Consider the following 56,624-nt stretch of genomic DNA (forward strand, 5'->3'; position numbering starts at 1 on the left):
CACACCCGGAGGATGCCTGTGTTCGAATCGGCAGAAATTGGCCACCAGATCGACAAAGCCAGTTACAAGCGCGAGGAGCCTCAGCTGCGCGAGGCCCTGCTGGGTGCGCAGTACGAGCTGTTGCGCCAGGCCCGCGCAGCGGTGGTGGTGCTCGTCAATGGTGTGCCGGGTGCCGGCAAAGGCGAGACGGTCAACCTGTTCAACGAGTGGATGGACCCGCGCCACATCCGCACCGAGGCCTTTGGCCCGGCCGGCAGCGATGGGCGCCCTGACATGTGGCGTTTTTGGCAGGTGCTGCCGCCCAAGGGGCACATTGGCATCTTGTTTGGGTCTTGGTACACCGACCCACTGACCGATCATGTCGTCGGGCATGACAAACACGACCGTTTTCTTCACCGGTTGGAGCGCATACGGCAGTTCGAGCAGATGCTGGTGTCCGAAGGGGTGGTGTTGCTCAAGCTGTGGTTCCACCTGTCCAAAAAGGCCGCCAAGGCGCGCTTCAAGCTGCTCGAATCCGATCCCAAGACCGCCTGGCGCGTGACCACCCAGGAGTGGAACCACCTCAAGCAACACGACCAGTGGGTGGTGGCCAGCGAAGAAGCCTTGCGCAAGACCAGCACCGGCGACGCGCCCTGGCGTGTGATCGAAGGCGCTGACCCCGCCTACCGTTCGTTGACGGCGGGGCGGCTGCTGTTGGATGCTCTCAACGCCAGTATCAAGGCCAGTCTCAAGGCCAAGTCGGCCGTGCCGGAGCGGGTGACCACGGCCACACCGGCGGCCTTGTCCGCCCCCGCACTGGACGGGCTGAGCCTGCTGGCCGCACAAGTCTACGGCCGCCATCTGTCCCGCAAACGGTATGAAGACCAGCTGGAGCTGCTGCAAGGCCGCCTCAATGGCCTGAGCCGCCGCCTCGAGACGCAGCAGCGCTCATTGGTGCTGGTGTTCGAGGGCATGGACGCCGCAGGCAAAGGCAGCACCTTGCGCCGCGTCACCCAGTCCCTGGACGCCCGGCACTACCGCGTGGTGCCGGTGGCCGCGCCGAACGAGAACGAACGTGCCCAGCCGTACCTGTGGCGTTTCTGGCGCTACATCCCGCACCAGGGCCACATGACGCTGTTTGACCGCTCCTGGTACGGCCGTGTGCTGGTCGAGCGGGTCGAGGGCTTTTGCACCGAGGCCGCCTGGATGCGCGCCTACGGTGAAATCAACGAGTTCGAGGAACAGCTCAGCGAGGCCGGTGCCGTGGTGGTCAAATTCTGGCTGGCCATCACGCCCGAGGAGCAGTTGCGCCGTTTCGAGGAACGCAAAAACACCGCCCACAAACAGTACAAGATCACCGAGGACGACTGGCGCAACCGCGCCAAGTGGCCGCTGTACGCCCAGGCCGTGGGCGACATGATCGACCGCACCTCGACCCGCACCGCGCCCTGGCACGTGATCGCGTCCGACGACAAGCTGTGGTCACGCATCGAGGTGCTGCGCACCTTGTGCGAGCGGCTGGAGGCCGCGCTGAACTGATTCAGCCGCGTGCGGCGAGCGCCTGCGCACAGGCAAACGCGCTGGCCCACGCCCACTGGAAGTTGTAGCCGCCCAGCCAGCCCGTCACGTCCACCACCTCGCCGATGAAGTACAGCCCGGGCTGCTGGGATTCCATGGTCTGTGACGACAAGGCTTTGGTGTCCACGCCGCCGGCCATCACCTCGGCCTTGCGGTAGCCCTCGGTGCCGGTGGGTGTGAGCTGCCAGCGCTGCAGGCCTTCGGCCAGCCGGGCCAGGGCCTTGTCGGGCACCTCATTCGTGGGGCGTTGCAGCAGCGGGTCTTGTGCGGCCCAGGTGTCGGCCAGGCGGCTGGGCAGCAAGGTGGCCAGCTCGTTGGTCAGCAGGCGCCGGCTGGACAACTTGCGTTCGGTCAGGGTCTGCAGCAGGTTCACACCGGGCAGCAGGTCCAGGCGCAAAGGCTGGCCTTCGCGCCAGTAGCTCGAAATCTGCAGCACCGCCGGGCCCGACAGGCCCCGGTGGGTGAACAACAGGTCTTCGTCGAAAGCGCCTTTGGCTTTTTTCTCGCCGGTTTCGATGTGCACGGGCAAGGCCAGGCCGGCCAGTTCGGCGAACGGGGTCCAAGCGCGTTCGTCGAAGGTCAGGGGCACCAGGGCGGGCCGGGTGGGCACCACGGGCAACTCAAACTGCCGGGCGACGCGCAGGCCCCAGTCGGTGGCGCCGATTTTGGGAATGGGCAGACCGCCGGTGGCCACCACCAGGGCCGGTGTGCGCACGCTGCCTTGGCCCGTCTCCAGGGTGTAGCCATCCGCGCCATGGGCCACCGCCTTCACCGCGCAGGGCTGCCAGCGGGTCACGCCGCCGGTCTCGCATTCGCGCAGCAACACCTTGATCAGGTCTTCGGCCGAACGGTCACAAAAGAGCTGGCCCTTGTGTTTTTCGTGGAAGGGCACGCCGTGCCGCTGCAGCAGGGCGGTGAAGTCGGTGGGGGTGTAGCGCGACAGCGCCGAGCGGCAGAAGTGCGGGTTCTCGCCCAGGTAGTGTTTCTGCGGCGCGCGGGGATCGAGGTCGCGGTTGGTGAAGTTGGCGCGGCCACCACCGGAGATGCGGATTTTTTCGGCCACTTTGTCCGCGTGGTCGATCAGCAAGACCCGCTGCCCCAACTGCCCGGCCACACCGGCACAGAACAGGCCGGCCGCGCCGGCACCCACGATCACCACGTCGAAATCAAGCATGCGGGCAGTGTAGCCAGCGCGGCGGTGTCAGGTTGGGGGCGTTGGCGGCACAAACACGTCGCGGCCACGGCCACTGTCCTTGGCGCGGTACAGACCCCGGTCGGCACGCTGCCACAGGGTGTCGGCGGTGTCGTTGGCGTCGGCCTGGGCGATGCCGGTGGAGAAGCCAATGTGCACGCCTGGGGGCAGGTGGGGCAGGGTGTCGGCGGCGAACAGCGAGCGCAACTCGTTGACCACGCGCAGCGCGCCTTCATGGCCGGTGTCGGTGAGCACCAGCAGGAATTCTTCGCCGCCGATGCGACCCACCGCGTCGCGCTGGCGCACCGACTGCGCCAGCCGCTGCGAGAAGCCCACCAGCACCTGATCGCCCACCGCGTGGCCGTGCTGGTCGTTGATGGCCTTGAATTCGTCCAGGTCGATCAGCACCACCGTCAAGGGCCGGTTGGAAGTTTGTGCCAGTGCCAGCAGGGACTGCAGGCGCTCGAACACGAAGCGCCGGTTGGGCAGTTCGGTCAGCGGGTCGGTGATGGCTGCCAGCATGGCGGCGTCGCGAGCGCGGCGCAGGTCGGCTTCGGTCGATTTGAGGCTGGTCACGTCGGTGGACACACACAGCTGCCAGCCATCGGGCCGGGTTTCTTCGGTCACGCGCAGCCAGCGCCCATCGGCGATGTCGGACTCGAAGCGGCGCAGCGGCTGCTGTCGGTAGCGCTTGCGCACGTCGGTCAGCCAGCCATCGATGTCCGCCGTGTCGATCAGAAGGCCCTTGCGGCTGCGGTAGGCCTCGCGCATCACCTCTTCCCACGTGGGTGTGCCCTCCGGTCGATCCCAGTACAGGCTGCGGTAAGACTGGTTGGCGTACGCCAGCCGCTCTTGGGGGTCGAAAACCGCCACCGCCAGTTGCGAGTGGTCCAGCAATTCCTGCAGGCGGGTGCAGGCGAACGGGCTGGGCAGCCCGCTGGCTGGGGGCGCAGCCGGCATGGGCGCGGCGGGCGCGGTGGGGCGGGCCTGTTGCCGCAGCCAGTCGGTGGCTTGTGCCTCCGTCAGTGGCCGGCCGTACAGGTAGCCCTGCCCCTTGTCGCATTGCAAGGCCTGCAGCAACTGGGCCTGGCCCGGCGTTTCCACACCCTCGGCCACCGTTCGCATGCCCAGGGTGCGGGCCACGCGCACGGTGGCCTGCACCAGCACGCGGTGGTATTCGCTGGATTCGAGCTGGCTCACGCAGGACCGATCGATCTTGACCACGTCCACCGGCAACTGGTGCAGGCTGGCCAGCGAGGAGTAGCCTGTGCCGAAGTCGTCCAGCGCCAGCGTGAGGCCCAGGCCTTTGAGCTCGCGCAGGCGCGCTTGCACGCTTTCGTCCTGGGCCGCGAGGCTTTCGGTCACTTCCAGCTGCAGGCAGGCCGGCGGCATGCCCGTGCTGCGCAAGACCTCGGCCACCTCGTCCGGCAGGGTGGGGTTGCTCAGTTGCGCGCGTGAGAGGTTGACCGACATCAGCCCCGGCGCCTGGTGGCCCAAGGTCTGGCGCCATTGGACAAAACAGGTGCAGGCGGCACGCAGCACAAAGGCCGACACCGGGCCGATCAGGCCACTTTCCTCCGCGATGGGAATGAAGTCCGCCGGCGACACCAGTCCGCGCACCGGGTGGTTCCAGCGCACCAGGGCTTCCATGCCGGCGGCTTCCATCGAACCCAGCCGCACAATCGGTTGGTACACCACGTACAACTGGCCGGCCTGCACCGCCTGGCGCAAGTCATCTTCCACCACGCCACGCCACCAGGCGCGTTCGCGCATCTCTGCGGTGAAGACCTTGTGCCGCGCACCACCGGCCAGTTTGGCCTCGCGCATGGCGAGGCTGGCTTCCTGCAGCACCGCGTCGCCGTTGGGTTGTTGGCCGTGGCCCAGGGTCACGCCCACGCTGACCGAGGCGAACACCGGCTCGTTGCCGATGCGGTAGGGTTTGCCCAGCACCTCCACGACGCGCGCCGCCAGGCCGCTGGCGTCGGCGGGGTGGCGCAGGTCTTCCATCACCACCACAAACTCGTCGCCGCTCAGGCGCACCGGTGTGTGTTTGCCGTCACCGGTGCGGGCCACGGCGTCGCCCAGGCGCACCATGCCCATCAGGCGGGCGGCCATCTGGCGCAGCAACTCGTCGCCGCCGGCCTGGCCCATGGTGACGTTGATGCGGTTGAACCGGTCGCCATTGACGAAGAGCACCGCAAACGCCGCCCCATCGGGCAGGCGGGCGGCGTGCAACGCGGCCTCGATGCGCTCCAGCGCCACCGAGCGGTTGGGCAGCGAGGTCAGGGTGTCGATCCGTGCCGCATCGCGAAGGCGGTCCTCCAGGCGGCGCTGTTCGGCCTGCTCCAGCAGCGAAACGTCGCTGAGGCTGGCCATCAGCTTGTCGGCCGCCAGCCGCACCAGACGCAACTCCAGCGTGGTGGCGCTGGGCTGTGCGCGCGTCGCGTGTCCGTTGGTGTGCCCGTTGGGCAAGGGCAGGTGGACGCGCAAGGCCTCGCAAACCGGGCCGGGGGCGCCGCCGTTGTCGCTCAGCATGGTGCGCAGCTGCGGCGCCACCGGGTCCAGCACGTCCAGCAAATTGCCCAACTGGCCGCCAGGCGCCAGTGGCATCAACAGCTGCGCGGCCATCGGGTTGATCAGGGTGATGTCACCCTCGGCATCGGTCTGCACCAGCCCCACCGGGGACTGGTAGAGAAACTGCAGCAGCGCCTCCAGCTCGTTATCGACGCCGTCTTGCATAGGCACCCTCGTCGCGTCAGGTGGATCGGTCCACCAGCACAAAACGCTGGGCCAGACCGGGTTGATAAAGCAGGCGCAGCCGCACCTTGACGGGGCGCATGCGCAGGGTCAACACGTAGGCGAGGGTGTCGTCCAGCGCGAGCTGCTCAGCCACGGCGTCTTCAAAACGCTGGGCCACCATGAAGTTGTTCATGCACGGCGCCACCACGGTGAACAGCGGCTGGCCCACCACCCGCTCGCGCGAGAGCCCAGCGGCCTCGGATTCAAACCGGTTGTAGCGCCGCACCAGCCCCAGGCTGTCCATGCCGATCACGCCGAAGTCCAGCGTGTCAAGCTCGGCGTCGGTGGCTGTGTGCAGGGCCGTGACGAGGCCCGGTTCGGAGAAGTTCAGAGCGGCGGTCGGACTCATGGCGGGTGCGTGGGTGGTCGGTGGCGCTGGCTCTGTGCAAAGCGCAAAAGTGAAAAATCATTATAGGAACGGCCGCTGCCGTGTGCACCTCGTGGGTGCAATGTCCTCCAACCCCGCCCGACCTCAGCGTGTGGCCAGGGCCATGCCTTTGCGAGCGAGGGTATCCACCTCGGTGCTGATGGTGGACAGGGTGGAGGCCACCACCGCGAACTCGCGGCCTACGCTGCCCGCACGTGCGGCGATCACCTGGGCGTTGAAGGACACCACCTTGGCCTCGCGCGCGACGGACTGGATATCGCCCACGATGCCACGCAGCTCCTTCATCAGCGAAGCCTCTTTGCGGGTGCTGATCTGGTCGAAGGCGGTGGTGGCGGTGTTGAGCGCGGTCAGCACCTCGTCGATGTGGTCCACCAGCCAGGCCAAGGCGCGGGCCTGCAGCGGGCCCGGCGCCAGGGCGTCTTTGGCTTGCGTGATGAAGCTGTCGATGAGCCGCTGCACGCCGCCTGGGCCTTGGTAAACCGCCTGCAGCGCGGCGGCGTCCGTCGCAGGCAGCCGGCTCACGGTGCCCAGCAACTGCGCCTGACTGTCCGCAAACAGCTTGAGTGTGGCCTGAGCCGCCTGTTCCATGCCGTCGCGGCCCTGTGCCGCCAGAAGGATTTGCAGCGCCAGGCGCTGCGACAACATGCGCTGGCGAGCAGCGAGGTTGACCAGGGAGATGTCGTTGGTGGCGGGCAGGTGGGTCATGGTGCGAGGAGGTCAGGCTGTGTGCCTCACACCTGCAAGTGCCGTGCCTGAAATGGCCAGAAAGGCTCGCATCAATGCAGGGCGGCCAGAGCGGCTTCGGGGGCTTTGTCCAGCACTTTGAGCAATGCGTGGGCCGCCCCTGTGGGGCTGCGTTTGCCCTGTTCCCAGTTGCGTATGGTTTCGGGCGACACACCGATGCGGCGGGCGAATTCGGCCTGGCTGAAACCAAGGCGCCGCCGCACGCGGCGGGCGAATTTGGCGGCGTCCTGTTGGGCCAGCGCTTCATCCTGAGCGGCCTGTCTGGCGAGGTCAACCTCGCTGGTGGCATCCAGCCTGGACAGGTCCACACGTCCGCTGCTCGCACCCGTGTGCGTGGCGGGTTCAATCTTCACGCGTACCGTTTTCATACTGCTTGACCTCTCGTGTGTTGGCTTTGCGGGCCGAGATGATTCGGGTGGCCTGAGGACGCGATGTGTACACCAGCACAAAAACCCGGGTGTCGATGCGGCCGAGCAAACGGAAGCGGTCTTCTCCGTAGCTGCGTCGCAGATCGGGGCTGATCAAGCGGTCCGGATCGAAGAAGGCTTGTGCGGCATACGCAAAGTCAAAACCCCGCTCCACAAAACAGGCGTCGCTTTTGGCCCCATCCCATTCGAAATCCATGGCGAAGTGTAGGCCATTGGCCTATAGACGACAAGGCCAATGTGGGCAGAAGTGCTTCGTGCGCGTGTTCAGGCGGCTTGCCGTGCCTGTTGTGCGGTTTTGTGCGAGGCGGCGGCAACACCCTTGATCACATCGCCCACCACCATCACCGCCGGGCTGCCCATGCCTTGCTCGCGCACGGTGTGTGCCAGATCGCCCAGCGTGCAGAAGGCTTCGCGCTGATGCGGCAGGCTGGCGTGTTGCACGATGGCCACCGGGGTGCTGGTGGGCAGGCCGGCCAGCAGGCCGCTGGCGATGTGTTCCACACCGCTCACGCCCATGTAGATCACCAGCGTGAGCTTGGCGTCCTTCGCGGTGGTGGCCAGGGCGGCCCAGTCGGTGCCGTCGTCACCAGGTTTGGCATGGCCGGTGACGAAGACGACGCCGTGGGCGTGGTCGCGGTGGGTCAGGGGCACGTTCAGCGAGGTGACGGCGGCCAGGCCCGCCGTGATGCCGTTGATCACTTGCACCGCGATGCCTTCGCGCTGCAGGCTTTCCACTTCTTCGCCGCCTCGGCCGAAGATGAAGGGGTCGCCGCCCTTGAGGCGCACCACGGCCTCGCCCTCGCGCGCGGCCATGACCATGAGTTTTTCGATGAAGGCCTGCGGCGTGCTTTTGCAGCCGCCACGTTTGCCCACATGCACGATGCGGGCGCTGGGGCTGGCGTGTTCCAGCACGGCCGGGTTGACCAGGTCGTCCACCAGCAGCACGGTGGCCCGTTGTATGGCTTTGACGGCCTTGAGGGTGAGCAGCTCGGGGTCGCCGGGGCCGGCGCCGACCAGGGTCACGGTGGGGGCGAAAGGGGTGGTCATGGCGTGGCCTTGGCGGGTTGAAGTTGGGCGTGAATTTGGGTGTGAATTTGCAAGATGTGTTCCACCTGTGCGGCCAGCGGCGCGGGCACGGGCAGGTCGCCATCCAGCACGGCGCGGGTGTAGCGGGCGGTGGCCTCGGCGTCGGGTGCGGGCAGGTCGGGGAGTTGCTGCAGCGAGCCGGCCTGGAGGTCCTGAAGGCGCTGGCGTCGGCCGGCCACAAAGCCGTCCATCTGCGGCGCGCGGCGCGGGTCGGCCACCGGTTCGCCCTCGGTGCCGCGCAGCAGCAGGGCATCGGCGTGGACGAGTTCGAAGGTCTGTGCCATCGACACCGCGTATTCGGGGTGGGTGTAGCTGCCCACCACCAGGGCGCGGCCCACGCAGGGGTTCATGAGCTTGACCAGGCTGTGGGCCGGGTTGCGCAGGCCGACCACGCGGCGCACGTCCAGCAGGCGCTTCAAACCGGGGCACAGTGTGTCGGTGGGGGCCAGGCTCACCTGGCCCGCTGCCACAGCGGCGCCAGGCGCGATGCCCAACAGGCCCAGCACCGTGGGCGCGTGCACACGCACCGAATCGGTGGCCGCACTGTGCACCAGCACGGGCAGGCCGCCCTGTGCCAGGAGCAGGGCCAGCAAGGGGGTGAGCACGGGCAGCTTGCGCGCGCCGTTGTAGCTGGGCAGCACCACGGGCACAAGGTCGGCCGAGCCCTGCAGCGTGCTGCGGGCGCGGGTGGCATCCAGGAAACCGGCCATCTCTTCGGGGGTTTCGCCCTTGATGCGCATGGCCAGGCAGAAGGCGCCCACCTCCAGATCGGTCACGGTGCCGTCCAGCACCTGGCCGAACAGGTCGGTCGCTTGTTCGCGCGACAACGCCCGGGCGCCGTCCTTGCCGCGCCCGATCTCCTTGATGTAGTGGCTGATCCCCATGGTGCGCGATTGTCCCGCAGTGCAAATGACTTTGGCTTATATGGCGGCTGCGATGGTGGCTGTCGCCACAGGCGGCGTGGCCCGCACCAGGCGGCGCAGTTCGGGCATGCAGGAGCCACAGTTGGTGCCACATTTCAGCGCGCTTTGCAGGCTGCTCAGGCGCTGCTCTTCGTTGCCCGCGCTGCCTTGCAGTTGGGTGGTGATGGCGGGTTCGTTCACGTTGAAGCAGGTGCAGACCTGGCGACCCTTGGACACCACGGCCACCGGTGCCTTGGCGCCCGGCATCAGCAGCAGGCGGCCGTAGCCGCCGGCGGGCAACTCTTCTTGCAGCACCGGCCGTATCCAGGCTTCGGCGCGGCTGTCGCCGGCCAGCACAAAACCCTGCACCGTGGTGGACTCGCCATTGCGCACCAGGCGCACGTTACGGCGTTGGCCCAGGCGGCGGTCGTGATAGCGCAGGGTGTCGGGTGTGGCCAGGCCCAGCAGTTGCTCGATCTGCTCGATCAGCGCGGTGTCGGGTGCGTCGTGTGCGGCGGCACGCAGCAGCACGCCGGTGCGTTCCCTTCCAAAGGGCACGCAGGACGCGAACTCGAACGACGGCATGAGTCGGCGCAGTTCGGTCAAGGTGCTGAGCGCTTGGTCATCCGGCAGCCAGGCCATGGCCAGCAGCGTCCAGGACAACTCGGCCTTGAGCACCTTGACCGCCGCGTGCTTGAGTTCGGGCTGCTTGGAGCTGGGGCAGTAGGCCGAGGTGGTGAGCGCGTTGACGCCGGCCAGGGGCTCGCCCACGCTGCTGCGACCGCTCAGGTACTCGGGCCCCCAGTGCATGGCGATGAAGGCCTGCGACAGGCCCAGGCCGGTGTCGCTCTGGGCTGGCAGCACGATGGAGCCGCGCTTGCTGGTCACATGCACCAGGTCGCCCTCTTTCAGGCCCCGGCGTTCCATGTCTTGCGGGTGCAGTTGCACCGTGGGTTCGGCCACGTGGCCGAAGAGTCGGCCCAGGGTGCCGGTGCGGGTCATGCCGTGCCACTGGTCGCGCAGGCGGCCGGTGGTGAGCGAAAAGGGGAAGTGCGATTCGCGTGGCTCGGCCAGTGGGCGGTGGGGCAGGGCGGCGAAGCGGGCGCGGCCATCGGCGGTGGGGAAAACGCCGTTTTCGTACAGGCGCACGGCACCCCGGGCAGCGCCCTCGGGTTGTGGCCATTGCTGCGGCTGCGCTTCCAGTTGGGCGTAGCTCATGCCGGTGATGTCCAGGTCGCGCCCGCGTGTGCTGTCGCGGTGCTCCAGCCAGACGCTCTCGGGCGTGGGGTAGTCGAACAGGCTGGGCTGGCCGGGGCGCAGGCGGGATTCGAGCCGCTGGGCCACGTCCACCGCGATGCGCCAGTCGTGCCGCGCCTCGCCGGCCGCCGGCAAGGCGGCGCGCACGCGGCTGATGCGGCGCTCGCTGTTGGTGACCGTGCCTTCCTTTTCGCCCCAGGTGGTGGCGGGCAGCAGCAGGTCGGCGAAGTCGCAGGTGGCGGCGGTGGCGAAGGCCTCTTGCACGATGACAAATTCGGCGCGCTGCAGAGCCCGGCGCACGATGGCCTGGTCGGGCATCGATTGCGCCGGGTTGGTGCAGGCAATCCACAGGGCCTTGATCTCGCCATCGGCGGCGGCCTGGAACATCTCCACCGCCGTTTTGCCGGGTTTTTCGGGCACATCGGGCACGCCCCACAGCGCTGCCACCTCGGCACGGTGCGCGGGGTTGGCCAGGTCGCGGTGGGCGCTCAGCAGGTTGGCGAGGCCACCCACTTCGCGGCCGCCCATGGCGTTGGGCTGGCCCGTCAGGCTGAAGGGGCCGGCGCCGGGCTTACCGATCTGGCCGGTGGCCAGGTGCAGGTTGATGAGGGTGGCGTTCTTGGCCGTGCCGCTGCTGCTCTGGTTCAAGCCCTGGCAGTAGAGGCTGAGCGTGGCCGGCGAGGTCGCAAACCACTTCGCCGCCGTGAACAAATCCTCTTTCCGCAGCCCGCAGGTCTGTGCCACCGACTCGGGCGTGTATTCCCGCACCAGGGCCTTGAGTTCGTCGAAGCCGCTGGTGTGGGCCGCGATGTAGGCGGGGTCGGTCCAGCCTTCCCACAACATGATGTGCAGCAGGCCGTGGAACAGCGCCACGTCGCTGCCGGGCAGCAGGGGCAGGAAGAGGTCGGCCAGTTCGGCGGTGTCGGTGCGGCGCGGGTCGGCCACGATGACCTTCATGGCCGGGTTGGCGCGTTTGGCTTCCTCGACACGGCGGAACAGGATGGGGTGGGCGTAGGCCGCGTTGCTGCCGACGATGAACAGGCACTGGGCGTGGTTGACGTCGTCGTAGCAGGCGGGGGGCGCGTCGGCGCCCAGGGTGAGCTTGTAGCCGGCCACCGCGCTGCTCATGCACAGGCGCGAGTTGGTGTCCACGTTGTTGGTGCCCAGCAGGCCCTTGGCCAGCTTGTTGAAGACGTAGTAGTCCTCGGTCAGCAACTGGCCGCTGAGGTACAGGCCCACGGCGTCGGGGCCATGGGCCTGCACGATGCCGGCGATGCGCTCGCTGGCCAGGTCCAGTGCTGCGTCCCAGCTGATGGCCACAGGCGCCTGGCCACGCTGCAGCCGCTGCATGGGCTGCAGCAGCCGGGTTTGTCGCGTCACCTGCGGCGTGGCCGTGAGGTGCAGCGTGCTGCCCTTGGTGCAAAGTTTGCCGAAGTTGGCCGGGTGATCGGGGTCGCCGCGCACACCGGTGATCTGTGCGCCATCGGAGGCGATGATCACACCACAGCCAACGCCGCAGTAAGGACAGGTGGAGCGGGTTTCCGACTTGGGTCCCTCTCCCTCTGGGAGAGGGTAGGGGTGAGGGCTGTTGACGGAGCGGGTGTGCACGGCGCCTGCCCTCACCCTAGCCCTCTCCCAGGGGGAGAGGGGACAAAACACGGCGGGTTGGTCCGGCGATGGGACGGGTCAGATCGGTAGCGTGTGACGCCAACTGCGTGGCATCCAGGAACACCTGACCATCCTTCACCTTGACCACGAACTTGGGCGTGCAGCCTTCGTCGGGCGCGGCGGCCTGGCCGGTGCACAGGCCAATGGTCCAGTTGTGCAGCGGGCAGGCCACGCTGGTGCCGAAGACGATGCCCTGGCTCAGCGGGCCACCCTTGTGCGGGCAGCGGTCGAGCAGGGCGAAGACCTCGTCCTGGTCGTTGCGGAAAATGGCCACGTCCAGGCCGGCGTCGCGCGCCACACGGCGCGAGCCCAGCACCGGGATGTCCTCGACACGGCAGATGGGGGTCCAGTTGGCTTCGCTCATGCGGCGCTCCCTTCGGCTTGTGCCGTGAAGACGGGTTTGATCGGAATGAATTGCCGGGTGTCCACCGCGGCTTCCTGGAGGTCGAACCACGGGTCGGGTTCGCCGTCGAGCGCGAACTGCAACTGCTCCCACAGCGCCTTGCGGCCCTCGGCGTCTTCCAGGATCTTTTTCTTTACGTAATCGAGGCCCACGCGGTTGATGTAGTGCACCGTGCGCTCCAGGTACCAGCCTTCCAGGCGGTAGAGCTGCATGAAGGCGCCGGTGTACTCCATCACTTCCTCGGCGGTCTTGAGCTTGGCGAAGAAGTGCGCCACCTCGGTTTTGATGCCGCCGTTGCCGCCCACGTACATCTCCCAGCCGCTATCCACGCCGATGATGCCCACGTCCTTGATGCCGGCCTCGGCGCAGTTGCGCGGGCAGCCCGAGACGGCGAACTTCACCTTGTGTGGCGCGTACATGCGCCACATGGCCTTCTCCAGGTCCTTGCCCATCTGTGTGCTGTCTTGTGTGCCCATGCGGCACCACTCGCTGCCCACGCAGGTCTTCACCGTGCGCAGGGCCTTGGCGTAGGCGTGGCCGCTGGGCATGCCGATGTCTTTCCAGACGTTGACCAGGTCTTCCTTCTTCACGCCCAGCAGGTCGATGCGCTGACCGCCGGTGACCTTGACGGTGGGGATCTGGTACTTGTCCACCGCGTCGGCAATGCGGCGCAGTTCGTCGGCCGTGGTCTCGCCGCCCCACATGCGCGGGATGACCGAGTAGGTGCCATCTTTCTGGATGTTGGCGTGCGAGCGCTCGTTGATGAAGCGGCTTTGCGGATCGTCCTTGGCTTCTTTGGGCCAGGTGCTGATGAGGTAGTAGTTGACGGCCGGGCGGCAGCTGGGGCAGCCGTTGGGCGTCTTCCAGCCCAGGTGGGCAAACACCTGCGCAGACGTCAGCAGCTTTTCTCCGTCGGGCAGGGGCTTGGCAATGGCTTCGCGCACCGCTGCGTGGCCGTGGTCGGTGCAGCCGCACATGGCCTTGAGCTTGGGCGTGGCCGAGTAATCGCCGCCGGCGGTGAACATCAGGATCTGCTCGACCAGGCCGGTGCAGGAGCCACACGAGGCGCTGGCCTTGGTGTGCTTGCGCACCTCTTCCAGCGTGAACAGGCCCTTGTCCTTGATGGCCTTGCAGATGGCGCCCTTCTTGACGCCGTTGCAGCCGCAGACCTCGGCCTCGTCGGGCATGCTGGCGGCTTTGTTGTGGCCTTCGTGGCCCACGTCGCCGATGTTGGACTCGCCGAACATCAGCTTGTCGCGGATGTCGGCCACGCTGCGGCCCTCGCGCAGCAGCTTGAAGTACCACGAGCCGTCCACCGTGTCGCCGTACAGGCAGGCGCCCACCAGCTTGTCGCCCTGGATCACCAGCTTTTTGTAGACACCGCCAAAGGGGTCGCTCATCACGATCTCTTCCGCGCCATCACCGCCCATGAAGTTGCCGGCCGAGAACAGGTCGATGCCGGTGACCTTGAGTTTGGTCGAGGTGAGCGAGCCGGTGTAGCGGCCGATGCCGAACTCGGCCAGGTGTGTGGCCAGCACCTTGCCTTGCTCGAACAGCGGCGCCACCAGGCCGTAGGCAATGCCCCGGTGCGCCGCGCACTCGCCCACGGCGTAGATGCGCGGGTCGGTCACGGTTTGCAGGGTGTCGCTGACCACAATGCCGCGGTTGACGTGCAGGCGCATCGTCTCGGCCAACTCGGTGTTGGGACGTATGCCCACGGCCATCACCACCAGGTCGGCCGGCACCTCGCTGCCGTCCTTGAACTTCACCGACGTGACCCGACCATCGTCACCGCCCACCAGCTCCTGCGTGTTGGCGCCGATCAGGAACGTCATACCCCGCTCTTCCAGCGACTTCTGCAGCAGCTTGCCCGCCACGTCGTCGAGTTGGCGCTCCATCAGCCAGGGCGAGACGTGCACCACGCTCACGCTCATGCCGCGTTTCATCAGGCCGTTGGCCGCTTCCAGGCCCAGCAGGCCGCCGCCGATGACCACCGCGTGCTTGTACTGCGCGGCGGCATCGATCATGGCCTGGGTGTCGGCGATGTCGCGGTAGGCCAGCACGCCCTTCAGGTCTTTGCCGGGGATGGGCAGGATGAACGGGTTGGAGCCGGTGGCCATGATCAAGCGGTCGTATTCGGCCGACACCTTCTCGCCGGCTGCGTTCACCGCGTGCACCACGCGCTTGACCCGGTCCACCTCGGTCACCTTGGTGCCCGCGTGCAGCGTGACGCCGTTGTCGCTGTACCAGGACCAGTCGTTGAGGACAATTTCCTCCAGCGTCTGCTCGCCAGCGAGCACCGGCGACAGCAGGATGCGGTTGTAGTTGGGGTGGGGCTCGGCGCCGAAAACCGTGATGTCGTAGAGGTCGGGAGCGATCTTGATCAGCTCCTCCAGCGTGCGCACGCCGGCCATGCCGTTGCCCACCATCACCAGTTTGGATTTCTTCATCGCGGCTGCTCCTGATTGTGTTTCGCCTGGAAACGAAAGAAGTCGTGGCGCACAGGCGGAAGGGCACACGCAGCGGCGCGGACCGGTCACCTGGCGGCAAAAAATGGGGTGCAACAGTGCGGCCCAAAAGCCATCCAAGACCCGCCTGCGGTCGGGTCACGTTCACCAGCGCATGCACGGCGTTGTGCACACATGCCCCGCTGTTGCGGTCGGGGCGCGACGCGTCGTCACGTCTGCCAGAGGTTATGCAAGACGTGTGCCACGTGGTCGGCGTGTGCGGCAGCCGTTGGCGTCACCCGCTGGCGGCACTTGCTTCCGCCTTTCACGGTCATGCCGCTGCCCAGGGTTGTGCGTGTTGCACCAAGTTGGGCAGGTGCTGCGCGGTTGCTTAGCCAAGCCCCCAGTTACCATCGCCGCATGAGCGAAAACACCCAAGCACCCATCCGCGAAGACCGCGTGTGGAGCGATGAACACTGGACCGCCCGTGTCATCAAGAACGAAGACGATGATGGCTGGGCGGTGGCCATGTACCTAGATGGCGAAGCCGAGCCGGCCCTGGTGGGGCCATGGACCATGGGACGTGACAAGAAGAACCCCAAGCCGCTGGACACCGCTGCGTTCAACACGCTGGTGAAGACGGCCAAGGAGTTCATCCGCCGCTCTGAGCAGCAACGCCATGCGGCGCTGAACAAAAACGTCACTGTGGATGTCGATGGTCGTCGCATTCGGGTCGAACTGTGCATCGTGCCCGACGAGGAGGGCGCCACCGCGACGCTGCGGGCGGTGGATGCGCTGGACGACGAGCTGGCTTGTGTTCCGGTGGCACCCACGTTCAAGCTGAACGTGGACACGGCGCAAGCCTGGGTGCTCGCCGGTTTTGAGCGGCCACGCGGATGATCGAAGCGCTCATTTCCGGCCACCTCATGGGCGATGCCTCGCGGCGCATCGACAAGGCGGGTCGCGAATTCATTGTGGCCCGTGTGCTGGCGCGCAACCGCGCCGACGAAGAGTTCATCGTCAATGTGATCGCTTTTGACGAAGCGCCGTGTGCCGCGCTGCTGGCGCTGGCCGACGGCGACGCGCTGAGCCTGGCCGGCGCGCTCACGCCCAAGGTGTGGACCGACAAACAGGGCAACACCCGACCCAGCCTGGACCTGGTGGCGGCCCGGGTGGTGGGTGCGCGCTCGGACAACCCCACCATGTCTGACGCGCAGGGCCATTGACGGACTCACACCACCATCCAACGCATCAGCACCCAAAACAGCACGGCCAGGAATGTGGTTTCCATCACCACCAGCGCCGCGGGTTTCCAGCCCACGCTCAGGATCTCCTTGATGTGGGTCTTCATGCCGATGGCGGCCATCGCGCCCACCAGAAAGGCTCGCGACAACTCGTTGCCGCCGGCCACCGCCCAGCGGGGCAGGGTGTCCAGGCTGTTCACCACCACCAGCAGCACGAACACCACGGCAAAACCCGGCAGCAGGGGTGGGCGCGATGGCGGGGCCTGGCCACTGGCCGTGGCGGCGTCGTGTGACTGTGCATGGAGGCGGTGGGTCATCCAGGCCGCGAACACCAGGACGGGCACCAGCATCGCCACACGCATCAGCTTGACCACGGTGGCGGCGTCCCCCGTGGCGGGCCCCATGCTGTAGCCTGCTCCCACCACCTGGGCCACATCGTGGATGGTGCCTCCCAGGAACATGCCGGCGTGCACCGCGTCCAGCCCCAGCAGTCGTGCCAGCACCGGGTACAACACCATGGCCACGGTGGACAGGGTGCTCACGCTGATGACGGTGAACAGCGTGGCCTTGTCTCGCTGCGGGTGGTGGGGGAAGGTCGCCGCAATGGCCATCGCAGCCGAAGCGCCACAAATGCCCACCGCGCCGCCGGACAACAAGCCAAAAAAGGGTTTGAAACCCATCAGCTTGGCCATGACAATGCCAAAGGTGATGGTGGCCGCTACCGCCAGCACCACCATCACCACCGGCTGCCAGCCCATGGCCTGCACCTGCACCGCGGTGATCTTGAGCCCCAGCAAGGCAACGCCCCAGCGCAAGACCTGTTTGGCGGTGAACTCGATGCCCGCCACGCAGCGTCTGTCTTGCGATAGGAAGTTGACCGCCATGCCCAGCAGCAAGGCGAACAGCATCACCGGCGCGCCGTAGTGGCTGGCGAGAAACATCGCCGCGATGGCCACGACGGTGGCCACCATCACCCCTGGCCACAGAACCTTGAGACGCGTTGCCCAGTCTTGCACGGTCGCTCCACATGTTTCCAGCATGGGGCGCGATTATTGGGAGAAGCGGTTCAGTGGTCTTGACTTTTCACGACAAATATTTGACTTCAGATGCCACCGGAAAGGTTTGCCCGGTCTTGTCCGCGTGGCTTGCGCGACGGCGCGTGTTGAAACTGCACGGTGAACCAGCGCGTGAAGGAACTCAGGTTCGAATAGCCCAGCAACTCGGCCACACGCCCCATGGAGTAGCTGGTGTTGTCGATGTAACGTTGCGCCAGTTCGCGGCGGACTTCGTTCAGGATGGCGGTGAAGCTCACACCGGCCGCGTCGAGCTGGCGTTGCAAGGTCCGTTCGTTCATGCCAAAACCCGAGGCCACCTGCTCCAGGCTGGCGCGTCCCATGGGCAACAACAAATAGACCGAGCGCCGAACGTCTTGCACGATGGAGCGCGCCCCCGGCTTGGGCATGGCGTCCATGAAGGACTGCGCGTAGCTGGCCATGGCCGCATCGGCCTGCACATTGGGTTTGTCCAGGTCGGCGCTTTGACAGACCAGGCCGTTGAACTCGCTCTCGAACTGCAGCGCGCACTTGAAAAGGCGCTTGTAAATCTGAACGTCCTTGGGGGCCACGCGGGTGAAGTGCGCCGACTGCGGACGCCATTGTGGGCCCAGGATGGCGCGGAACAACACCATCAGCACGCCCACGGCCATGTCGCTGGACTGGCAGGCGTTGCCGGGGTAGTCGGTCACGATTTCCTCGCGGATGATGGTCTGCTTGCCGCTGTCTTCGATGTACAAACCCAGGGCTTCGTTGAGCACGTGGCGGTACTGCGAAATGGTTTGCAGCGCGGCCCGCATGGACGGCTGCTGCACCAGCAACAGGCTGATGGGACCAAAGTCCGCCAGCGATCGGGCCTCGGCCATCATCAGACCCACGGTGTCGCAGCCGCTGGCCTGAGCCGTCAGGTCCAGCAAGGCCACGGTGCTGTCCATCGGAATCATGTTCGTTGGCACCGAAAGCATCTGCCGTGTCAGTCCCACCTTGCGCAGCAAGGGCTGGGGGTTCAAACCCAATTTGGTCGCCACCTCGTCGAAATGCGACAGGACTGCCGCTCGCTTGAGTGAGGTGCTTCGTTGTACGGGTTGGTTGCGCATGACGCCACTTCTGTTTCGGTTTCACAGGGGCCAGACGGGGCGAAGCCGGCGGGCAGGGGTCGTCAAATGATAAGCGAATGTCGTCGAATGGCAAGCTGGAACAGAGGTTGCGGAACTAAATTCTCAGCGTCCGATTTCCACTTTCCAACCCCCGAGGAGGCCATGTGGCCCAAGTCATCCAGTTCGATCGCATCGGTGAACCCGAAGTTCTGTACAGCACCTCCGTTGAAGTGGGACGGCCCGGCCCCGGCCAGGTGCGGCTGCGCCATGTGGCTGTGGGCCTGAACTACGCCGACACCTATTTTCGCAACGGCACCTATCCCGTGCCCCTGCCCAGTGGCATGGGGGTGGAGGCCGCTGGCATTGTGGAAGACGTGGGTGAAGGCGTGACCTCCGTCGCCGTGGGTGACCGGGTGACATACACCGGCTTCACCAACACACTGGGTGCCTACAGCACTGAGCGCCTGATCGACGCCGCACCCCTGATCAAGCTGCCCGAGGGGATTGCGCTGGAAACCGCAGCGGCCATGACGATGCGGGGCCTGACGTCGGCCTATTTGCTGCGCCGCATCTATCCGTTCAAAGCGGGGGACACCCTGCTGCTGCACGCGGCGGCAGGTGGCGTGGGGCTGATCGTGGCCCAGTGGGCCAAGCTGCTGGGCCTGACCGTGATAGGCACCGTGTCCACCGAGGAAAAGGCGGCAGTGGCCCTGGCCCATGGTTGCACCCACACCATCAACTACAGCGTGGAAGATGTGGCCCAACGTGTGCGTGAACTCACCCATGGCGTGGGGGTGAGCGTGGTGTTCGACAGCGTGGGTAAAACCACCTTCGAGGCATCGCTCGATTCGCTCAAGCGGCGTGGCCTGATGGTGTGTGTGGGCACGGCCAGTGGCCCGGTGCCGCCTTTCAACCCGCACATCCTGGCGCGCAAAGGGTCGCTTTTTCTGACCCGTCCGGCCTTGGCCGACTACATCGCCGATCCAGTGGAAAAAGCCGAACTGGCTGCAGAGATTTTTGGCCACGTCGCGGCCGGCCGCATCCGGATAGAGATCAACCAGCGGTATGCCCTGGAAGACGCCGTTCAGGCCCACCGCGATCTGGAAGCTCGCAAAACCACCGGCTCGTCCATCTTCGTCATCTGACAACGCAGTTCGAATCCTAAGGAGACCACCATGCACATCCGTCAACTGACCCCCGCCATTGGTGCCGAGATCAGCGGTGTCAACCTCGGTGATGCCAGCCGCGACCCCGACCTGTTTGCACAGCTCAAGGCCGCCTTGCTCAAACACCGCGTGATATTTCTGCGCGACCAGGACATCACCCGCGCCGAACACGTGGCGTTTGCGCGCCGTTTCGGCGATCTGGAAGACCACCCCGTCGCCGGCAGCGACCCCGAGCACCCCGGCCTGGTGCAGATCTACCGCAATGACAAGCGGGAGAACTACGAGAACAACTACCACTCCGATGGCCTGTGGCGCCAGAACCCGGCCATGGGCTGTGTGCTGCGCTGCATCGAATGCCCGCCCATTGGCGGCGACACCATCTGGGTCAACATGGTGGAGGCCTACAACAACCTGCCCGACGATATCAAGCACAAGATCGACGGGCTGCGTGCGCGCAGCAGCATTGAACATTCGTTTGGCGCTGTGATGAGCCCCGAGGCGCGCCGCAAGCTGGCCGCAGACAACCCACCCGCCGAACACCCGGTGGTGCGCACCCACCCAGAAACCGGTGAAAAGGTGTTGAACGTGTGCAGCTTCACTACTCACTTTGTCAACTTCCACACGCCCGAGAACGTGCGCTTTGGGCTGGACAAGTCGCCCGGCGCCAGTCAGTTGCTCAATCTGCTGTTGAGCCAGGCGACCATCCCTGAATACCAGGTGCGCTTCAACTGGCGGCCCAATAGTGTGGCCATCTGGGACAACCGCAGCACCCAGCACTATGCAGTGATGGACTACTGGCCGGCACCACGAAAGATGGAACGGGCCGCCATCGTGGGTGACGTGCCGTACTGACAAAGGTTTGGCGTTGGGCGCTCAGCGTTCAGCGCCTCGTGCCCTTCACGCGCAACTCTCAACGCTTAACGCATAACAATCATGAATTTCCTCGACGGACACCTTTTCCCTGAAAACCAGCAGCCCTTGATCATCACGGCCGCTCCCTACGCCCCGGGCTGGCTGCCCTCGGACTTCCCAGAGGACATCCCGGTCACGATGGCGGCACAGATCCAGAAGGCGGTCGATTGCTACAACGCAGGCGCCACCGTGCTGCATCTGCATGTGCGTGAACTCGATGGCAAGGGCAGCAAGCGCTTGTCCATGTTCAACGAACTGGTGGCCGGTGTGCGCAAGGCGGTGCCGGAGATGATCATCCAGGTGGGCGGCTCCATTTCCTTCGCCCCTGAAAGCGATGGCGAGGCGGCCAAATGGCTGTCGGACGACACGCGCCACATGCTGGCCGAACTCGATCCCAAGCCCGATCAGGTCACGGTGACGGTGAACACATCGCAGATGAACGTGACCGACCACATGGAAGACGGCGACGTCATCGGCACATCGCGCGAGAACCCCAAGCTGTTCGACACCTACAAAGACATGGTCGTGCCCGCGTCCCCTCTGTGGGTGGAGGAGCACGTGCGCCGACTCTCGGCGGCAGGGATTCAAAGCGCGTTCCAGTGCTACAACACCAACAGCTTCGAATCGGTGGAGCGGCTGATCCGGCGCGGCTTCTACAAAGGCCCGCTGGTGATGAACTGGGTGGCCATCGGAGGTGGCATGGACACCCCCAACGTGTACAGCCTGGGCAACTTCATGCGTGGCGTGCCCGACGGCGCGGTGGTGACGGTGGAGAGCAATGTGCGCAACGTGCTGCCGGTCAACATGATGGGCATTGCCATGGGCCTGCACGTGCGCTGTGGCACCGAGGACGTGTTGTGGAACCAGCGCCGCACCGCCAAACAAAGCACGGTCAAACAGATCGAGCAACTGGTGCGCATTTCGGAAGAGTTTGGCCGCGACATCGCCACCGCCCAGCAAGCGCGCGACATCTGCAGGATCGGCGTGTTTTACGACAGCGCCGACCAAGCCCTGGCCGCCAACGGCTTTGCCCCCAACCGCAACGGCGGTAACCAGGGTTTTCTGCACAAGTCGCGCTGAACAGCCGCACATTGTATTGGAGCGGACCATGCATTTGCCTTTGCAAGGCGTGCGCGTGCTCGACCTGTCGCGCGTGCTGGCCGGCCCATGGTGCGCCATGGTCCTTGGCGACTTCGGCGCCGAAGTCATCAAGATCGAACACCCCCGCCGTGGTGACGACACCCGCGACTGGGGCGCTCGCGTGGGCGAAACCGAGACCGCCTACTTCAACAGCGTCAACCGCAACAAACGCTCCGTCACGGTCAACCTCCAGACCGAAGCCGGTCAGCGCATCGTGCGCGAGCTGGTCCAGCAGTCGGACGTGCTGGTTCAAAATTTCAAGGCAGGAGGCCTGGACAAACTGGGCCTCGGCTATGAGCAGCTCAAGGCCCTCAAACCCGAGCTGATCTATTGCTCCATTTCCGGCTACGACCGCAGCGGGCCGGAGGCCGCGCGGCCAGGCTACGACCTGGTGATACAGGGCGAGGCCGGGCTGATGGCCATCAATGGTGAGCCTCAGCAGCAACCGCTGAAATTCGGCGTTGCTGCGGTGGACATGTTCACCGGCATGTACGCGGCCCAGGCGGTGTTGGCCGCTTTGTACGAACGCACGCGCACTGGGCGGGGGCGACACATTGAAATGGCCTTGTACGACTGCGGGTTGATGATTTCCGCCTACTACGGTCTGGAAGCCTTGCAATTGCAGAAAGACCCGCCGCGCTACGGCAACGCCCACCCGTCCATCGTGCCTTATGGGGTGTTTGACAGCGCAGATGGCCCGCTGGTGATCACCGTGGGCAACAACCTGCAGTTCGAGCGTTTTGCACGCGAGGTGATCGAGCGTCCCGACCTGGCCGACGACGAACGCTTCAAGACCAACGCCGGGCGCAGCGCCCACCGCGATCGGTTGCTGGCAGCCATCGAGCCCGAACTGCGCCGCTACCCCCGCGACTGGCTGCTGCGCCGACTCGCCGATGCGGGCATCCCTTGTGGCGAGGTGCTGGGGCTTCATGAGGCCTTGACATCCGATCGAACACGCACCGGGCAACTGCTGCACCACTACGCCCACCCGGTCGCCGGGCTCCCCCCGTTCTGGGCGAGGGCACGGCCGATGTGCTGCGCGAGCTGTTGAACCTGGATGACGTCGGGCTGCGGGATTTGCAGCGCGCAGGCGGCGTCTGACCCTGTTGTCCCCCTTTGATCTTTACCGGAACCCCATGGCCCTAGATACCGAATCGTTCGATCTTCTGTTGACCACCATCCAGCGTTTTGTGCGCGAGCGCCTGGTGCCCTCCGAAAATCACCTCGAAGAACACGACGAGGTGCCGCCCGACATCATCGAAGACATGAAGGCCATGGGTTTTTTTGGCCTGACCGTGCCCGAGGACTTTGGTGGCATTGGCCTGTCGGTCAGCCAGGAGGTATTGGTCAACTTTGAGCTGGGCCGCACGGCCACGGCATTCCGCTCGGTGTTCGGCACCAACATCGGCATCGGTTCCCAAGGCATCCTGATGGACGGCACGCCCGACCAACAGGCCGAATTCCTGCCCCGGGTGGCCAGCGGTGAACTCATCATGTCCTTCGCGCTGACGGAGCCCGACGCCGGCACCGACGCCGCTTCACTCAAGACCAGCGCGCGCCTCGATGGCGACCACTACGTGCTCAACGGAAGCAAACGTTTCATCACCAACGCGCCGCGCGCCGGCGCCTTCACCTTGATGGCCCGCACCGGTGGGCCGGGTGCCGCGGGCGTCTCGGCCTTCATCGTGCCGGCCAAGCTGCCAGGTCTCACACTCGGCAAGCCCGACAGGAAGATGGGCCAGCGCGGCACCCAGACATGTGACGTGATTCTGGAAAATGTGCGCGTGCCGGCGGTCAACATCATTGGCGGTGTGCCCGGCCAGGGCTTCAAGACCGCCATGAAGGTGCTGGACCGGGGGCGCCTGAACATCGCGGCCGTGTCCTGCGGCATGGCCTCGCGCATCCTCGATGAGTCCACCGCCTACGCCCGCGACCGCAAGCAGTTCGGCAAAGCCATTGGCGAATTCCAGCTGATCCAGGCCATGCTGGCCGACAGCCAGGCGGAGCTGCTGGCGGGCTGGTCGCTGGTGAAGGACGTGGCCCTGCGTTTCGACGGCAAACCCGCCCATGTGTCGGACCCGGACGTGTCGATGCGTGTGTCCTGCGCCAAGCTGTTTGCCACAGAGATGTTGGGCCGAGTGGCCGACCGTGGCGTGCAAATCCACGGCGGCGCAGGCTACATCAACGAGTACCCGGTGGAGCGCTTTTACCGCGACGCCCGCCTGCTGCGCCTGTACGAAGGCACCACGCAGGTGCAGCAACTCATCATCGGTCGCGAGCTCCTGCGGCAGGCGGCCTGAGGAACGCAAAGCCCACGCTGTGTGGGCCTGAATGGATGAGCACAAAGTCGATGACCACAAAACAACAAGGCGGTCCGAGGACCGCCTTGTGTTTGGGCACGTGCTGCGGACCTGCCGCAGAGGTCGCTCATTCGCCAGAGATGTTGGCGTCCTTGGCGATCGTGGCCCACATCTTCACGTCGGCCGCGATGATGGCCTTGAACTCGTCGGCCGTTTTCACCGGTGGCGGCTCAAAGTTCATGGTCTCCATGCGCTTGGCCATTTCCGCCGAGGCCTGAACCTTGTTGATTTCCGCGTTCAAACGGTCGGTGATGGGCTTGGGCAGGTTCGCCGGGCCAAACATGCCGAACCAGCCCACCGAGTCGAACGGGTAGCCCTGTTCCCCCATGGTGGCCACGTTGCGCGTGCGGGGCACGCGGTTGTTGCCGCTGATGGCGATGCCTTTGATTTTGTTGGCCTCGATCATGGGCACTGGCGTGCCTGGGTCGCTCCACCCGATCTGCAACACGCCCGAAGCCAGGTCGTTCACGATCTGGGGTGTGGTTTTGTAGGGGATGTGCTCCATCTTGAGGCCAGCCTTCTGCTTCAGCCATTCCATGGTCAGCTGGCCAGCCGAGCCATTGCCCCAGGTCGCGTAGTTGTAGCGCTCGGGATTCGCCTTGACCAGCGCGACAAGTTCCTTCAGGTTGTTGGCGGGCACGTCCTTGTTCACCATGAGGATGATGCCGCCAACGGCAGTTTGGGCCAGAGGCGTCAGGTCCTTGACCGGGTCGTACGTCATGTTCTTGATGACCGCAGGGGCCACCGTCACGAACGACGCGTTGCTGTAGAGCAATGTGTAGCCGTCGGCCTTGGCCCGGGCCACCATGCTGCCCGCCAGCATGCCGCTGCCGCCCGGTTTGTTCTCAACCACCACCGGCTGTTTGAGAGAGGCGCTGAGTTTCTGTGCCATCTCGCGGGCCGCGAGGTCCACGCCGGAGCCGGCCCCGGAGGCCACCACCAGCGTGATGGGCCGGCTGGGCCAGACATCGCTGGTCTGGGCTTGCGCCCAGGGCGCCAGCGAAGCCATCACGGCCGCCAGCGCCACGCGCCGCTTGAGATTGTGTTTGTTCATGGGGCTTGTCTCCTATTGTTGAGTCAGGGGAGGGGGCGTCAATGGGGCGGGGGGTCAGTCAGGCTTTCGCAGAAAACCCTGGTTGCCGCCCTTGCGGTTCGGCGCAAAGCCGTTCTCACGCAGCGTTTCTTCTGCCGTTTCGTAGAACACGCCGATCTTGCATATCTCGCGTGCCTGTTGGGCGGTGGCGATCGGGCGGCCGAGTTCTCCCGCGATGCGCACGAGTTGTTTGATCTGTTCGACCGTGCTCATCTTGCCCGAGCGGTCCTGCTTCCACAGCACGTCTTCGATGCCGCAGCGCACGTGCAGGCCCAGCGCCATGCCGATAAGGTTGATGGGCAAAACGTTGAGCACCGAACTTTCCACGGTGACGACAGCGCCGTCCGGCACAGCACGCAGCATGTTGGCCAGGTTGTAGATGTTGGCCTGGTCCATGCCGCCACTGATGGCCACCCAGTTCATCACCAGCGGCCCCTTGTAGACACCACGCCGGATCATGCGCTCGATGGTCTCGAAGCTGTTGATGTTGTAGACCTGAAACTCGCTCTGGATGCCGGCTTCGGACAGGCGGCGGATGTGCTCCTCGACAAAGCTGGGGTTCGAGGGAACGATCATGTCCTTGTAGGTCTTGTACAGGTGTGGGAAGCCGCGCGAGACGCCACGGAAGTCGTCCTCGCCCGCGTGTTCCGTCACGTTCATCTGCGTGGTGTTGACGGTCACCGTCACCTGATCCGGTTTGGGGTCGAGTTCGGCCAGCATGTGGCGCGTGTCGTCCGATAGCCACTTCGCGTCGCCATCCGGTCCTTCGGGGGCAAAGCTGATGGAGCCGCCCACCTGGATGAGCATCTCTGGCACCGCCTTGCGCACGCCGGCAATCAGCTCGTTGAACATGGACAGGCGCTTGCTGCCCTTGCCATCGGCTTCGCGCACATGCAAGTGCAACACCGTGGCACCGGCTTCATAGCAATCCACCGCCTTCTGGATCTGCTCTTCCATGGTGATCGGAATGTCTTCCGGGAAGTCCGAGGGAATCCAGCCCGGCGCATAGGGCGCGGCGGTGATGATCAGAGGCTGCTGGTTCTCGGGATAAAGATGGCCGTCAAGAAAGTTCATGGCGCTGGCGCTCCAAAAGGAATGGGGTGGCTTGTGGACAAGACGTGCCGATGATGAAACATCCGGCCCCCAGTCGCTTGACAGTTCACGACATGGATTTAACTTTTCACGACAGATTCATGCGACCTGGCCAACTGTGTGCCAGCAACTGCATCAGATGGAGCGACAGCCCGCGCGGGTGTGGGGGGCCGTCGCAGGCGTCGAGCGGCTCAGGCCACTTTTTCCACGTGCCCCTGGCGGGTGTAGAGGAAATCGATCACCGCCTTGCGGCAGTGCTGGTAACGCGCATCGTCCGCCAATGCCACGCGGTTGCGCGGGCGGGGCAGGTCCACGCTGAGCACCTCGCCGATGGTGGCGGCCGGGCCGTTGGTCATCATCACGATTTTGTCGCTCAGCAGCACGGCTTCGTCCACGTCGTGGGTCACCATCACCACGGTGGCCTGCGTCTTGGCCACGATGTCCAGCAGCTCGTCCTGCAGCTTGGCGCGGGTCAGCGCATCGAGTGCGCCAAAGGGTTCGTCCATCAGCAGCACCTTGGGCTCCATCGACAGCGCCCGCGCAATGCCCACGCGCTGCTTCATGCCGCCGCTGATTTCGCCGGGGCGCTTCTGCGCCGCCGCCGTGAGGCCGACCAAGGCCAGCGCCGCATCGGTGCGGGCCTTGAGCTGTGCGCGGTTCTCGGTAGCGCCAAACACGCGCTCCACCGCCAGGTGGATGTTCTCGAAGCAGGTCAGCCAGGGCAGCAGCGAGTGGTTCTGGAACACCACCGCGCGCTCGGGGCCGGGGCCGGCTATTTCCTTGTTGGCACACAGCAGCACACCTTGTGTGGGTTCGGTCAGCCCGGCCAGCAGGTTGAGCAGGGTGGACTTGCCACAGCCCGAGTGGCCGATGAGGGCCACGAACTCGCCCTTGGCCACGGTGAGGTGGATGTCGCGCAGCGCGGGGAACAGGCCCTTCTTGGTCTTGAAGGTCTGCTCGACGTTCTGGATTTCGATGTATTTGGTGGTCATGCCTTCACCTCTTCAAAGGTAAACAGGGACGCGAGTTTGATGAGTGCGAACTCCAGCACCAGGCCGACGGCGCCGATGACGAAGATGGCGACGATGATGTGCTGCACGTTGAGGTTGTTCCACTCGTCCCAGACCCAGAAGCCGATGCCCACGCCGCCGGTCAGCATCTCGGCGGCGACGATCACCAGCCACGCCGTGCCCACGGCCAGGCGCACCCCGGTCAACATGTAGGGCAACACGGCGGGGAAGAGGATCTTGGTCAGGATCTTCCATTCGCTGAGGTTGAGCACGCGGGCCACGTTCATGTAGTCCTGTGGCACGCGCTGCACGCCCACGGCGGTGTTGATGACCATGGGCCAGATGGAGCAGATGAAAATGGTCCAAATGGCGGCCGGATTGGCGCCCTTGAACACCAGCAGACCGATGGGCAGCCAGGCCAGTGGCGACACCGGGCGCAGCAGGCTGATCAGTGGGTTGAACATGCGCGAGAGGAAGGTGAAGCGCCCGATCATGAAACCCACGGGGATGCCCACCAGTGCGGCCAGGCCGAAGCCCACGGCCACGCGCTGCAGCGACGAGAGCACGTTCCAGCCTATCCCCTGGTCGTTGGGGCCGTTGCGGTAGAAGGGGTCGCTGAACAGCTTGACGGCGGCCTCCCAGGTGGCGGCGGGCGAGGGGATGCTGCTGCCGGTGGACACCGACACCAGGGCCCAGATGCCGACCAGCAGGCCCAAACCAAAGATCGGCGGCAACACGCGCAGCCACATGCCGCGCCAGTCGAAGGGTGGTCGGCTGGGGGCGGCTGGGGCCACCTTGGCGAGGGGCCGTTCGGGGGCAGAAGGGGCGGTGCTGGGGTTCATGGAACTCGCATCCAGGGGGGCGTGAAACACGGCGCTGACCATGGTGGGCTCCTTCAAACCTTGACCTTGAAACTGTCGGCGTACTTGGCCGGGTCTTTGCCGTCCCACACCACACCGTCAACGAGCTTGTGCGAGCGCATCTCGCTCTTGGGCAGGCTGACCTTGGCGGCGCTGGCGGCCTGCTTGTAGATGTCGATGCGGTTGATGGACTTGGCCACGCCCAGGTAGTCGGGGTGGTCCTTCATCAGGCCCCAGCGCTTGTGCTGGGTGAGGAACCACATGCCGTCGCTCAGGTAGGGGAAGTTGGCCGCGCCGTCGTTGAAAAACTTCATGTGGTTGGGGTCGTCCCAGGTCTTCCCCAGGCCGTTCTGGTAGCGGCCCAGGATGCGCTGGTTGATGGCGTCCACGCTGGTGTTCACGTAGGCTCGGTCGGCGATGGTCTCGGCCATCTTGAGCTTGTTCTGCAGACCGGCATCGATCCACTTGCCGGCCTCCAGAATGGCGGCCGTCACAGCGCGTGCGGTGTTGGGGTATTTCTGCACCCATTCCGAGGTGGTGCCCAGCACCTTTTCCGGGTGCTCGGGCCAGATGTCCTGCGTGGTGGTGCCCGTGATGCCGATGCCGTCCATGATGGCGCGGTGGTTCCAGGGCTCGCCCACGCAGAAGCCGTCCATGTTGCCCACGCGCATGTTGGCCACCATCTGCGGTGGCGGCACGGTGATGACTTTGGCATCCTTCATAGGGTTGATGCCGTGCGCCGCCAACCAGTAGTACAGCCACATGGCATGGGTGCCGGTGGGGAAGGTCTGGGCGAAGGTGTATTCGCGTTTGTCGGTGGCCATCAGTTTGGCCAGGCTGGCACCGTCCACGGCGCCTTTGTCCGCCAGCTTCTTGCTCAGGGTGATGGCCTGGCCGTTCTGGTTCAGGTTCATCAGCACCGCCATGTCCTTCTTGGGGCCGGCCGTGCCCAGGTGCACCCCGTACACCAGGCCGTACAACACGTGGGCCAGGTCCAGCTCGCCGTTGACCAGCTTGTCGCGCACACCGGGCCAGCTCGCCTCTTTGGTGGGGATGATCTTGACGCCGTACTTCTGGTCGATGCCCAGCACCGAGGCCATGACCACGCTGGCGCAGTCGGTCAGCGGGATGAAGCCGATCTTGACATCTTTCTTTTCGGGTGCATCCGACCCGGCGGCCCACACGCCGTGGTGGCCCAGCGTGCTGAACAGGGCGGTGCCGACGGCGGCGGTCTTGAGGAAGTCGCGGCGGGAGGCTGTGTCGGTGTGTGCGACAGCGGGTGTGACGGGTGTGTCCATGTTCAACTCCTATAGGCCAACAAAAATGCGGTTCCAGAAAGCACAACGGCGTCCGTCTCGGAGCGCGGGTTGCGCTGCGAATACGGACGCCGTTGTCCTGTGTCTGGCTGACGGTTGGCACCCACCGCCCTTGGTGGGTGCCTCGTCAACTGTTAAGCAGTTTGTGTGCCAGCTGGTTTTGCCCCTTGCGCTGGACGGGATGTGGCTGTTTGTGCACCGACACGGGGCACAAGCACGTTATTTGTGCGTTGCAGCATCCGTGCGTGGGTGCACGGTGCCCGTGGTCAGATCGGCCAGTGCCAGCACAGCTTCGGCCACGTCCACCAGGCGGCGGTTCTGGTTCATTGCAAGCTGGCGCAGCGTCTTGTGGGCCTGGGCCTCGCTCAACTGGCGCTGTGCCATCAGCAGGCCCTTGGCGCGTTCCACCAGCTTGCGTTCGTTCAGGCTGGCGCGGGTGGTGTCCAGCTCGGCCGACATGGCCTGTAGCCGCTGAGCCTGGGCTTGCACCAGCTCCAGCACCGAGTGCTGCAGCTGCGTCCCCAGGGGCAAGCCCGGCGACGGCGAGCCGTCTGGTGTGGCATCAAAAAAGTCCAACCCGGCAGGGAGCACGCTGGTGGGTACCTGATCAAGCGCCTGCAGCTCCTGCACCAGGTGTTCGCGGCGCTGGTGGCACACGGCGCGCAGGTCTTTGCTGAGGTGGTCTTCCACCGCTTTCATGGCCTCCATGCGTTCGGTGCAGGTGTCGAACCAGCGTTGGCTCAGCTCCGGGTTGAGTGCGCCGCCCGCGACCGTGGCGCACAGCATGCGGCGCATGCGTTCCAGCGCGGCTCGGGTGTTGGGATCGTCGCTGCGCTGCCACAGCGCAACGGCCTCGCCCGGTGCGAACTGCGCAAACACCTCCAGCGCACGTTCTTGCGACTCGATCAGGTATGCCAGCCGCTGCTGCCCGGCGTCGTCGGCGTGGCCGCTGGCAAACAGGGCGCTGCCGGTGGCGCGTTCCTGGCCGGCCAGTTCCTTGCTTTGCATGAAGTTGAAAAAACCCACCAGCAGACGCGAAATGGCCGGGTCGCTGGCGGTGTCGGCCGCTTCGAAGATCACCGCCAGCAGGCCAGCGATGAGCCGCGTGTAGGCGGCGGTGGCCTGCGCAGGCAGCCACGCACCGCGCGCCACCTGCTGGCGCAGGGCCGGCAGCGCAGCCAGGCCGTGCAGCACATAGGCGATGCGCGCAAACAGCCGCGCGCCCTGGCGCAACTGCGTGGCCTGGGTGTCCAGCTGGTCAAAGTGCTGGCGCAACGCATGTTCGGCGTGTGCCGTCTGCGCCACCTGCGCCAAACGCTCGGCACCAAAACGCTGCCCGGCCGAACCCAGGTACAGGTTGCTCATGCCACGCTCGCGCTGCAGCTCGTGCACCAGACGTGCGCTCGCATCCACCAATTCGGCGGTGAGCGTGAGTTGCTGCAACTCGCCGATTTCGCAGCATTTGGCGGCGAGCAGGAAATGGAGTCCGGATTTCATGTCCCCGTGGCGGCAGCAATATCCGTGCCCTCGGGGCTTTTACACTGGGACCATGTTGATCCTCGGAATCGAATCTTCTTGCGACGAAACCGGCGTGGCGCTGGTGGACGCGTCTGCCGCCGCCACGCAGGCCGGTGTGCCGCGCCTGCTGGCGCACGCCTTGCACAGCCAGATCGCCATGCACCAGGCCTATGGTGGCGTGGTGCCCGAGCTGGCCAGCCGCGACCACATCCGCCGGGTGTTGCCATTGAGCACCGAGGTGCTGACCCGCGCTGGGCGCACGCTGGCTGAGGTGGGCCTGGTGGCCTTCACCCGGGGCCCCGGCCTGGCCGGCGCTTTGCTGGTGGGGGCGGGGGTGGCGGTGGCCATGGGGGCCGCGCTGGGCAAGCCGGTGCTGGGCATTCACCACCTGGAAGGGCATTTGCTCTCGCCTTTTCTGAGCGCCGATCCGCCCGAGTTTCCGTTTGTGGCCTTGCTGGTGTCGGGCGGTCACACGCAGCTCATGCGGGTGGATGGCGTGGGGCGCTACGAACTGCTGGGTGAGACCATCGACGACGCGGCCGGTGAGGCTTTCGACAAATCGGCCAAGCTGCTCGGGCTGGGCTATCCCGGCGGGCCGGCGCTGTCGCGCCTGGCCGGGCAGGGCGACGCGACGGCGCACAAGTTGCCGCGCCCGCTGCTGCACAGTGGCGATCTGGATTTTTCGTTCGCAGGCCTCAAAACGGCTGTGCTGACCACGGTCAAGAAACAACTGGCGCAGCACGATGTGGGCACGGTGGCGCAACTGCCACCCCAGGTGGTGGCCGACGTGGCCGCGTCCACCCAGGCGGCCATTGTGGAGGTGCTGGTGAAGAAGGCACTGCGGGCGGTGGCCGACAGTGGCCTCCAGCGGCTGGTGGTGGCGGGTGGTGTGGGGGCCAACAGCTTGTTGCGCCAGCAACTGAATGCCGGTTGTGCCGCGCGTGGTGTGCGGGTGCACTACCCCGAGCTGGACCTGTGTACCGACAACGGCGCCATGATCGCCCTGGCCGCCGGCATGCGGGTGCAGGCGGGCTTGCTGCCGGAGAGCAGCGAAACCGTCAGCTACCGCTTTGATGTGCGGCCGCGTTGGCCTTTGTCGGAGCTGGCACCGGATCGGACAGCGAGGGCAGAAACCCTGCCAAGCTGACGGGCTTGGTGGAAGTGGTTCTGTAATTATGAATTACACTCCGCGACCTTGACCGGCGGATTGTTGTCGCATTGGCGACAGGTGGCAATCGTGCCCCTCCGTGCGGTTGGCACAAGGTATTCCTGAACATGAAGCACATGAGACAACTTCGCCGCCAGGTGCTGGCTGGTCTGATCGCGGGCCTGGGCTGGGCCGCTGCGGCCGGCGGGGCGCTGGCGCAAACCGCAGCCGCACCCACGGCGGCACCCGTGCGCATCGGCATGATTGAGGTGTTCTCGGGCCCGTTGGCCAACACCGGCGAATCGGTGTTCCGCAACCTGCTGTGGGCGGTGGAGCGTGTCAACGCCCGGGGGGGCGTCAAGTTGCCGGGTGGTGCGCGGCCACTGGCGCTGGTGCGTTACGACAGCAAAGGTCAGAACGAGGAGGCGCTGTCGTCGCTGCGTGCGGCGGTGGACGGCGGTATCAACGTGGTGGTGCAGGGCAACTCGTCGGCCACGGCGGCGGCGTTGATCGATGCCATCGGCAAACACAACGAGCGCGAGCCACAGCGCCAGGTGGTGTTTCTCAACTACTCGGCGGTGGACCCAGTGCTGACCAACGAGAAGTGCAGCTACTGGCACTTCCGTTTTGATGCCCACGCGGACATGCGCATGAACGCGCTGATGAGCGTGCTCAAGGACGACAAGGCGCTCAAGAGCATCTACCTGATCGGCCAGGACTACAGCTTTGGCCAGGCGGTGCTGAAAGAGGCCAAACGCCAGCTGGCCGACAAACGCCCCGATGTGAAGATCGTCGGCGACGAGCTGCACCCCATGGCACGCGTGAAGGACTTTTTGCCCTATGCCACCAAGATCAAGGCCAGCGGCGCGCAGGCGGTGTTGACCGGGAACTGGGGCAATGACCTGACGCTGCTGGTCAAGGCCGCGCGCGAGGTGGGTTTTGAGGGCAGCTTCTACACCTTCTACGGCAACGCGCTGGGCGCGCCTGCGGCCATCGGCGAGGCCGGCATCGGCAAGGTGATTGCCGTGGCCGACTGGTTCCCCAACGTGGCCATGCGCGAGTCCGAGGCCTTCTACCAGTCGTTCCGCCAACGTTTCCCCAAGCCAGAAGACGATTATGTGCACATGCGCATGCAACTGCTGATCGAGTCGCTGGCCCAGTCCATCGAACGCGCTGGCAGCACCGAGGCCAAAGCCATTGCCGCTGCCCTGGAAACGGTGCAGGTGAGTTTTGCCGGCCAGAGCGCGCGCATGCGGGCGGGCGACCACCAGCTGCAGCAGCCGCTGGTGGTGGCGGTGATGGACAAACAGGGTGCGCCCGGCGTGAAGTTCGATGTGGAAGGCTCGGGCTTCGGTTTCCGCCCCGTGCGCCAGATCAGCCCCGAGCAGGCCGAAATGCCGCACAGCTGCCAGATGCAACGCCCACGCTGACGCACAATCTCTCGTTATGAGAGATACCGTCAGCGCCCTGGAGGGCTCCCGCATCCGTGAAGTCGCCAACGAGGGCCTGGGCCGCGAAGGCGTGCTCAAGTTCTGGTTTGGTGAGAGCGACGAGGTCACGCCGGCCTTCATCCGCGAGGCCGCGATCGCCTCGCTCCACGAGGGCGAAACCTTTTACGCGCACAACCTTGGTTTGCCCGAGTTGCGCGCCGCTCTTGCGACCTACACCGCGCGACTGCACCCAACGCAGGCGGGGCAGGGGCTCCCGGACCGGCTGGCCGTCACCTCCGGCGGTGTCAACGGCCTCATGCTGGCCTGCCAGGCCGTGCTGGACGCGGGCGACGAGGTGGTGGCCGTCACGCCGGTGTGGCCCAACCTGGTGGCGCAACCGCTCATCATGGGCGCGCAGGTGCGCCGCGTGCCGCTGCGCCCCGGGGTGGACGGTGCCTGGGGGCTGGACCTGGCCGAGCTGCTGGCCGCCATCACGCCCCGCACGCGTCTGCTGGTGGTCAACGCCCCCAACAACCCCAGCGGCTGGACGCTGAGCGCCGATGAGCAGCGCGCCATCCTGGCCCATTGCCGCCAGACCGGCACCTGGATTCTGGCCGACGAGGTGTACGAACGGCTCTACTACGCGCCCACCGCCAATGGCTGCGCGCCGTCCTTTTTGGACCACGCCAAGGCCGACGACCGCCTGATCGTCACCCACAGCTTCTCCAAGAGTTTCCTCATGCCCGGCTGGCGCCTGGGGTGGCTGGTGATGCCACCGGGTTTGACCGACGCAATGGGCAAGCTGATCGAGTTCAACACCTCGTGTGCGCCCGTGTTTGTGCAGCGCGCCGCCTTGCAGGCCCTGGCGCGGGCGGACGAGGTGACGCCCGCCCTGGTGGCCCACCTCAAAACCTGCCGCGACACGCTGGTGCCTGCGTTGCAGGCCTTGCCGGGCATTGAGGTGGCGACGCCGCTGGGGGGTATGTACGCCTTTTTCCGCATCCACGGGCAGGACGATTGCCTGGACGTGGCCAAGCGCCTGGTGCGTGAGGCGGGGCTGGGCCTGGCGCCCGGCAGCGCCTTCGGGCCCGAGGCGGCAGGATGGCTGCGCTGGTGTTTTGCCAGCCGCGACACCGGCCGCCTGCTGGAGGGGGTGGATCGACTCAAGCGCTGGCTCCGGCTATAATCGCGGGTTGCTGCCCAAACGGGTGGCATCTTCACGCCTGTTGTGGCGCCGGTCTGGGAACGTTTTTCTGGGTCCGGGCGGCTGCGGCAGGACGCATGTAACCTCGAGGAAATCGAAATGATCGCTCAATCCGTCAAGGCCGAAGTCATTGCGGCCAACGCACGTGGCGCCGCCGACACCGGCAGCCCCGAAGTCCAAGTCGCCATCCTGACCGCTCGCATCAACGAGCTGACCCCCCACTTCAAGACCCACGCCAAGGACCACCATGGCCGCCGCGGTCTGCTGCGCATGGTCAGCCGCCGTCGCAAGCTGCTCGACTACCTGAAGTCCCGTGACGCCGACCGTTACGTGGCTCTGATCGCCAAACTGGGCCTGCGCAAGTAATTGCTGTAGCCAAGTAGCGCAAAAACGCCTGGGTTGGTTCGCTGGCTCAGGCGTTTTTCGCTTGTTTTTCCCCTTTCATTTTTCGGGTACATCACATCAAGCAGAGCGAAGCTGTGTCATTCCAACGGACCTGAAGCCGCAGGTTCCTCAAGTCCGCTGGAATGGCATCGTGTTCTGCAAATGTGGGTTCCGGGCGCCGGGTGCTGCCACATGCACCTCTCACACAGGAGAACCACATGACCATGTTCAACAAAGTCACCAAGACCTTCCAGTGGGGCCAGCATTCGGTCCGCATGGAAACCGGCGAAATCGCCCGCCAGTCCAGCGGCGCCGTGCTGCTCGACATGGAAGGCACCGTGGTGCTGGCCACCGTGGTGGCCAAGTCCGATGCCAAGGCCGGCCAGGACTTCTTCCCGCTGACCGTTGACTACATCGAGAAGACCTACGCCGCCGGCAAGATCCCTGGCAGCTTCTTCAAGCGCGAAGGCCGCCCCAGTGAACTCGAAACCCTGACCAGCCGCCTGATCGACCGCCCGATCCGCCCGCTGTTCCCGGAAGGTTTCTTCAACGAAGTCCAGGTGGTCATCCACACGCTGTCGCTGAACCCCGAAGTCGACGCCGACATCGCCGCCATGATCGCCACCAGCGCTGCGCTGTCGGTGTCGGGCATCCCCTTCAACGGCCCCATCGGTGCTGCCCGCGTGGGTTACGTCAACGGCCAGTACGTGTTGAACCCGGGTCAGACCGAGCGCAAGAACTCGTCCATGGACCTGATCGTGGCCGGCACCGAGGCCGCTGTGCTGATGGTTGAGTCGGAAGCCCAGCAACTGAGCGAAGAAGTGATGCTTGGCGCCGTCGTGTTTGGCCACGAGCAAGGCAACATCGCCATCGCCGCCATCAACGAGTTGGTGCGTGACGCCGGCAAGCCCGAGTGGAACTGGCAAGCGCCGCCCAAGGACGAGGCCCTGATCGCCAAGATCGACGGTCTGGCCAAGGCCAAGCTGGAAGCCGCTTACCAAATTCGCAACAAGCAGGCGCGCACCCAGGCTTGCCGCACCGCCTACGCCGACGTGATGGCGGCCTTGAAGGCCGAAGGCGTGGCATTCGACAGCGTGGCCATTGAAGGCCTGTTGTTCGAGATCGAAGCCAAGATCGTGCGTGGCCAGATTTTGGCTGGCGAGCCCCGCATCGACGGCCGCGACACCCGCACCGTGCGCGCCATCGAAATCCGCAACGGCGTGCTGCCGCGCACCCACGGTTCGGCCCTTTTCACCCGGGGTGAAACCCAGGCGCTGGTGGTGGCCACTTTGGGTACCGATCGCGACGCGCAGCGCATCGACGCGCTGGCCGGCGAGTACGAAGATCGCTTCATGCTGCACTACAACATGCCTCCCTTCGCCACCGGCGAAACGGGTCGCGTGGGTTCGCCGAAGCGCCGCGAAATCGGTCACGGCCGCCTGGCCAAGCGCGCCCTGGTGGCCGCGTTGCCAAGCAAGGAAGAATTCCCCTACACCATGCGTGTGGTGTCGGAAATCACCGAGTCCAACGGCTCCTCGTCCATGGCTTCGGTCTGCGGCGGCTGCCTGGCACTGATGGACGCCGGCGTGCCCATGAAGGCGCACGTGGCCGGTATCGCCATGGGCCTGATCAAGGACGGCAACCGTTTTGCCGTGCTGACCGACATCCTGGGTGACGAAGACCACCTGGGCGACATGGACTTCAAGGTGGCCGGTACCACCAATGGCGTGACCGCCCTGCAGATGGACATCAAGATCCAGGGCATCACCAAAGAAATCATGCAGGTGGCACTGGCCCAGGCCAAGGAAGCGCGCATGCACATCCTGGGCAAGATGCAGGACGCCATGGGTGAGGCCAAGACCGAGGTGTCCAACTTCGCGCCCAAGCTGTTCACCATGAAGATCAACCCCGAGAAGATCCGTGACGTGATCGGCAAGGGCGGCGCCGTCATCCGCGCGCTGACCGAAGAGACCGGCTGCCAGATCAACATCGAGGAAGACGGCACCATCACCATCGCCGCCACCGATTCGACCAAGGCCGATGAAGCCAAGCGCCGCATCGAAGCCATCACCGCCGAAGCCGAAATCGGCAAGGTCTACGAAGGCCCGATCACCAAGATCCTGGACTTCGGTGCCCTGGTCAACATCCTGCCCGGCAAGGACGGCCTGCTGCACATCAGCCAGATCGCCCACGAGCGCGTGGAAAAGGTCACCGACTACCTGCAAGAAGGCCAGATCGTCAAGGTCAAGGTGCTGGAGACCGACGAGAAGGGCCGCATCAAGCTGTCCATGAAGGCCCTGGCCGACCGTCCCGAGCGCGCCGAGCGCCCGGAACGTGCCGAGCGCGCCGACCACCGTGGTGCTGCCGACGCCGCTGCTCAACAGCAGCAGCAAGAGCAGCAGCAACAGCAGTAAGGCGAGCGCCGCCATGGCCACCATGCAAGCTGTCGAGATCACCGCCTTTGGCGGGCCTGAGGTCTTGCAACCCTGCGAGCGTCCCCGGCCTGAAGCCGGTGCGGGCGAGTTGCTGATCCGCGTGGCGGCGTCGGGCGTGAACCGCCCCGATGTGCTGCAGCGCACCGGCAACTACCCCGTGCCACCGGGCGCCTCCGATCTGCCTGGCCTCGAAGTGGCTGGCGTGATCGAAGCGGGCGATGCAGCGGCCCTGGCCGCGGCAGGCCTGAAGCTGGGCGACCGTGTGTGCGCGTTGGTGGCCGGTGGCGGTTATGCGCAGTACTGCGTGGCGCCCGTGGGGCAGTGCCTGCCGGTGCCGGTGGGCTTGTCCGATGTGGAAGCCGCTTCGTTGCCCGAAACTTTCTTCACGGTCTGGAGCAATGTGTTCGACCGCGTCCACCTGCAGCCGGGCGAAACCCTGCTGATCCAGGGTGGCTCCAGCGGCATTGGGGTCACGGCCATCCAGATGGCCAAAGCCCTGGGCGCGCGCGTGATCGTCACCGTGGGCAGCGACGACAAGGCGAAAGCCTGCCTGGCTTTGGGCGCCGACCACGCGATCAACTACAAGACGCAGGACTTCGTGCGCGAGGTGGCCGATGTCACCGGTGGTGCCGGTGTCAACGTCATCCTCGATATGGTGGCTGGTGCTTACGTTGCGCGTGAGATTGACTGCCTGGCCGATGAAGGCCGGCTGGTCATCATCGCCGTGCAGGGCGGTGTGAAGGCCGAGTTCAATGCGGGCGCCGTGTTGCGCCGCCGCCTGACCATCACCGGCTCCACCTTGCGTCCGCGCCCGGTGGCATTCAAAGCCGCCATCGCGCAGTCGCTCAAGGCCAAGGTGTGGCCGCTGATCGAAAGTGGTGCCATCAAACCCGTGATCCACAACGTGTACCCGGCCGCGCAGGCGGCGCAGGCGCATGCGCTGATGGAAAGCAACCAGCACATCGGCAAGCTGGTGCTGAGCTGGGCCTGAAGTTGCTTACCCGGAATCAAGAGATGAAAAAGCTCATCGTCGGCAATTGGAAAATGAACGGCAGCCTCGCGTCCAACGAGGCCTTGCTGCAAGGTTTTCAACAAGGCCTCGAAGCGCAAGACCAGTCGGTGCTGGTGGCGCTGTGTGCCAGCGCGCCCTATCTGCCGCAGTTGCAGCAGTTGTTGGGCAAGGGCCCCATCGCCTGGGGCGCACAAGATGTGTCGGCCCACGAATCGGGCGCCTACACGGGCGAGGTGAGCGCGGCCATGTTGCGCGACTTCGCCTGCCGTTACGCCATCGTGGGCCACTCCGAGCGCCGGCAGTACCACGGTGAAACGGACGAGGTGGTGGCGGCCAAGGCGCAACGTGCGCTGGCGGCGGGCATTACGCCCATCGTCTGCGTCGGTGAAACCCTGGCCGAGCGCGATGCGGGCCAGACCGAGGCTGTGGTCAAGCGTCAATTGGCTGCCGTGATCCACACCGTGGGCCACTGCAGCAGCGAGATGGTGGTGGCTTACGAACCCGTCTGGGCCATTGGCACCGGTCGCACTGCCACGCCCGAGCAGGCGCAGGTGGTGCACCATGTGCTGCGCGCCCAGGTGGCGGCCGCCACGGTCAACGCCGACAAGCGTGTGCACATCCTTTACGGCGGCAGCATGAACGCCGCCAACGCGGCCAGCTTGTTGGCCATGCCCGACATCGACGGTGGCCTGATCGGCGGCGCGTCGCTCAAGGTGCCCGATTTTCTGCAGATCATCCGCGCCGCCCGCAGCTGAGTGCTGAGGCGTCGCTTTTCGACTTTTTGGAGCAAAGAATGAATGTGTTGATGACCATTTTGCTGGCCGTGCAAATCCTGGCCGCCATCGGAATGATTGGCCTGATCCTGATGCAACACGGCAAGGGTGCGGACGCCGGTGCGGCCTTTGGTGGCGGCGGTGGTGGTTCGGCCAGCCTGTTCGGCGCCTCGGGCAGCGCCAACTTCCTGTCGCGTAGCACGGCGGTGCTGGCCACGGTGTTTCTGGCTTGCACTTTGGGCCTGGCCTACTTCGGTAACCTGCGCCCCACGGCCGCGAGTGGCAGTGTGTTGGAAACCGTGCCCGTGCCGGTGGAGGCAGCGCCTGGTGCTGCGGGTGGTGTGCCCGCCACACCTGCGCCCACCACGGCGCCTGGTGCGCCACAAATTCCGGCGCAGTAAGCCTCATGTCATGGGGTGTGGGAGCGCTTGTCAGGCGGCCCACACCTTCCCGCAGGTGGGGTGGGGCTGGTGACCGAATTTCAACGGTCCGGGCCAAAAACCCGCCTTGTTTCAGGGTAAACTCCTACGCTTGTCAGCAAGTCCACACCAATCCCTCGTGGACTTAGCGAGACAGCGATTTCTGACAAATGCCGACGTGGTGAAATTGGTAGACACGCTATCTTGAGGGGGTAGTGGCGAAAGCTGTGCGAGTTCGAGTCTCGCCGTCGGCACCAATCATTTGGCACACATGGCGCCTGCTGGCGCCCCTGGTACACGCAAGATGAACCTCGACCAATACCTGCCCGTTCTTCTGTTCATCATTGTGGGTATCGCGGTCGGTGTGCTGCCGCAGCTGTTGGGCTACATTCTGGGTCCCAACAAGCCCGATGCGGAAAAGAACTCCCCGTACGAATGTGGCTTCGAGGCCTTCGAAGACGCGCGCATGAAGTTCGACGTGCGTTATTACCTCGTGGCCATCCTGTTCATCCTGTTCGACCTGGAAATCGCCTTCCTCTTCCCGTGGGCCGTGGCCTTGCAGGACGTGGGTGCGGTCGGCTTCTGGTCGGTGGTGGTCTTCCTGGGCATTCTGGTTGTGGGCTTTGCCTACGAGTGGAAAAAGGGCGCTCTGGATTGGGAGTGAACATGACCCCCACACTTGCCACTTCGTGTGCTTCGCTGCCCCCCGAGGGGGTGTGGTCGCCTTGGGGCGGCCCGGCGGCGACCGGTCGAATTCTGAGGAACACAACACATGATTGAAGGCGTCCTGAAAGAAGGTTTTGTCACCACCAGCTACGACTCGGTGGTGAACTGGGCCAAGACCGGTTCCCTGTGGCCCATGACCTTTGGTCTGGCCTGCTGCGCGGTGGAGATGATGCACGCGGCCGCGGCGCGTTACGACATCGGGCGATTTGGCTCCGAGGTCTTTCGCGCCAGCCCACGCCAGTCCGATCTGATGATCGTGGCCGGCACGCTGTGCAACAAGATGGCGCCCGCGCTGCGCAAGGTCTACGACCAGATGAGCGAGCCACGTTGGGTGTTGTCCATGGGTTCATGTGCCAACGGTGGTGGCTACTACCACTACAGCTATTCCGTGGTGCGTGGCTGTGACCGCATCGTGCCGGTGGATGTGTACGTGCCCGGTTGTCCGCCCACGGCCGAGGCGCTGCTGTACGGCATCATCCAGTTGCAGCAGAAGATCCGCCGCACCCAAACCATTGCGCGTGCCTGAGGACTGCCATGAGTGAATTTGCCGTTCGGCCAGAGGCCATTCAGGACGCGGTGGTCGCCGCGTTGGGCGACAAGCTTCGTCGCATCGACATCGCCTTGGGCGAGGTCACGGTTCAGGTGTCGCAGGCCGACTACCTGGTGGCCATGCAAACGCTGCGCGACGCCCCGGGTTGCCGTTTCGATCAGTTGATCGATCTGTGTGGCATGGACTATTCCGCTTACCGCGATGGGCAATGGGACGGGGCACGTTTTTGTGTCGTGTCGCACTTGTTGTCCATGGAGCTGAACCAGCGCTTGCGTGTCAAGGTCTTCTGCGCCGATGACGATCTGCCGGTGGTCGATTCCGTGAATGGCGTATGGGCTGCGGCCAACTGGTTCGAGCGCGAAGCCTTTGATCTCTACGGCATTGTGTTTGAAGGCCACAACGACCTGCGCCGCATCCTCACCGACTACGGTTTTGTGGGGCACCCGTTCCGCAAGGATTTCCCGCTGTCGGGGCATGTGGAAATGCGCTACGACGCTGAGCGTCAGCGCGTGGTCTACGAGCCGGTCACGATCGAGCCACGCGACATCACGCCGCGCATCATCCGCGAAGACAACTACGGTGGACTTTGAGTCATGGCCGAAATCAAGAACTACACCCTGAACTTCGGTCCGCAGCACCCTGCCGCCCACGGCGTGTTGCGCCTGGTGCTGGAACTGGACGGCGAAGTCGTGCAACGTGCCGACCCGCACATCGGTTTGCTGCACCGCGCCACCGAGAAGCTGGCCGAGAGCAAGACCTTCATCCAGTCGCTGCCCTACATGGACCGGCTGGACTACGTTTCGATGATGTGCAACGAGCATGCCTACTGCCTGGCCATCGAAAAGCTGCTGGGTCTGGAGGTGCCCATCCGCGCGCAGTACATCCGCGTGATGTTCAGCGAGATCACCCGCCTGCTCAACCACCTGATGTGGCTGGGTTCGCACGGCAACGACTGCGGCAGCTCGACCATTCTGATCTACGCGTTCCGCGAACGCGAAGACCTGTTCGACATGTACGAAGCGGTGTCTGGTGCGCGCATGCACGCGGCTTACTTCCGTCCGGGTGGCGTCTACCGCGATCTGCCGGACACCATGCCGCAGTACAAGGTCAGCAAGATCAAGAACGCCAAGGCCTTGGCGCAAATGAACGAGAACCGCCAGGGTTCTCTGCTGGACTTCATCGACGATTTCACCCAGCGTTTCCCGACCTACCTGGCCGAGTACCACACGCTGTTGACCGACAACCGCATCTGGAAGCAGCGCACGGTGGATGTGGGCATCATGGCGCCTGAACGCGCCATCAACCTGGGCCTGACCGGGCCCATGCTGCGTGGTTCCGGCATCGCCTGGGACCTGCGCAAAAAGCAGCCCTACGATGTCTATGACCGCATGGCATTCGACATCCCGGTGGGCAAGACGGGCGACAGCTACGACCGCTATCTGGTCCGCATGGAAGAGATGGCGCAGTCCAACCGCATCATCAAGCAGTGTGTGGACTGGCTGCGTGCGAACCCGGGTCCGGTCATCACCGACAACCACAAGGTGGCGCCGCCTTCGCGCGAAGCGATGAAGTCGAGCATGGAAGAGCTGATCCACCATTTCAAGCTCTTCACCGAAGGTTTCCACGTGCCCGAAGGCGAAGCCTACGCGGCGGTCGAACACCCCAAGGGCGAGTTCGGCATCTACCTGGCCAGTGATGGTGCCAACAAACCTTACCGTCTGAAGATCCGTCCGCCTGGCTTCGTGCACCTGGCTGCGCTCGACGAGCTGGCCCGTGGCCACATGCTGGCCGACGCCGTTGCCATCATCGGCACGCTGGATATCGTGTTTGGAGAGATCGACCGATGATTTCCGAAGCTACCCGCGCGCGGTTTGACCGCGAAGTCGCCAAGTACCCGCCTGAGCAGGCGCAGTCGGCCGTGATGGCCTGCCTGTCCATCGTGCAGCAGGAGCAAGGTTTTGTCAGCACCGACGCCGAGCGTGAAATCGCCGAATACCTGGGCATGGCGCCCATGGCGGTGCATGAGGTCACGACCTTCTACAACATGTACAACCAGCGGCCGGTGGGCAAATTCAAGCTCAACGTCTGCACCAACCTGCCTTGCCAGCTGCGCGATGGACAGAAGGCCTTGCATTACCTCGAAGGCAAGCTGGGTGTGCACATGGGCGAGACCACGGCCGATGGCCTGTTCACCCTGCAGCAAAGCGAATGCCTGGGCGCTTGTGCCGACGCGCCGGTGATGCTGGTCAATGACCGCCACATGTGCAGCTTCATGAGCAACGACAAACTCGATCAACTGATCGAAGGCCTCAAAGCATCGGAGGGCAAGTGATGAACGCCAACCAGGTGCTCAACCAGTTCCTCGCCACCGGCGTGCAGACCTGTTTCCATGACCGCCACATCAGCCCCCAGATCTACGCCGGCCTCAACGGCAGCAACTGGAGCCTGAAGGACTACGAAGCGCGTGGTGGCTACCAGGCCCTGCGCAAGATCCTGGGCAAGGACGGTTCGTCCCCCGATCCCGAGACCGGCGTCGTTGGCATGACCCAGGACCAAGTGATTGCCACCGTCAAGGAATCGGCCCTGCGTGGCCGGGGCGGCGCGGGTTTCCCTTCCGGTTTGAAGTGGAGCTTCATGCCGCGCCAGTTCCCGGGGCAGAAGTACCTGGTGTGCAACTCGGACGAGGGCGAGCCGGGCACCTGCAAGGACCGCGACATCCTGATGTACAACCCCCACATCGTCATCGAAGGCATGGCGATTGCCGCCTACGCGATGGGCATCAACGTGGGCTACAACTACATCCACGGCGAGATTTTCCAGGTCTACGAACGTTTTGAGGCCGCGCTGGAAGAAGCGCGTGCCGCTGGCTACCTGGGCAACAACATCCTGGGCAGCGACTACAGCTTCCAGCTGCACGCTCACCACGGATTTGGCGCTTACATCTGCGGCGAAGAAACCGCGTTGCTCGAATCGCTGGAAGGCAAAAAAGGCCAGCCACGCTTCAAGCCGCCGTTCCCGGCCAGTTATGGTCTGTATGGCAAGCCGACCACCATCAACAACACCGAGACCTTCGCGGCCGTGCCCTGGATCATCCGCAACGGCGGCCAGGCCTACCTCGAATGTGGCAAGCCCAACAACGGTGGCACCAAGATCTTTTCGGTCAGCGGTGATGTGGAGCGCCCCGGCAACTACGAAATTCCGCTGGGCACGCCGTTTGCCACGCTGCTGGAACTGGCTGGCGGTGTGCGCAAGGGCCGCACGCTCAAGGCGGTGATCCCGGGTGGATCGTCCTCCCCGGTGCTGCCCGCACACATCATGATGGAATGCACGATGGACTACGACTCCATCGCCAAGGCCGGGTCCATGCTGGGGTCGGGCGCACTCATCGTGATGGACGACACGCGCTGCATGGTCGAATCGCTCAAGCGCCTGTCCTACTTCTACATGCACGAAAGCTGTGGCCAGTGCACACCCTGCCGCGAAGGCACGGGCTGGCTGTTCCGGCTGGTCGAACGCATCCACGGCGGCCAGGGCAAGGCGGCCGACATGGCGGTGCTGGACAACGTGGCCGAAAGCATCATGGGCCGCACCATTTGCGCCCTGGGCGATGCGGCGGCCATGCCGGTGCGCGCCATGATCAAGCACTTCCGTCCCGAGTTCGAGCACTACATCGAACACAAGACGTCCCTGGTCAAGACGGCCGCCTGAGCGCGTGTCACCCGCGTGAGAAAACAACATGGTTGAAATCGAACTCGACGGCAAGAAGGTGGACATCGCCCCTGGCAGCATGATCATGCATGCGGCCGAAAAGGCGGGCACCTACATTCCCCATTTCTGCTACCACAAGAAGCTGTCCATCGCGGCCAACTGCCGCATGTGTCTGGTCGATGTGGAAAAAGCACCCAAGCCCATGCCGGCCTGCGCCACGCCTGTGACACAAGGCATGATCGTGCGCACCAAGAGCGACAAGGCCATCAAGGCCCAGCAGTCGGTCATGGAGTTCCTGCTGATCAATCACCCGCTGGACTGCCCCATCTGCGACCAGGGCGGCGAGTGCCAGTTGCAGGACTTGGCCGTGGGCTACGGCGCCGGCAAATCGCGCTACGAAGAAGAGAAGCGCGTGGTGTTCCACAAGGATGTGGGCCCGCTGATCTCCATGGAGGAGATGAGCCGTTGTATCCACTGCACCCGCTGCGTGCGCTTTGGTCAGGAAGTGGCCGGCGTGATGGAGCTGGGCATGTCGCACCGTGGCGAACATTCTGAGATCGAAACATTTGTCGGTCAGTCGGTGGATTCCGAACTGTCGGGCAACATGATCGACATTTGCCCCGTGGGCGCGCTCACCAGCAAACCTTTCCGCTACAGCGCCCGCACCTGGGAACTCTCGCGTCGCAAGAGCGTGAGCCCGCACGACTCGACCGGCGCCAACCTCATCGTCCAGGTGAAAAACCACCAGGTGATGCGCGTGGTGCCGCTGGAGAACGAGGCCGTGAACGAGTGCTGGATCGCCGACCGCGACCGCTTCAGCTACGAAGCCCTCAACGGCGACCAGCGCCTGACCGCCCCCATGCTCAAGCAAGGCGGCGAATGGAAGACGGTGGATTGGCAGACCGCGTTGGAATACGTGGCCAACGGTCTGAAGCAGATCAAGAACGACTTCGGTGCGTCGAGCATTGGCTTGTTGGCCAGCCCGCACAGCACGGTGGAAGAGCTCGCGTTGGCTGGCGCCCTGGTGCGTGGCCTGGGCAGCGACAACATCGACCACCGGCTGCGCCACGCCGACTTCGGCAACAGCAACGGCGCAGACCGGAACGCACCTGCGGTGCGGTGGCTGGGCACGTCCATCGCGTCCTTGTCCACCCTGCAGCGCGTGCTGGTGGTGGGTTCTAACCTGCGCAAAGACCACCCGTTGTTTGCCCAGCGCATCCGCCAGGCCGTGCGCAAGGGCGGGCAGGTGAATGCGGTGAACAGCCGCGTGCACGACTGGGCCATGCCTGTGGCCAACACGCTGGTCGCTGAGAGCGGTGTGTGGGTGCAAGCGCTGGCCCAAGTCGCTGCGTCCATTGCACGCGAAAAAGGCATTGCCTCACCTTGGAACGTGCCGACGCATGTGGAGTCCGATGCCATCGCCCGTTCCCTGCTGGGTGGCGAGCGCAAGGCCGTGTTGCTGGGCAATGCCGCAGCGCACCACGCCTTTGCGGCCAGCCTGCTGGCGGTGGCGCAGTGGATTGGTGAGCAAACCGGTGCCTCGGTGGGCTACCTCACCGAAGCCGCCAACACCGTGGGTGCCCAGTGGGTGGGCGCACTGCCCGGTGCCCAAGGCAAAAACGCAGGCCAGATGCTGGCGGGTGGCTTGAAGGCTGTCTTGCTGCTCAACAACGAACCCGCGTTCGACAGCGCAGCCGGTGTGGCGGGCCTGCAGAGCGCCGAGATGGTGGTGAGCTTCAGCCCCTTCAAGGCCAACATGGACGTGGCCGACGTGTTGCTGCCCATCGCACCCTGGACCGAAACCCCGGGCAGCTTCGTGAATGCCGAAGGCCTGCTGCAAAGCTTCTACGCCGTGGCGCGCCCACTGGGCGACACCCGCCCCGCGTGGAAGGTGTTGCGTGTGTTGGGCAACCTGCTGGCTTTGCCTGGCTTCAAACACGAAACCGCGCAAGATGTGCTGGCCGAGGTGCTGGCTCAGCACGGGCTGACCGGTCACACCGCCCCGCTGCAACTGCCTGCAAGTGCACTGAACAACACCACCGCGGTGGCAGCCGATTTGTCGCCGGTGCAGGGCCAACCTGCCCAGGCGTCCATCTACCAACTCGATGGTGTCGTGCGCCGCGCGCCCTCGCTGCAACTCACCGCTGACGCGCGTGCCGCGCAGGAGGCCCTGGCATGATCGACGCGATGTACAACGGCGGCCTCGGCCTGTTCGCCGCCTACTGGTGGACGGGCATCGTCTGGCCGGTGCTCTGGGCGCTGATCAAGATCGTGGCGGTGCTCGCTCCTTTGATGGGCGCAGTGGCCTACCTCACGCTGTGGGAACGCAAGCTGCTGGGCTGGATCCAGGTCCGCCACGGCCCCAACCGCGTGGGCCCCATGGGCTTGCTGCAACCCATCGCCGACGCACTCAAGCTGCTGACCAAGGAACTGATTCAGCCGACCGCTGCGTCCAAGGGTTTGTTCCGCCTCGGCCCCATCATGGCCATCATGCCGGCGCTGGCCGCGTGGGTGGCCATTCCCTTCGGGCCGGATGCCATCCTGGCCAACGTCAACGCCGGCCTGCTGCTGATCATGGCCATCACCTCCATCGAGGTCTACGGCGTGATCATTGCTGGCTGGGCCTCCAACTCCAAGTACGCCTTCCTGGGCGCGCTGCGCGCCTCGGCCCAGATGGTCAGCTACGAAATCGCCATGGGCTTCTGCCTGGTGGTGGTCATCATGGTGTCGGGCAGCCTGCACCTGGGTGAGATCGTGGCCGCCCAAGGCCGAGGGATGATGGCCGACCTGGGCCTGACCTTCCTGTCGTGGAACTGGCTGCCGCTGCTGCCCATTTTCATGGTCTACCTGATCTCGGGCGTGGCCGAAACCAACCGCCACCCCTTTGACGTGGTCGAAGGCGAGGCCGAGATCGTGGCCGGCCACATGGTCGAGTACTCGGGCATGGGTTTTGCCATCTTCTTCCTGGCCGAATACGCCAGCATGTGGCTGGTCTCCATCCTGGCCGCGTTGATGTTCCTGGGCGGCTGGTTGCCCCCGATTGACAGCGATTTGCTCAACTGGATTCCAGGCTGGATTTGGCTGGGTATCAAGACCTTCTTGGTCGTGTCCATGTTCATCTGGATCCGCGCCACCTTCCCGCGCTTCCGCTACGACCAGATCATGCGTCTGGGCTGGAAGATCTTCATTCCGGTCACCCTGGTGTGGCTGCTGGTGATCGGCGGCTGGATGGTGTCCCCGTGGAATATTTTTAAATAAGGGAGCAAAAGAATGACCGCTGCTTCCATCAAGGACTTCGTGTCCTCCTTCATGTTGGCCGAGCTCTTCAAGGGCATGGCCTTGACCGGCAAGTACATGTTCCGCCGCAAGGTGACGGTGCAGTTCCCCGAGGAAAAAACGCCGTTGTCGCCGCGCTTCCGTGGTCTGCACGCGCAGCGCCGTTACGAGAACGGTGAAGAACGTTGTATCGCCTGCAAGCTGTGTGAAGCCGTGTGCCCTGCCATGGCCATCACCATCGAGGCTGCACAGCGCGACGACGGCTCGCGCCGAACCACGCGCTACGACATCGACCTGACCAAGTGCATCTTCTGCGGCTTCTGTGAAGAAGCCTGCCCGGTGGACGCCATCGTCGAAACCCACATCTTCGAGTACCACGGTGAAAAGCGGGGCGACCTGTACTTCACCAAGGACATGTTGCTGGCTGTGGGCGACCGCTACGAAAAAGAGATCGCCGCCGCCAAGGCCGCTGACGCTCCCTACCGCTGAACGCCCAACGCACAAAGCTGAAATCCCATGGACGTCACAACCGGCTTCTTCTACTTCTTCTCGGCGGTGCTGCTGTTCGCGGCCTTCCGGGTCGTCACGGCACGCAACCCCGTGCACGCGGTGCTTTACCTCATGCTGGCCTTCTCGCAGGCGGCCGCCGTGTGGATGCTGCTCAAGGCCGAATTCCTGGCCATCACCCTGGTGCTGGTCTACCTCGGCGCCGTCATGGTGCTGTTCCTTTTTGTCGTCATGATGCTGGACATCCGCATCGAAGGCGACCGCTGGGGTTTCTGGCAAAACTTCCCCTTGGCTGTGCTGATTGGCGGCGTGTTGGCTGTTGAGATGTGGGCCATCCTGAGCGGTGGATTTGGTTCGGTCACTTTGAGCCCAGCCGCTGCGGCAGGGCAGATCGAGAACACGCGCGAGCTGGGCAAACTGCTTTACACCGAATACCTCTACCCGCTTGAAATCGCGGCTGTGATCCTGCTGGTGGCCATCATCGCTGCCATCGCGCTCACGCTGCGCCAGCGCAAGGACAGCAAGGCCGTGGATGCTTCGGTGCAGGTGCGCGTGAAGGCGCGCGACCGTCTGGCCGTGGTGCAGGTGGCCGCCACACGCGAGGCACCGGCGCCCGCGCCCGCCGTTGAGGAGAAACAGGCATGACCCTGACGCTGACCCATTTCCTGACCCTCGGGGCCATCCTGTTCACCCTGTCGGTGATCGGCATCTTCCTGAACCGCAAGAACCTGATCGTGCTGCTGATGGCCATCGAACTGATGCTGCTGGCGGTCAACATGAACTTCGTGGCCTTCTCCCACTACCTGGGCGACATGCACGGCCAGGTGTTCGTGTTCTTCATCCTCACCGTGGCCGCTGCCGAATCGGCCATTGGCCTGGCCATCCTGGTCCTGCTGTTCCGCAACAAGTCCTCGATCCGCGTCGACGAGCTCAACGCCCTCAAGGGTTGAGCCGGGCTTAGAAAGAACGACATTCCTATGACAACAAGTCTTTCTGCAAGCACCTTGCTCGCCGTGCCCCTGGCACCGCTGGTGGGGTCGCTCGTCGCCGGTGTCCTGGGCACCACCTTTGGTGGCAACGTCATCGGTCGCAAGGCATCGCACAGCGCCACCATCCTGGGTGTGTTCATTGCCATGGTCTTGTCCATGATGACGCTGTGGGACGTGGCCGTGCACGGCGCACGTTTCAACGCCACCATCTACGAATGGATGGTGATCGGCAAGCTGAAGATGGAAATCGGCTTCCTGGTCGATGGTCTCACCGCCATGATGATGGTGGTGGTGACCTTCGTCTCGCTGATGGTTCACCTGTACACCATTGGCTACATGGAAGAGGACGAAGGCTACAACCGCTTCTTCGCCTACATCTCGCTGTTCACCTTCAGCATGCTGATGCTGGTGATGAGCAACAACCTGCTGCAGCTGTTCTTTGGCTGGGAAGCGGTGGGCCTGGTGTCTTACCTGCTGATTGGTTTCTGGTTCAACAAGCCCACGGCCATTTTCGCCAACATGAAGGCCTTCCTGGTCAACCGCGTGGGCGACTTTGGCTTCATCCTGGGTATTGGCCTGATCGTGGCTTACACCGGTTCGTTGAACTACAGCGAAATTTTTGCCAAGGCGCCTGAGCTGGGCAAACTGAGCTTCCCCGGCACCGACTGGCTGCTGGTCACCGTCATCTGCATCTGCCTGTTCATCGGCGCCATGGGCAAATCGGCGCAGTTCCCGCTGCACGTGTGGCTGCCTGACTCGATGGAAGGTCCGACCCCCATCTCCGCGCTGATCCACGCCGCCACCATGGTGACGGCCGGCATCTTCATGGTGTCGCGCATGTCGCCGCTGTTCGAGCTGTCGGACACCGCGCTCAATTTCATCCTCATCATCGGCGCCATCACCGCGCTGTTCATGGGCTTCCTGGGCATCATCCAGAACGACATCAAGCGCGTGGTGGCTTACTCCACCTTGTCGCAGCTGGGCTACATGACCGTGGCCCTGGGTGCCTCGGCCTACTCGGTGGCCGTGTTCCACCTCATGACCCACGCCTTCTTCAAGGCGCTGCTGTTCCTTGGGGCCGGCTCGGTCATCATGGGCATGCACCACAACCAAGACATCCGCTGGATGGGTGGCGTGCGCAAGTACATGCCCATCACCTGGATCACCTCGCTGCTGGGATCGCTGGCGTTGATCGGCACGCCGCTGTTCTCGGGCTTCTACTCCAAAGACAGCATCATCGAGGCGGTGCATTTCAGCAACCTGCCGGCCTCCGGTCTGGCCTACTATGCCGTGTTGGCCGGGGTGTTTGTCACCGCCTTTTATTCCTTCCGCATGTACTTCCTGGTGTTCCACGGCACCGAGCGTTACGACCAGAACCCGGACGCGCACCACGGACACGATGATCACCACGACGACCACGGCCACCATGGCGACGGCAAGCCCCACGAATCGCCCTGGGTCGTGACCGTGCCACTGGTGCTGTTGGCCATCCCGTCGGTGCTGATCGGCTTCTTCACCATCACGCCCATGGTGTTCGGCAGTTTCTTCGCCGACGCCATCACCATCAACGCCGCCGCTCACCCCGCGCTGGCCGAGTTCGCCAAGATTTTCCACGGCCCCATGGGCATGGCACTGCACGCGTTCAGCACGCCGCCGCTGTACCTTGCTGCCGCAGGCGTCGCCCTGTCGTACTACATGTACATGGTCAACCCGGCGTTGCCGGCGGCCATCAAGCGCAGCGTGATGCCGATCTACACGCTGCTGGAAAACAAGTATTACCTCGACTGGATCAACGAAAACATCCTGGCGCGTGGCGCGCGTGCTTTGGGTGTGGGCCTGTGGAAGGGCGGTGATCAGGGTGTGATCGAAGGTGGTGTGGTCAACGCCAGCTGGAAGCTGGTGGACGCTGTCTCGGCCGTGGTGCGCAAACTGCAGAGTGGTTACATCTACCACTACGCCATGGTCATGATCCTGGGCGTGTTTGTGCTGATGACGTATTTCGTGTGGCTCGCCAAGTAAGGAGAAGAACAACATGGGTTTGCTGAGCCTCGCCATTTGGACCCCCATTTTTTTCGGGGTCGTGCTGCTCACATTGGGCAAGGATGAACAAGCAGGCATGGTGCGCTGGATCGCTCTGGTCGGCGCGCTGGCTGGCCTGGCGGTCACGTTGCCGATCTATGCGGGTTTCCAGCTCGGCACCGCCGACATGCAGTTTGTCGAGAAGGTGCTCTGGATCGAACGTTTCCAGATCCACTACCACCTGGGTGTGGACGGCATCTCGTTGTGGCTGCTGCCGCTGACGGCCTTCATCACCGTCATCGTGGTGCTGGCCGGCTGGGAGGTGATCACCGAACGCGTCAACCAGTACATGGGTGCCTTCCTCATCCTGTCGGGTCTGATGATCGGCGTGTTCGCCTCGTTGGACGCGATGCTGTTCTACGTGTTCTTTGAGGCCACGCTGATCCCGATGTACCTGATCATCGGCATCTGGGGCGGTCCGAACAAGATCTACGCCGCGTTCAAGTTTTTCCTCTACACCTTGCTCGGTTCGCTGCTGATGCTGGTGGCGCTGATCTACCTGTACAACCAGTCGGGTGGCAGCTTTGACCTGTTGACCTGGCACAAGCTGCCGCTGGGTGGCACCGCACAAACCTTGCTGTTCTTCGCCTTCTTCGCGGCTTTTGCTGTGAAGGTGCCGATGTGGCCGGTGCACACCTGGTTGCCCGATGTGCACGTGGAAGCGCCCACCGGTGGCTCCGCCGTCCTGGCCGCCATCATGCTCAAGCTGGGTGCCTACGGTTTCCTGCGTTTCTCCATGCCCATCGCGCCCGACGCCTCGCACGAATGGGCCTGGCTGATGATCGCGCTCTCGCTGATCGCCGTGATCTACGTTGGTCTGGTGGCCATGGTGCAACAAGACATGAAGAAGCTGGTGGCCTACTCGTCGGTCGCCCACATGGGCTTTGTGACGCTGGGCTTCTTCGTCTTCAACGACCTCGGCATGGCCGGCGCCATCGTGCAGATGATTGCCCACGGGTTTGTGTCGGCCGCCATGTTCTTGGGCATTGGTGTGTTGTACGACCGCGTGCATTCGCGCCAGATTGCCGATTACGGCGGTGTGGTCAACACCATGCCCAAGTTTTCGGCCTTTGCGCTGCTGTTTGTGATGGCCAACTGCGGCCTGCCTGGCACCGCTGGGTTTGTGGGCGAGTGGATGGTGATCCTGGCGGCGGTCAAGGCCAATTTCTGGATCGGCTTGGCTGCGGCATCGGCCCTGATTTTTGGCGCCGCCTACTCGCTCTGGATGTTCAAGCGCGTGTACCTGGGCGCGCCTGGCAACCACCACGTCAAGGAACTGCTGGACATCAATGCCCGCGAATTCCTGATCATGGCCTTGCTGGCCGTGGCCGTGCTCTACATGGGCATCCACCCCAAGCCCTTCACCGATGTGATGGATGGCTCGGTGGCCGAGTTGCTGCGTCACGTGGCCATCTCCAAGCTGAACTGACCCACCCGACCAAGAGACAAAAGCAATGATTGACAAGCTGAGCTGGGTGGTCGCCTACCCCGAACTGTTGCTGCTGGCCATGGCGTGTGTGATCACGCTGGTGGATTTGTTCGTCAAGAGCCCCCAGCGTGGCGGCACCTACTTCCTCACCCTGCTGACCTTGGGCGCCGTGGCCGTGTTGCACGCGGTGTACGCGGGGGCCGGACAGACCATCATGGGTTTTGGCGGCATGGTGGTGTCTGACCCCATGGGCCACTGGCTCAAGTGTTTTGCCGCCGTGGCGGTGATGGTCACCTTGGTGTATGGCCGAGGCTATGGCGCCGAGCGCGGTCTGCTGCGCGGTGGCGAATGGTTCTCGCTGTCGCTGTTCGCGCTGCTGGGCATGTTCGTCATGATCTCCGGCCACAATTTCCTGGTCATCTACATGGGCCTGGAACTGCTCACCCTGTCTAGCTACGCGCTGGTCGCGCTCAAGCGTGACGACGGTACCGCCACCGAAGCTGGCATGAAGTACTTCGTGCTGGGCGCCCTGGCCAGCGGTTTCCTGCTCTACGGCCTGTCCATGATGTACGGCGCCACCGGCTCGCTGGACGTGGCGGAGGTGGTCAAGTCGGTGGCTGCGGGCACCGAGCACCGTCAGGTGCTGATCTTCGGTTTGGTGTTCATCGTGGCCGGCCTCGCGTTCAAGCTGGGTGTGGTGCCCTTCCACATGTGGGTGCCCGACGTGTACCACGGCGCGCCCACCTCCATCACGCTCATGATCGGTGGCGCGCCCAAACTGGCCGCGTTTGCCATTGTCATCCGCCTGTTGGTGGAAGGGCTGTTGCCGTTGGCCGTGGATTGGCAGCAGATGCTGGCCGTGCTGGCGGTGGTGTCGCTGCTGGTTGGCAACCTGGCCGCGATTGCCCAAACCAACCTCAAGCGCATGTTGGCCTTTTCCACCATCGCACAAATGGGCTTCATGCTGTTGGGCTTGGTGGCCGGTGTGGTGGGTGGCAATGGCAACAACATGGCCAACGCCTACAGCGCCACCATGTTCTACGTCATCACCTATGTGCTGACCACCCTGGGTACGTTCGGCGTCATCTTGCTGTTGTCGCGCCAGGGTTTCGAGTCGGAAGACATCAGCGATCTGGCCGGTCTGAACCAGCGCAGCCCGCTGTACGCGGCGGTCATGGCGGTGTGCATGTTCTCGCTCGCAGGTGTGCCGCCCATGGTGGGTTTCTATGCCAAGCTGTCGGTGTTGCAAGCGTTGATCGCCTCTTCGCAGGCCTTCTACATTGGCCTTGCCGTGTTTGCCGTGATGATGTCGCTGATCGGCGCCTTCTACTACCTGCGACTGGTCAAGGTCATGTACTTCGATGCACCCACCCAAACGGCTGGCATTGAGGCGGGTATGGATGTGCGTGCTGTGCTCTCGCTCAACGGTGCACTGGTGCTGGGCCTGGGCATTCTCCCCGGCGGGCTGATGGCCATTTGTGCGCACGCCATCGCCGTGCTGCTCGGCTGAGCCTGGATTCACCACACATGAACACGTCGGGAGCCGTCTGGCTGGTGATTTTGGTGGCGCTGGTGGCCGCCAACCTGCCTTTTCTCAACAACCGCTGGCTGGCGGTGTGGCCCCGTGCCACCGAGAAGGCCTGGTGGCAACGGTTGGCTGAGTTGCTGGTGTTTTACCTGCTGGTCGGTGGTTTGGGCCTAGCGCTGGAGCAGCACCAGGGTCAGATCTACCCCCAGGGGTGGGCTTTTTATGCCACCACCGGGGCCTTGTTTCTCACCCTGGCCTTTCCCGGCTTTGTCTGGCGCTACCTGATGCGTCGCGGCTGACAGGTGGTGGGGCACCCATGCCACCCGAATCGCGTTCTGGAGCGGACGCCCACTTGATCGAACACCCCACCGGCAGCACGGACGTGTTGCGGGGCCACTTCCTGCACATCAAGCGTGACACCGTGCGTTTGCCTGGTGGTGCCACGGCCACCCGCGAGTACGTGGTGCACCCGGGCGCGGTGATGGTGATACCGCTGCTGGAGAATGGCCGCGTGTTGCTGGAGCGCCAGTACCGCTACCCCATGCAGCGCGTGATGATCGAATTCCCAGCGGGCAAGCTCGACCCCGGAGAGGCGTCGCTGGTGTGTGCCCAGCGCGAGCTGCAGGAGGAAACCGGCTACACCGCACGCGAGTGGGCGCGCGCGGGTGTGCTGCACCCGGTGATCTCGTACGCCACCGAATTCATTGACATCTGGTTTGCGCGTGGTCTGGTGGCGGGCCCACAGCGGCTGGATGCGGGCGAACACCTCGATGTGTTTGAAGCCACACCCGCCGAACTGCTGAACTGGTGCCGCGATGGCACCGTGACCGACGCGAAAACGCTCACGGGCGCACTCTGGCTGCAAAACGTGCTCCGCGGCGACTGGTCGCTCGACTGGACCTGAGGGCTTTTGGGCTGCGGGGATAATCGCGGCATGAAGGTCTTGAATCTGCGCTGCGGCGCGCAGCATGTGTTTGAAGGCTGGTTCGGTTCTGAGCTTGACTTTCAGGACCAGTTGAGCCGTGGCTTGCTCACCTGTCCGTTGTGTGGCGACACGGGGGTCGAAAAAATGTTGTCGGCACCGCGCCTCAACCTCGCTGGCGCAGCCGCCAACGTGCCCGCGCCACCAACACCCGTTAACAGCACCACCCAACCCACTGCAACCGACGCTCGGTTGTGGCAGGCCATGCGCACGGCCATCGCGCGTGCCGAAAACGTGGGCGATCGTTTCGCCGACGAGGCGCGGCGCATCCACCATGGTGAGGCAGAGGCCCGCCAGATCCGTGGGCAGGCCAGCTTGCAGGACACGCTGGCCTTGCTGGAAGAAGGGGTGCCCGTGTTGCCTTTGCCGCCGGCCCTGAAAGAAACCCTGCAGTAGCGCAGCCGAGTAGCGCGGCGGTGTGGGCGCGCACCGCCGGCACGGGTGTGGCGGTTATGCGTTGTTCGCATAACGTCTTGGTATGGGTCCATGCAATCCCTTTCTGGGGGCTGTTTTGGTGCGGGGTGCGCTCCTAGAATGGGTTTCGTTGCACACAGACGGTGCTTTTTTGCCCTGTGTCTCGCCCTGTTTTTCGCCCCCATTCCACCGGATGCTCACCATGAAACCCAGCTTTCAGGACCTGTTTTTTGCCGCCGCAGACCCCGAGGAGCTGCGCCAGCGTCCGCCGGCCGTGCTGAAGGCGATGGCCCAGGCGCACGAGACTTTGCTGAAGGCCAGCGCCGAAGGTGATGTGCGGGTGGAGAGCCTGGAGGGTGTGCAGGCGGCCGGCACACATGTGCTGCAAATCGTCCACCCCGACATGCCCTTTCTGGTGGATTCGGTGAGCATGGCGGTCAACCGGACGGGGCGCACCGTGCACTGGATCGTCCACCCGCTGCTGCGCGTCACACGCGATGCCAAAGGCCGGGTGGCCGCCATTGCCGATGCCGCGCAGACCGACACCTCCGAAGGTCAGGTGGTGTCTTGCATGTTGGTTGAATGCGACCGGCTGGCCGCCGACCCGGAGGGTGTGGCCTTGCGGGAAGCGATTCAGGCCACGTTGCAGGACGTGCGCCTGGCGGTGCACGACTGGCGCGCCATGTTGTCGCGTGTGCAGGTGCTCAATGCCAGCTTCACCGCGCTGGACGCGGCCGAGGCCGACGAGGCCAAGGCCTTTTTGAGCTGGTTGGAGCAGGGGCATTTCACCTTTCTCGCGGCCGAAGATTTCAGTATTCAAGACGGCGCGCTGGTGCCCGTGGCCGGCAGTGCGCTGGGCCTGTTGAAGGCGCTGGGAGCCCAGTCGCTGCCGGCCCACTCG

53 protein-coding genes and 1 tRNA gene (1 of these 54 running past the window's edge) are annotated in these 56,624 nt (G+C 64.5%); 35 read left to right on the forward strand and 19 right to left on the reverse strand.

All coding sequences use genetic code 11. The features are described from left to right. The first annotated feature begins 18 nt into the window (after positions 1-18). Complete coding sequence (gene pap / locus ACFQPB_RS04835; RefSeq protein WP_382220226.1) at positions 19-1,518, forward strand: polyphosphate:AMP phosphotransferase; 1,500 nt, start codon at positions 19-21, stop codon at positions 1,516-1,518. A gap of 1 nt (position 1,519) precedes the next feature. Here the strand turns inward: pap and ACFQPB_RS04840 are convergent, their stop codons facing one another. The 11 genes from ACFQPB_RS04840 to nirB all read right to left on the reverse strand — a co-directional run bounded on the left by ACFQPB_RS04840 (position 1,520) and on the right by nirB (position 14,874). Beyond that, positions 1,520-2,731 carry a BaiN/RdsA family NAD(P)/FAD-dependent oxidoreductase gene (locus tag ACFQPB_RS04840; RefSeq protein WP_382220228.1) on the reverse strand — a complete coding sequence of 404 codons (1,212 nt, stop codon included), beginning with the start codon at positions 2,729-2,731 and terminating at the stop codon, positions 1,520-1,522. A 27-nt stretch (positions 2,732-2,758) separates the two neighbouring features. Further along, positions 2,759-5,488: a diguanylate cyclase domain-containing protein gene (locus ACFQPB_RS04845; RefSeq protein WP_382220230.1), complete on the reverse strand. Its 2,730-nt coding sequence runs from the start codon at positions 5,486-5,488 to the stop codon at positions 2,759-2,761. A 16-nt stretch (positions 5,489-5,504) separates the two neighbouring features. Then, complete coding sequence (locus ACFQPB_RS04850; RefSeq protein WP_382204228.1) at positions 5,505-5,897, reverse strand: phosphonate transporter; 393 nt, start codon at positions 5,895-5,897, stop codon at positions 5,505-5,507. Positions 5,898-6,020: 123 nt separating this feature from the next. Continuing rightward, entirely contained in the window at positions 6,021-6,641 is a 621-nt protein-coding gene (locus ACFQPB_RS04855) for a type IV pili methyl-accepting chemotaxis transducer N-terminal domain-containing protein (protein ID WP_382220232.1), read from the reverse strand. 71 nt (positions 6,642-6,712) lie between these two features. Beyond that, a complete protein-coding gene (locus ACFQPB_RS04860) occupies positions 6,713-7,033 on the reverse strand; it encodes a helix-turn-helix domain-containing protein (protein WP_382204232.1) in 321 nt (106 codons plus the stop codon). Beyond that, complete coding sequence (locus ACFQPB_RS04865) at positions 7,023-7,304, reverse strand: BrnT family toxin (RefSeq protein ID WP_382204234.1); 282 nt, start codon at positions 7,302-7,304, stop codon at positions 7,023-7,025. The genes ACFQPB_RS04860 and ACFQPB_RS04865 overlap by 11 nt, the downstream gene beginning before the upstream one ends. Positions 7,305-7,372: 68 nt before the next feature. Further along, positions 7,373-8,155: a uroporphyrinogen-III C-methyltransferase gene (gene cobA, locus ACFQPB_RS04870; RefSeq protein WP_382220234.1), complete on the reverse strand. Its 783-nt coding sequence runs from the start codon at positions 8,153-8,155 to the stop codon at positions 7,373-7,375. After that, positions 8,152-9,078: a DNA-binding protein YbiB gene (gene ybiB / locus ACFQPB_RS04875; RefSeq protein WP_382220236.1), complete on the reverse strand. Its 927-nt coding sequence runs from the start codon at positions 9,076-9,078 to the stop codon at positions 8,152-8,154. Before ybiB ends, cobA begins: the two co-directional genes overlap by 4 nt. Positions 9,079-9,114: 36 nt before the next feature. Next, complete coding sequence (locus ACFQPB_RS04880) at positions 9,115-11,961, reverse strand: nitrate reductase (RefSeq protein WP_382220237.1); 2,847 nt, start codon at positions 11,959-11,961, stop codon at positions 9,115-9,117. A gap of 16 nt (positions 11,962-11,977) precedes the next feature. Continuing rightward, positions 11,978-12,385, reverse strand: a complete 408-nt coding sequence (gene nirD, locus ACFQPB_RS04885; protein WP_382204242.1) for a nitrite reductase small subunit NirD — start codon at positions 12,383-12,385, stop codon at positions 11,978-11,980. Next, entirely contained in the window at positions 12,382-14,874 is a 2,493-nt protein-coding gene (gene nirB, locus ACFQPB_RS04890) for a nitrite reductase large subunit NirB (RefSeq protein ID WP_382220239.1), read from the reverse strand. Before nirB ends, nirD begins: the two co-directional genes overlap by 4 nt. Before the next feature lie 417 nt (positions 14,875-15,291). Here nirB and ACFQPB_RS04895 point away from each other — a divergent pair, with 417 nt between their 5' ends. Beyond that, the gene (locus ACFQPB_RS04895; RefSeq protein ID WP_382220241.1) at positions 15,292-15,771 is read left to right on the forward strand and encodes a hypothetical protein; all 480 of its coding nucleotides are present in this window, start codon (positions 15,292-15,294) and stop codon (positions 15,769-15,771) included. Beyond that, positions 15,768-16,097: a single-stranded DNA-binding protein gene (locus tag ACFQPB_RS04900; RefSeq protein WP_382220243.1), complete on the forward strand. Its 330-nt coding sequence runs from the start codon at positions 15,768-15,770 to the stop codon at positions 16,095-16,097. The genes ACFQPB_RS04895 and ACFQPB_RS04900 overlap by 4 nt, the downstream gene beginning before the upstream one ends. 5 nt (positions 16,098-16,102) lie before the next feature. Here the strand turns inward: ACFQPB_RS04900 and ACFQPB_RS04905 are convergent, their stop codons facing one another. Next, complete coding sequence (locus ACFQPB_RS04905) at positions 16,103-17,155, reverse strand: YeiH family protein (RefSeq protein ID WP_382220244.1); 1,053 nt, start codon at positions 17,153-17,155, stop codon at positions 16,103-16,105. A gap of 62 nt (positions 17,156-17,217) precedes the next feature. Continuing rightward, on the reverse strand, positions 17,218-18,264 hold the full coding sequence (locus ACFQPB_RS04910; protein ID WP_382220246.1) for an AraC family transcriptional regulator: 1,047 nt from the start codon (positions 18,262-18,264) through the stop codon (positions 17,218-17,220). Between the two features lie 119 nt (positions 18,265-18,383). Between ACFQPB_RS04910 and ACFQPB_RS04915 the strand changes: the two genes are divergently transcribed. The 5 genes from ACFQPB_RS04915 to ACFQPB_RS04935 all read left to right on the forward strand — a co-directional run bounded on the left by ACFQPB_RS04915 (position 18,384) and on the right by ACFQPB_RS04935 (position 23,782). Beyond that, the gene (locus tag ACFQPB_RS04915) at positions 18,384-19,409 is read left to right on the forward strand and encodes a quinone oxidoreductase family protein (protein WP_382220928.1); all 1,026 of its coding nucleotides are present in this window, start codon (positions 18,384-18,386) and stop codon (positions 19,407-19,409) included. A gap of 30 nt (positions 19,410-19,439) precedes the next feature. Further along, positions 19,440-20,282 carry a TauD/TfdA dioxygenase family protein gene (locus tag ACFQPB_RS04920; RefSeq protein ID WP_382220248.1) on the forward strand — a complete coding sequence of 281 codons (843 nt, stop codon included), beginning with the start codon at positions 19,440-19,442 and terminating at the stop codon, positions 20,280-20,282. An 81-nt stretch (positions 20,283-20,363) separates the two neighbouring features. Continuing rightward, entirely contained in the window at positions 20,364-21,422 is a 1,059-nt protein-coding gene (locus ACFQPB_RS04925) for a beta-keto acid cleavage family enzyme (RefSeq protein WP_382220250.1), read from the forward strand. Between the two features lie 28 nt (positions 21,423-21,450). Then, entirely contained in the window at positions 21,451-22,533 is a 1,083-nt protein-coding gene (locus ACFQPB_RS04930) for a CaiB/BaiF CoA transferase family protein (protein WP_382220252.1), read from the forward strand. A gap of 85 nt (positions 22,534-22,618) precedes the next feature. Further along, positions 22,619-23,782, forward strand: coding sequence for an acyl-CoA dehydrogenase family protein (locus tag ACFQPB_RS04935; protein ID WP_382220254.1), 1,164 nt, complete (start codon positions 22,619-22,621; stop codon positions 23,780-23,782). A gap of 127 nt (positions 23,783-23,909) precedes the next feature. Here the strand turns inward: ACFQPB_RS04935 and ACFQPB_RS04940 are convergent, their stop codons facing one another. The 6 genes from ACFQPB_RS04940 to ACFQPB_RS04965 all read right to left on the reverse strand — a co-directional run bounded on the left by ACFQPB_RS04940 (position 23,910) and on the right by ACFQPB_RS04965 (position 30,710). Beyond that, positions 23,910-24,896: a Bug family tripartite tricarboxylate transporter substrate binding protein gene (locus ACFQPB_RS04940; RefSeq protein ID WP_382220256.1), complete on the reverse strand. Its 987-nt coding sequence runs from the start codon at positions 24,894-24,896 to the stop codon at positions 23,910-23,912. 54 nt (positions 24,897-24,950) lie between these two features. Next, on the reverse strand, positions 24,951-26,009 hold the full coding sequence (locus ACFQPB_RS04945) for a beta-keto acid cleavage family enzyme (RefSeq protein ID WP_382220258.1): 1,059 nt from the start codon (positions 26,007-26,009) through the stop codon (positions 24,951-24,953). 209 nt (positions 26,010-26,218) lie between these two features. After that, the gene (locus ACFQPB_RS04950; RefSeq protein WP_382220260.1) at positions 26,219-27,019 is read right to left on the reverse strand and encodes an ABC transporter ATP-binding protein; all 801 of its coding nucleotides are present in this window, start codon (positions 27,017-27,019) and stop codon (positions 26,219-26,221) included. Continuing rightward, complete coding sequence (ntrB, locus tag ACFQPB_RS04955) at positions 27,016-27,921, reverse strand: nitrate ABC transporter permease (RefSeq protein ID WP_382220262.1); 906 nt, start codon at positions 27,919-27,921, stop codon at positions 27,016-27,018. Before ntrB ends, ACFQPB_RS04950 begins: the two co-directional genes overlap by 4 nt. Positions 27,922-27,932: 11 nt before the next feature. After that, a complete protein-coding gene (locus tag ACFQPB_RS04960; protein ID WP_382220264.1) occupies positions 27,933-29,195 on the reverse strand; it encodes a CmpA/NrtA family ABC transporter substrate-binding protein in 1,263 nt (420 codons plus the stop codon). A gap of 237 nt (positions 29,196-29,432) precedes the next feature. After that, on the reverse strand, positions 29,433-30,710 hold the full coding sequence (locus ACFQPB_RS04965; RefSeq protein ID WP_382220266.1) for a nitrate- and nitrite sensing domain-containing protein: 1,278 nt from the start codon (positions 30,708-30,710) through the stop codon (positions 29,433-29,435). Positions 30,711-30,762: 52 nt separating this feature from the next. On the opposite strand from ACFQPB_RS04965, the gene tsaD reads away from it, so the two are divergent. From tsaD to ACFQPB_RS05100, 27 genes are all read left to right on the forward strand, one after another. Next, complete coding sequence (tsaD, locus tag ACFQPB_RS04970; protein WP_382220268.1) at positions 30,763-31,878, forward strand: tRNA (adenosine(37)-N6)-threonylcarbamoyltransferase complex transferase subunit TsaD; 1,116 nt, start codon at positions 30,763-30,765, stop codon at positions 31,876-31,878. 137 nt (positions 31,879-32,015) lie between these two features. After that, the gene (locus tag ACFQPB_RS04975; protein WP_382220270.1) at positions 32,016-33,308 is read left to right on the forward strand and encodes a branched-chain amino acid ABC transporter substrate-binding protein; all 1,293 of its coding nucleotides are present in this window, start codon (positions 32,016-32,018) and stop codon (positions 33,306-33,308) included. 16 nt (positions 33,309-33,324) lie between these two features. Continuing rightward, positions 33,325-34,494 carry a pyridoxal phosphate-dependent aminotransferase gene (locus ACFQPB_RS04980; RefSeq protein WP_382220272.1) on the forward strand — a complete coding sequence of 390 codons (1,170 nt, stop codon included), beginning with the start codon at positions 33,325-33,327 and terminating at the stop codon, positions 34,492-34,494. 117 nt (positions 34,495-34,611) lie between these two features. Then, the gene (gene rpsO, locus ACFQPB_RS04985) at positions 34,612-34,878 is read left to right on the forward strand and encodes a 30S ribosomal protein S15 (protein ID WP_382204266.1); all 267 of its coding nucleotides are present in this window, start codon (positions 34,612-34,614) and stop codon (positions 34,876-34,878) included. A 236-nt stretch (positions 34,879-35,114) separates the two neighbouring features. After that, positions 35,115-37,310, forward strand: coding sequence for a polyribonucleotide nucleotidyltransferase (pnp, locus tag ACFQPB_RS04990; RefSeq protein ID WP_382220274.1), 2,196 nt, complete (start codon positions 35,115-35,117; stop codon positions 37,308-37,310). A 22-nt stretch (positions 37,311-37,332) separates the two neighbouring features. After that, on the forward strand, positions 37,333-38,322 hold the full coding sequence (locus ACFQPB_RS04995) for an NAD(P)H-quinone oxidoreductase (protein ID WP_382220931.1): 990 nt from the start codon (positions 37,333-37,335) through the stop codon (positions 38,320-38,322). A 23-nt stretch (positions 38,323-38,345) separates the two neighbouring features. Continuing rightward, entirely contained in the window at positions 38,346-39,098 is a 753-nt protein-coding gene (gene tpiA, locus ACFQPB_RS05000; protein WP_382220276.1) for a triose-phosphate isomerase, read from the forward strand. A 38-nt stretch (positions 39,099-39,136) separates the two neighbouring features. After that, positions 39,137-39,517 (forward strand): preprotein translocase subunit SecG, encoded by a 381-nt coding sequence (gene secG / locus ACFQPB_RS05005; protein ID WP_382204272.1) that lies wholly within the window; start codon positions 39,137-39,139, stop codon positions 39,515-39,517. A gap of 190 nt (positions 39,518-39,707) precedes the next feature. After that, positions 39,708-39,792 (forward strand) — tRNA-Leu (locus ACFQPB_RS05010). A gap of 47 nt (positions 39,793-39,839) precedes the next feature. After that, positions 39,840-40,199 (forward strand): NADH-quinone oxidoreductase subunit A, encoded by a 360-nt coding sequence (locus tag ACFQPB_RS05015; RefSeq protein WP_382204274.1) that lies wholly within the window; start codon positions 39,840-39,842, stop codon positions 40,197-40,199. Positions 40,200-40,307: 108 nt separating this feature from the next. Beyond that, positions 40,308-40,787, forward strand: coding sequence for a NuoB/complex I 20 kDa subunit family protein (locus tag ACFQPB_RS05020; protein WP_342129124.1), 480 nt, complete (start codon positions 40,308-40,310; stop codon positions 40,785-40,787). Between the two features lie 8 nt (positions 40,788-40,795). Beyond that, positions 40,796-41,401, forward strand: coding sequence for an NADH-quinone oxidoreductase subunit C (locus ACFQPB_RS05025; protein ID WP_382220278.1), 606 nt, complete (start codon positions 40,796-40,798; stop codon positions 41,399-41,401). 3 nt (positions 41,402-41,404) lie between these two features. Further along, positions 41,405-42,658 carry an NADH-quinone oxidoreductase subunit D gene (locus tag ACFQPB_RS05030; RefSeq protein WP_382220280.1) on the forward strand — a complete coding sequence of 418 codons (1,254 nt, stop codon included), beginning with the start codon at positions 41,405-41,407 and terminating at the stop codon, positions 42,656-42,658. Continuing rightward, a complete protein-coding gene (nuoE, locus tag ACFQPB_RS05035; protein WP_382220282.1) occupies positions 42,655-43,143 on the forward strand; it encodes an NADH-quinone oxidoreductase subunit NuoE in 489 nt (162 codons plus the stop codon). Before ACFQPB_RS05030 ends, nuoE begins: the two co-directional genes overlap by 4 nt. Next, a complete protein-coding gene (nuoF, locus tag ACFQPB_RS05040) occupies positions 43,143-44,519 on the forward strand; it encodes an NADH-quinone oxidoreductase subunit NuoF (RefSeq protein ID WP_382220284.1) in 1,377 nt (458 codons plus the stop codon). Before nuoE ends, nuoF begins: the two co-directional genes overlap by 1 nt. 28 nt (positions 44,520-44,547) lie before the next feature. After that, the gene (gene nuoG / locus ACFQPB_RS05045; protein WP_382220286.1) at positions 44,548-46,698 is read left to right on the forward strand and encodes an NADH-quinone oxidoreductase subunit NuoG; all 2,151 of its coding nucleotides are present in this window, start codon (positions 44,548-44,550) and stop codon (positions 46,696-46,698) included. Beyond that, complete coding sequence (nuoH, locus tag ACFQPB_RS05050) at positions 46,695-47,777, forward strand: NADH-quinone oxidoreductase subunit NuoH (protein WP_382220288.1); 1,083 nt, start codon at positions 46,695-46,697, stop codon at positions 47,775-47,777. The genes nuoG and nuoH overlap by 4 nt, the downstream gene beginning before the upstream one ends. 12 nt (positions 47,778-47,789) lie before the next feature. Further along, complete coding sequence (nuoI, locus tag ACFQPB_RS05055) at positions 47,790-48,284, forward strand: NADH-quinone oxidoreductase subunit NuoI (protein ID WP_382204286.1); 495 nt, start codon at positions 47,790-47,792, stop codon at positions 48,282-48,284. Positions 48,285-48,311: 27 nt separating this feature from the next. Continuing rightward, the gene (locus ACFQPB_RS05060) at positions 48,312-48,947 is read left to right on the forward strand and encodes an NADH-quinone oxidoreductase subunit J (protein WP_382204287.1); all 636 of its coding nucleotides are present in this window, start codon (positions 48,312-48,314) and stop codon (positions 48,945-48,947) included. After that, positions 48,944-49,252, forward strand: a complete 309-nt coding sequence (gene nuoK, locus ACFQPB_RS05065; RefSeq protein ID WP_342129133.1) for an NADH-quinone oxidoreductase subunit NuoK — start codon at positions 48,944-48,946, stop codon at positions 49,250-49,252. The genes ACFQPB_RS05060 and nuoK overlap by 4 nt, the downstream gene beginning before the upstream one ends. A 27-nt stretch (positions 49,253-49,279) precedes the next feature. Further along, positions 49,280-51,310, forward strand: a complete 2,031-nt coding sequence (gene nuoL, locus ACFQPB_RS05070; protein WP_382220290.1) for an NADH-quinone oxidoreductase subunit L — start codon at positions 49,280-49,282, stop codon at positions 51,308-51,310. Between the two features lie 13 nt (positions 51,311-51,323). After that, positions 51,324-52,799, forward strand: a complete 1,476-nt coding sequence (locus ACFQPB_RS05075; RefSeq protein WP_382220292.1) for an NADH-quinone oxidoreductase subunit M — start codon at positions 51,324-51,326, stop codon at positions 52,797-52,799. A gap of 25 nt (positions 52,800-52,824) precedes the next feature. Further along, a complete protein-coding gene (gene nuoN, locus ACFQPB_RS05080; RefSeq protein ID WP_382220294.1) occupies positions 52,825-54,309 on the forward strand; it encodes an NADH-quinone oxidoreductase subunit NuoN in 1,485 nt (494 codons plus the stop codon). Between the two features lie 17 nt (positions 54,310-54,326). Then, positions 54,327-54,626: a DUF2818 family protein gene (locus ACFQPB_RS05085; protein ID WP_382204294.1), complete on the forward strand. Its 300-nt coding sequence runs from the start codon at positions 54,327-54,329 to the stop codon at positions 54,624-54,626. Positions 54,627-54,643: 17 nt separating this feature from the next. Further along, a complete protein-coding gene (locus ACFQPB_RS05090; protein WP_382220296.1) occupies positions 54,644-55,231 on the forward strand; it encodes an NUDIX domain-containing protein in 588 nt (195 codons plus the stop codon). A gap of 30 nt (positions 55,232-55,261) precedes the next feature. Further along, complete coding sequence (locus ACFQPB_RS05095) at positions 55,262-55,705, forward strand: DUF1178 family protein (RefSeq protein ID WP_382220298.1); 444 nt, start codon at positions 55,262-55,264, stop codon at positions 55,703-55,705. A 220-nt stretch (positions 55,706-55,925) separates the two neighbouring features. Next, positions 55,926-56,624: the beginning of an NAD-glutamate dehydrogenase gene (locus tag ACFQPB_RS05100; RefSeq protein WP_382220300.1), read on the forward strand. The gene runs 3,906 nt beyond the window's last position; 699 of the gene's 4,605 nt are visible here — the first part of the coding sequence; it begins with the start codon at positions 55,926-55,928; its stop codon lies beyond the right edge, outside the window.

Source organism: Hydrogenophaga atypica, assembly GCF_042665215.1.
GTDB classification, from domain to species: Bacteria; Pseudomonadota; Gammaproteobacteria; order Burkholderiales; family Burkholderiaceae_C; genus Hydrogenophaga; species Hydrogenophaga defluvii_A.

Bases quoted from the DNA above. Each gene is read 5' to 3' on its own strand.
- nuoH (WP_382220288.1), top strand. From the start codon at position 46,695: ATGATCGACGCGATGTACAACGGCGGCCTCGGCCTGTTCGCCGCCTAC.
- ACFQPB_RS04920 (WP_382220248.1), top strand. From the start codon at position 19,440: ATGCACATCCGTCAACTGACCCCCGCCATTGGTGCCGAGATCAGCGGT.
- ACFQPB_RS04950 (WP_382220260.1), bottom strand. From the start codon at position 27,019: ATGACCACCAAATACATCGAAATCCAGAACGTCGAGCAGACCTTCAAG.
- ACFQPB_RS04930 (WP_382220252.1), top strand. From the start codon at position 21,451: ATGCATTTGCCTTTGCAAGGCGTGCGCGTGCTCGACCTGTCGCGCGTG.
- nuoE (WP_382220282.1), top strand. From the start codon at position 42,655: ATGATTTCCGAAGCTACCCGCGCGCGGTTTGACCGCGAAGTCGCCAAG.
- secG (WP_382204272.1), top strand. From the start codon at position 39,137: ATGAATGTGTTGATGACCATTTTGCTGGCCGTGCAAATCCTGGCCGCC.
- ACFQPB_RS04840 (WP_382220228.1), bottom strand. From the start codon at position 2,731: ATGCTTGATTTCGACGTGGTGATCGTGGGTGCCGGCGCGGCCGGCCTG.
- ACFQPB_RS05075 (WP_382220292.1), top strand. From the start codon at position 51,324: ATGGGTTTGCTGAGCCTCGCCATTTGGACCCCCATTTTTTTCGGGGTC.
- ybiB (WP_382220236.1), bottom strand. From the start codon at position 9,078: ATGGGGATCAGCCACTACATCAAGGAGATCGGGCGCGGCAAGGACGGC.
- ACFQPB_RS05030 (WP_382220280.1), top strand. From the start codon at position 41,405: ATGGCCGAAATCAAGAACTACACCCTGAACTTCGGTCCGCAGCACCCT.
- ACFQPB_RS05090 (WP_382220296.1), top strand. From the start codon at position 54,644: ATGCCACCCGAATCGCGTTCTGGAGCGGACGCCCACTTGATCGAACAC.
- ACFQPB_RS04905 (WP_382220244.1), bottom strand. From the start codon at position 17,155: ATGCTGGAAACATGTGGAGCGACCGTGCAAGACTGGGCAACGCGTCTC.
- nuoL (WP_382220290.1), top strand. From the start codon at position 49,280: ATGACAACAAGTCTTTCTGCAAGCACCTTGCTCGCCGTGCCCCTGGCA.
- tsaD (WP_382220268.1), top strand. From the start codon at position 30,763: ATGTTGATCCTCGGAATCGAATCTTCTTGCGACGAAACCGGCGTGGCG.
- cobA (WP_382220234.1), bottom strand. From the start codon at position 8,155: ATGACCACCCCTTTCGCCCCCACCGTGACCCTGGTCGGCGCCGGCCCC.
- ACFQPB_RS04865 (WP_382204234.1), bottom strand. From the start codon at position 7,304: ATGGATTTCGAATGGGATGGGGCCAAAAGCGACGCCTGTTTTGTGGAG.
- ACFQPB_RS04995 (WP_382220931.1), top strand. From the start codon at position 37,333: ATGCAAGCTGTCGAGATCACCGCCTTTGGCGGGCCTGAGGTCTTGCAA.
- ntrB (WP_382220262.1), bottom strand. From the start codon at position 27,921: ATGGTCAGCGCCGTGTTTCACGCCCCCCTGGATGCGAGTTCCATGAAC.
- ACFQPB_RS04940 (WP_382220256.1), bottom strand. From the start codon at position 24,896: ATGAACAAACACAATCTCAAGCGGCGCGTGGCGCTGGCGGCCGTGATG.
- ACFQPB_RS05015 (WP_382204274.1), top strand. From the start codon at position 39,840: ATGAACCTCGACCAATACCTGCCCGTTCTTCTGTTCATCATTGTGGGT.
- nirD (WP_382204242.1), bottom strand. From the start codon at position 12,385: ATGAGCGAAGCCAACTGGACCCCCATCTGCCGTGTCGAGGACATCCCG.
- ACFQPB_RS04850 (WP_382204228.1), bottom strand. From the start codon at position 5,897: ATGAGTCCGACCGCCGCTCTGAACTTCTCCGAACCGGGCCTCGTCACG.
- nuoF (WP_382220284.1), top strand. From the start codon at position 43,143: ATGAACGCCAACCAGGTGCTCAACCAGTTCCTCGCCACCGGCGTGCAG.
- ACFQPB_RS05025 (WP_382220278.1), top strand. From the start codon at position 40,796: ATGAGTGAATTTGCCGTTCGGCCAGAGGCCATTCAGGACGCGGTGGTC.
- ACFQPB_RS04980 (WP_382220272.1), top strand. From the start codon at position 33,325: ATGAGAGATACCGTCAGCGCCCTGGAGGGCTCCCGCATCCGTGAAGTC.
- ACFQPB_RS04900 (WP_382220243.1), top strand. From the start codon at position 15,768: ATGATCGAAGCGCTCATTTCCGGCCACCTCATGGGCGATGCCTCGCGG.
- nuoK (WP_342129133.1), top strand. From the start codon at position 48,944: ATGACCCTGACGCTGACCCATTTCCTGACCCTCGGGGCCATCCTGTTC.
- ACFQPB_RS04910 (WP_382220246.1), bottom strand. From the start codon at position 18,264: ATGCGCAACCAACCCGTACAACGAAGCACCTCACTCAAGCGAGCGGCA.
- ACFQPB_RS04895 (WP_382220241.1), top strand. From the start codon at position 15,292: ATGAGCGAAAACACCCAAGCACCCATCCGCGAAGACCGCGTGTGGAGC.
- rpsO (WP_382204266.1), top strand. From the start codon at position 34,612: ATGATCGCTCAATCCGTCAAGGCCGAAGTCATTGCGGCCAACGCACGT.
- nuoN (WP_382220294.1), top strand. From the start codon at position 52,825: ATGATTGACAAGCTGAGCTGGGTGGTCGCCTACCCCGAACTGTTGCTG.
- ACFQPB_RS05060 (WP_382204287.1), top strand. From the start codon at position 48,312: ATGGACGTCACAACCGGCTTCTTCTACTTCTTCTCGGCGGTGCTGCTG.
- nuoG (WP_382220286.1), top strand. From the start codon at position 44,548: ATGGTTGAAATCGAACTCGACGGCAAGAAGGTGGACATCGCCCCTGGC.
- ACFQPB_RS04855 (WP_382220232.1), bottom strand. From the start codon at position 6,641: ATGACCCACCTGCCCGCCACCAACGACATCTCCCTGGTCAACCTCGCT.
- ACFQPB_RS04965 (WP_382220266.1), bottom strand. From the start codon at position 30,710: ATGAAATCCGGACTCCATTTCCTGCTCGCCGCCAAATGCTGCGAAATC.
- ACFQPB_RS04975 (WP_382220270.1), top strand. From the start codon at position 32,016: ATGAGACAACTTCGCCGCCAGGTGCTGGCTGGTCTGATCGCGGGCCTG.
- ACFQPB_RS04960 (WP_382220264.1), bottom strand. From the start codon at position 29,195: ATGGACACACCCGTCACACCCGCTGTCGCACACACCGACACAGCCTCC.
- tpiA (WP_382220276.1), top strand. From the start codon at position 38,346: ATGAAAAAGCTCATCGTCGGCAATTGGAAAATGAACGGCAGCCTCGCG.
- ACFQPB_RS05085 (WP_382204294.1), top strand. From the start codon at position 54,327: ATGAACACGTCGGGAGCCGTCTGGCTGGTGATTTTGGTGGCGCTGGTG.
- nuoI (WP_382204286.1), top strand. From the start codon at position 47,790: ATGACCGCTGCTTCCATCAAGGACTTCGTGTCCTCCTTCATGTTGGCC.
- ACFQPB_RS04935 (WP_382220254.1), top strand. From the start codon at position 22,619: ATGGCCCTAGATACCGAATCGTTCGATCTTCTGTTGACCACCATCCAG.
- ACFQPB_RS04845 (WP_382220230.1), bottom strand. From the start codon at position 5,488: ATGCAAGACGGCGTCGATAACGAGCTGGAGGCGCTGCTGCAGTTTCTC.
- ACFQPB_RS04945 (WP_382220258.1), bottom strand. From the start codon at position 26,009: ATGAACTTTCTTGACGGCCATCTTTATCCCGAGAACCAGCAGCCTCTG.
- ACFQPB_RS05095 (WP_382220298.1), top strand. From the start codon at position 55,262: ATGAAGGTCTTGAATCTGCGCTGCGGCGCGCAGCATGTGTTTGAAGGC.
- pnp (WP_382220274.1), top strand. From the start codon at position 35,115: ATGACCATGTTCAACAAAGTCACCAAGACCTTCCAGTGGGGCCAGCAT.
- ACFQPB_RS05020 (WP_342129124.1), top strand. From the start codon at position 40,308: ATGATTGAAGGCGTCCTGAAAGAAGGTTTTGTCACCACCAGCTACGAC.
- nirB (WP_382220239.1), bottom strand. From the start codon at position 14,874: ATGAAGAAATCCAAACTGGTGATGGTGGGCAACGGCATGGCCGGCGTG.
- ACFQPB_RS04925 (WP_382220250.1), top strand. From the start codon at position 20,364: ATGAATTTCCTCGACGGACACCTTTTCCCTGAAAACCAGCAGCCCTTG.